General features: G+C 58.7%; 54 protein-coding genes (1 of these 54 running past the window's edge). 31 read left to right on the forward strand and 23 right to left on the reverse strand.

Translation table 11 applies throughout. The annotated features are described in order from the left end of the window. The first annotated feature begins 426 nt into the window (after window positions 1-426). The 4 genes from AC5DB9_RS04810 to AC5DB9_RS04825 all read left to right on the forward strand — a co-directional run bounded on the left by AC5DB9_RS04810 (window position 427) and on the right by AC5DB9_RS04825 (window position 6,500). Window positions 427-1,608: an acetyl-CoA C-acyltransferase family protein gene (locus tag AC5DB9_RS04810; RefSeq protein WP_272991005.1), complete on the forward strand. Its 1,182-nt coding sequence runs from the start codon at window positions 427-429 to the stop codon at window positions 1,606-1,608. Window positions 1,609-2,030: 422 nt separating this feature from the next. After that, window positions 2,031-4,427, forward strand: coding sequence for a TonB-dependent receptor (locus AC5DB9_RS04815; protein ID WP_272991003.1), 2,397 nt, complete (start codon window positions 2,031-2,033; stop codon window positions 4,425-4,427). Between the two features lie 168 nt (window positions 4,428-4,595). Then, complete coding sequence (locus AC5DB9_RS04820) at window positions 4,596-5,453, forward strand: TIGR03619 family F420-dependent LLM class oxidoreductase (RefSeq protein ID WP_273035201.1); 858 nt, start codon at window positions 4,596-4,598, stop codon at window positions 5,451-5,453. A gap of 135 nt (window positions 5,454-5,588) precedes the next feature. Continuing rightward, complete coding sequence (locus AC5DB9_RS04825) at window positions 5,589-6,500, forward strand: pirin family protein (RefSeq protein WP_272990999.1); 912 nt, start codon at window positions 5,589-5,591, stop codon at window positions 6,498-6,500. Window positions 6,501-6,503: 3 nt separating this feature from the next. Here AC5DB9_RS04825 and AC5DB9_RS04830 read toward each other — a convergent pair whose 3' ends face one another. After that, entirely contained in the window at window positions 6,504-8,276 is a 1,773-nt protein-coding gene (locus AC5DB9_RS04830) for a monovalent cation:proton antiporter-2 (CPA2) family protein (RefSeq protein WP_272990997.1), read from the reverse strand. A 93-nt stretch (window positions 8,277-8,369) separates the two neighbouring features. Here AC5DB9_RS04830 and AC5DB9_RS04835 point away from each other — a divergent pair, with 93 nt between their 5' ends. From AC5DB9_RS04835 to AC5DB9_RS04845, 3 genes are all read left to right on the forward strand, one after another. After that, a complete protein-coding gene (locus tag AC5DB9_RS04835) occupies window positions 8,370-9,323 on the forward strand; it encodes a quinone oxidoreductase family protein (protein WP_272990996.1) in 954 nt (317 codons plus the stop codon). A gap of 86 nt (window positions 9,324-9,409) precedes the next feature. Then, window positions 9,410-12,013, forward strand: coding sequence for an ankyrin repeat domain-containing protein (locus tag AC5DB9_RS04840; RefSeq protein WP_272990994.1), 2,604 nt, complete (start codon window positions 9,410-9,412; stop codon window positions 12,011-12,013). After that, a complete protein-coding gene (locus AC5DB9_RS04845) occupies window positions 12,010-12,474 on the forward strand; it encodes a hypothetical protein (protein WP_272990992.1) in 465 nt (154 codons plus the stop codon). Before AC5DB9_RS04840 ends, AC5DB9_RS04845 begins: the two co-directional genes overlap by 4 nt. Before the next feature lie 8 nt (window positions 12,475-12,482). On the opposite strand, the gene AC5DB9_RS04850 is transcribed toward AC5DB9_RS04845, so the two are convergent. Further along, entirely contained in the window at window positions 12,483-13,004 is a 522-nt protein-coding gene (locus tag AC5DB9_RS04850; RefSeq protein WP_022958945.1) for a MarR family winged helix-turn-helix transcriptional regulator, read from the reverse strand. 218 nt (window positions 13,005-13,222) lie between these two features. Here AC5DB9_RS04850 and AC5DB9_RS04855 point away from each other — a divergent pair, with 218 nt between their 5' ends. The 8 genes from AC5DB9_RS04855 to AC5DB9_RS04890 all read left to right on the forward strand — a co-directional run bounded on the left by AC5DB9_RS04855 (window position 13,223) and on the right by AC5DB9_RS04890 (window position 20,689). Continuing rightward, on the forward strand, window positions 13,223-14,563 hold the full coding sequence (locus AC5DB9_RS04855; protein WP_272990988.1) for an aldehyde dehydrogenase family protein: 1,341 nt from the start codon (window positions 13,223-13,225) through the stop codon (window positions 14,561-14,563). Further along, on the forward strand, window positions 14,560-15,819 hold the full coding sequence (locus AC5DB9_RS04860) for a cytochrome P450 (RefSeq protein WP_272990986.1): 1,260 nt from the start codon (window positions 14,560-14,562) through the stop codon (window positions 15,817-15,819). The genes AC5DB9_RS04855 and AC5DB9_RS04860 overlap by 4 nt, the downstream gene beginning before the upstream one ends. After that, window positions 15,816-16,649 (forward strand): enoyl-CoA hydratase-related protein, encoded by an 834-nt coding sequence (locus tag AC5DB9_RS04865; RefSeq protein ID WP_272990982.1) that lies wholly within the window; start codon window positions 15,816-15,818, stop codon window positions 16,647-16,649. Before AC5DB9_RS04860 ends, AC5DB9_RS04865 begins: the two co-directional genes overlap by 4 nt. Beyond that, a complete protein-coding gene (locus tag AC5DB9_RS04870) occupies window positions 16,646-16,948 on the forward strand; it encodes a 2Fe-2S iron-sulfur cluster-binding protein (RefSeq protein ID WP_022958949.1) in 303 nt (100 codons plus the stop codon). The genes AC5DB9_RS04865 and AC5DB9_RS04870 overlap by 4 nt, the downstream gene beginning before the upstream one ends. A gap of 10 nt (window positions 16,949-16,958) precedes the next feature. Next, window positions 16,959-17,354, forward strand: a complete 396-nt coding sequence (locus tag AC5DB9_RS04875) for a nuclear transport factor 2 family protein (RefSeq protein ID WP_272990979.1) — start codon at window positions 16,959-16,961, stop codon at window positions 17,352-17,354. After that, window positions 17,344-17,724, forward strand: a complete 381-nt coding sequence (locus tag AC5DB9_RS04880) for a hypothetical protein (RefSeq protein ID WP_272990977.1) — start codon at window positions 17,344-17,346, stop codon at window positions 17,722-17,724. Before AC5DB9_RS04875 ends, AC5DB9_RS04880 begins: the two co-directional genes overlap by 11 nt. A 64-nt stretch (window positions 17,725-17,788) precedes the next feature. Further along, window positions 17,789-20,155: a TonB-dependent receptor gene (locus AC5DB9_RS04885; protein ID WP_272990974.1), complete on the forward strand. Its 2,367-nt coding sequence runs from the start codon at window positions 17,789-17,791 to the stop codon at window positions 20,153-20,155. A 102-nt stretch (window positions 20,156-20,257) separates the two neighbouring features. Then, window positions 20,258-20,689, forward strand: coding sequence for a hypothetical protein (locus AC5DB9_RS04890; protein ID WP_272990972.1), 432 nt, complete (start codon window positions 20,258-20,260; stop codon window positions 20,687-20,689). A gap of 62 nt (window positions 20,690-20,751) precedes the next feature. Here the strand turns inward: AC5DB9_RS04890 and AC5DB9_RS04895 are convergent, their stop codons facing one another. Further along, window positions 20,752-21,573, reverse strand: a complete 822-nt coding sequence (locus AC5DB9_RS04895) for an ATP-grasp domain-containing protein (protein ID WP_272990970.1) — start codon at window positions 21,571-21,573, stop codon at window positions 20,752-20,754. 187 nt (window positions 21,574-21,760) lie between these two features. Between AC5DB9_RS04895 and AC5DB9_RS04900 the strand changes: the two genes are divergently transcribed. From AC5DB9_RS04900 to AC5DB9_RS04915, 4 genes are all read left to right on the forward strand, one after another. Then, on the forward strand, window positions 21,761-23,194 hold the full coding sequence (locus AC5DB9_RS04900; RefSeq protein WP_272990966.1) for an SLC13 family permease: 1,434 nt from the start codon (window positions 21,761-21,763) through the stop codon (window positions 23,192-23,194). Between the two features lie 27 nt (window positions 23,195-23,221). Further along, the gene (locus AC5DB9_RS04905) at window positions 23,222-23,617 is read left to right on the forward strand and encodes an MAPEG family protein (protein WP_272990963.1); all 396 of its coding nucleotides are present in this window, start codon (window positions 23,222-23,224) and stop codon (window positions 23,615-23,617) included. Between the two features lie 11 nt (window positions 23,618-23,628). Next, window positions 23,629-24,051 carry a GFA family protein gene (locus tag AC5DB9_RS04910; protein ID WP_272990960.1) on the forward strand — a complete coding sequence of 141 codons (423 nt, stop codon included), beginning with the start codon at window positions 23,629-23,631 and terminating at the stop codon, window positions 24,049-24,051. 90 nt (window positions 24,052-24,141) lie between these two features. Next, on the forward strand, window positions 24,142-24,900 hold the full coding sequence (locus tag AC5DB9_RS04915) for a DUF3800 domain-containing protein (protein WP_272990958.1): 759 nt from the start codon (window positions 24,142-24,144) through the stop codon (window positions 24,898-24,900). 191 nt (window positions 24,901-25,091) lie between these two features. On the opposite strand, the gene AC5DB9_RS04920 is transcribed toward AC5DB9_RS04915, so the two are convergent. The 8 genes from AC5DB9_RS04920 to AC5DB9_RS04955 form a co-directional block, all read right to left on the reverse strand. After that, window positions 25,092-26,411, reverse strand: a complete 1,320-nt coding sequence (locus AC5DB9_RS04920) for a DSD1 family PLP-dependent enzyme (RefSeq protein ID WP_272990956.1) — start codon at window positions 26,409-26,411, stop codon at window positions 25,092-25,094. After that, on the reverse strand, window positions 26,404-27,792 hold the full coding sequence (locus AC5DB9_RS04925; protein ID WP_272990954.1) for a D-arabinono-1,4-lactone oxidase: 1,389 nt from the start codon (window positions 27,790-27,792) through the stop codon (window positions 26,404-26,406). Before AC5DB9_RS04925 ends, AC5DB9_RS04920 begins: the two co-directional genes overlap by 8 nt. Before the next feature lie 9 nt (window positions 27,793-27,801). After that, the gene (locus AC5DB9_RS04930; RefSeq protein WP_022958961.1) at window positions 27,802-28,197 is read right to left on the reverse strand and encodes a c-type cytochrome; all 396 of its coding nucleotides are present in this window, start codon (window positions 28,195-28,197) and stop codon (window positions 27,802-27,804) included. 139 nt (window positions 28,198-28,336) lie between these two features. Further along, complete coding sequence (locus tag AC5DB9_RS04935) at window positions 28,337-29,167, reverse strand: enoyl-CoA hydratase/isomerase family protein (protein ID WP_272990952.1); 831 nt, start codon at window positions 29,165-29,167, stop codon at window positions 28,337-28,339. 11 nt (window positions 29,168-29,178) lie between these two features. After that, a complete protein-coding gene (locus tag AC5DB9_RS04940; RefSeq protein ID WP_272990950.1) occupies window positions 29,179-29,940 on the reverse strand; it encodes an SDR family NAD(P)-dependent oxidoreductase in 762 nt (253 codons plus the stop codon). A 41-nt stretch (window positions 29,941-29,981) separates the two neighbouring features. Continuing rightward, window positions 29,982-31,229, reverse strand: a complete 1,248-nt coding sequence (locus AC5DB9_RS04945; RefSeq protein WP_272990948.1) for a sulfotransferase family protein — start codon at window positions 31,227-31,229, stop codon at window positions 29,982-29,984. Between the two features lie 18 nt (window positions 31,230-31,247). Continuing rightward, window positions 31,248-31,958, reverse strand: coding sequence for a DUF1214 domain-containing protein (locus AC5DB9_RS04950; protein WP_286855236.1), 711 nt, complete (start codon window positions 31,956-31,958; stop codon window positions 31,248-31,250). Further along, on the reverse strand, window positions 31,849-32,361 hold the full coding sequence (locus tag AC5DB9_RS04955; protein ID WP_273009959.1) for a hypothetical protein: 513 nt from the start codon (window positions 32,359-32,361) through the stop codon (window positions 31,849-31,851). Before AC5DB9_RS04955 ends, AC5DB9_RS04950 begins: the two co-directional genes overlap by 110 nt. Window positions 32,362-32,663: 302 nt before the next feature. Between AC5DB9_RS04955 and AC5DB9_RS04960 the strand changes: the two genes are divergently transcribed. Together AC5DB9_RS04960 and AC5DB9_RS04965 are read left to right on the forward strand one after the other, a co-directional pair. Further along, entirely contained in the window at window positions 32,664-33,113 is a 450-nt protein-coding gene (locus AC5DB9_RS04960; RefSeq protein ID WP_022958967.1) for an SRPBCC domain-containing protein, read from the forward strand. Next, window positions 33,110-33,532 carry a GNAT family N-acetyltransferase gene (locus AC5DB9_RS04965; protein ID WP_272990941.1) on the forward strand — a complete coding sequence of 141 codons (423 nt, stop codon included), beginning with the start codon at window positions 33,110-33,112 and terminating at the stop codon, window positions 33,530-33,532. Before AC5DB9_RS04960 ends, AC5DB9_RS04965 begins: the two co-directional genes overlap by 4 nt. Here AC5DB9_RS04965 and AC5DB9_RS04970 read toward each other — a convergent pair. From AC5DB9_RS04970 to AC5DB9_RS04985, 4 genes are all read right to left on the reverse strand, one after another. Next, on the reverse strand, window positions 33,529-33,732 hold the full coding sequence (locus tag AC5DB9_RS04970) for a DUF2970 domain-containing protein (protein ID WP_022958969.1): 204 nt from the start codon (window positions 33,730-33,732) through the stop codon (window positions 33,529-33,531). The genes AC5DB9_RS04965 and AC5DB9_RS04970 overlap by 4 nt on opposite strands. Further along, window positions 33,729-35,465, reverse strand: coding sequence for a SulP family inorganic anion transporter (locus tag AC5DB9_RS04975; protein WP_272990937.1), 1,737 nt, complete (start codon window positions 35,463-35,465; stop codon window positions 33,729-33,731). Before AC5DB9_RS04975 ends, AC5DB9_RS04970 begins: the two co-directional genes overlap by 4 nt. A gap of 79 nt (window positions 35,466-35,544) precedes the next feature. Then, window positions 35,545-37,233, reverse strand: a complete 1,689-nt coding sequence (locus AC5DB9_RS04980) for a bifunctional protein tyrosine phosphatase family protein/NAD(P)/FAD-dependent oxidoreductase (RefSeq protein WP_273009956.1) — start codon at window positions 37,231-37,233, stop codon at window positions 35,545-35,547. 18 nt (window positions 37,234-37,251) lie between these two features. Then, a complete protein-coding gene (locus tag AC5DB9_RS04985) occupies window positions 37,252-38,142 on the reverse strand; it encodes an MBL fold metallo-hydrolase (RefSeq protein WP_022958972.1) in 891 nt (296 codons plus the stop codon). A gap of 360 nt (window positions 38,143-38,502) precedes the next feature. Here AC5DB9_RS04985 and AC5DB9_RS04990 point away from each other — a divergent pair, with 360 nt between their 5' ends. From AC5DB9_RS04990 to AC5DB9_RS05010, 5 genes are all read left to right on the forward strand, one after another. Beyond that, on the forward strand, window positions 38,503-40,764 hold the full coding sequence (locus AC5DB9_RS04990; protein ID WP_272990932.1) for a TonB-dependent receptor: 2,262 nt from the start codon (window positions 38,503-38,505) through the stop codon (window positions 40,762-40,764). Then, window positions 40,754-42,058: a PepSY-associated TM helix domain-containing protein gene (locus tag AC5DB9_RS04995; protein ID WP_272990930.1), complete on the forward strand. Its 1,305-nt coding sequence runs from the start codon at window positions 40,754-40,756 to the stop codon at window positions 42,056-42,058. Before AC5DB9_RS04990 ends, AC5DB9_RS04995 begins: the two co-directional genes overlap by 11 nt. Before the next feature lie 77 nt (window positions 42,059-42,135). Then, a complete protein-coding gene (locus AC5DB9_RS05000) occupies window positions 42,136-43,452 on the forward strand; it encodes a sigma-54 interaction domain-containing protein (protein WP_272990928.1) in 1,317 nt (438 codons plus the stop codon). A 44-nt stretch (window positions 43,453-43,496) separates the two neighbouring features. Next, complete coding sequence (locus tag AC5DB9_RS05005; RefSeq protein WP_272990926.1) at window positions 43,497-43,925, forward strand: hypothetical protein; 429 nt, start codon at window positions 43,497-43,499, stop codon at window positions 43,923-43,925. A gap of 29 nt (window positions 43,926-43,954) precedes the next feature. Continuing rightward, a complete protein-coding gene (locus AC5DB9_RS05010) occupies window positions 43,955-44,263 on the forward strand; it encodes a hypothetical protein (protein ID WP_272990925.1) in 309 nt (102 codons plus the stop codon). 8 nt (window positions 44,264-44,271) lie between these two features. On the opposite strand, the gene AC5DB9_RS05015 is transcribed toward AC5DB9_RS05010, so the two are convergent. The 3 genes from AC5DB9_RS05015 to AC5DB9_RS05025 all read right to left on the reverse strand — a co-directional run bounded on the left by AC5DB9_RS05015 (window position 44,272) and on the right by AC5DB9_RS05025 (window position 47,801). Beyond that, a complete protein-coding gene (locus AC5DB9_RS05015; protein ID WP_272990924.1) occupies window positions 44,272-45,561 on the reverse strand; it encodes a dicarboxylate/amino acid:cation symporter in 1,290 nt (429 codons plus the stop codon). Window positions 45,562-45,669: 108 nt separating this feature from the next. Next, on the reverse strand, window positions 45,670-46,299 hold the full coding sequence (locus AC5DB9_RS05020; protein WP_272990921.1) for a class I SAM-dependent methyltransferase: 630 nt from the start codon (window positions 46,297-46,299) through the stop codon (window positions 45,670-45,672). Between the two features lie 125 nt (window positions 46,300-46,424). After that, a complete protein-coding gene (locus tag AC5DB9_RS05025) occupies window positions 46,425-47,801 on the reverse strand; it encodes an FAD-dependent oxidoreductase (RefSeq protein WP_022958980.1) in 1,377 nt (458 codons plus the stop codon). A 125-nt stretch (window positions 47,802-47,926) separates the two neighbouring features. Here AC5DB9_RS05025 and AC5DB9_RS05030 point away from each other — a divergent pair, with 125 nt between their 5' ends. Genes AC5DB9_RS05030 through AC5DB9_RS05040 form a run of 3 tightly spaced genes read left to right on the forward strand, consistent with a single transcriptional unit; the run spans window position 47,927 to window position 50,655 of the window. After that, window positions 47,927-48,568, forward strand: a complete 642-nt coding sequence (locus AC5DB9_RS05030) for a chorismate--pyruvate lyase family protein (RefSeq protein ID WP_084495400.1) — start codon at window positions 47,927-47,929, stop codon at window positions 48,566-48,568. Window positions 48,569-48,607: 39 nt separating this feature from the next. Beyond that, window positions 48,608-49,501, forward strand: a complete 894-nt coding sequence (gene ubiA / locus AC5DB9_RS05035; protein WP_272990918.1) for a 4-hydroxybenzoate octaprenyltransferase — start codon at window positions 48,608-48,610, stop codon at window positions 49,499-49,501. Further along, entirely contained in the window at window positions 49,498-50,655 is a 1,158-nt protein-coding gene (locus tag AC5DB9_RS05040; RefSeq protein ID WP_272990916.1) for a GNAT family N-acetyltransferase, read from the forward strand. Before ubiA ends, AC5DB9_RS05040 begins: the two co-directional genes overlap by 4 nt. A gap of 6 nt (window positions 50,656-50,661) precedes the next feature. Here the strand turns inward: AC5DB9_RS05040 and AC5DB9_RS05045 are convergent, their stop codons facing one another. Continuing rightward, on the reverse strand, window positions 50,662-51,045 hold the full coding sequence (locus tag AC5DB9_RS05045; protein WP_272990914.1) for a hypothetical protein: 384 nt from the start codon (window positions 51,043-51,045) through the stop codon (window positions 50,662-50,664). Window positions 51,046-51,079: 34 nt separating this feature from the next. Then, a complete protein-coding gene (gene trhP, locus AC5DB9_RS05050; protein WP_273009954.1) occupies window positions 51,080-52,402 on the reverse strand; it encodes a prephenate-dependent tRNA uridine(34) hydroxylase TrhP in 1,323 nt (440 codons plus the stop codon). A 204-nt stretch (window positions 52,403-52,606) separates the two neighbouring features. Between trhP and AC5DB9_RS05055 the strand changes: the two genes are divergently transcribed. Continuing rightward, window positions 52,607-54,112 (forward strand): OmpA family protein, encoded by a 1,506-nt coding sequence (locus AC5DB9_RS05055; protein WP_022958986.1) that lies wholly within the window; start codon window positions 52,607-52,609, stop codon window positions 54,110-54,112. Between the two features lie 72 nt (window positions 54,113-54,184). Here AC5DB9_RS05055 and AC5DB9_RS05060 read toward each other — a convergent pair whose 3' ends face one another. Then, window positions 54,185-54,775, reverse strand: a complete 591-nt coding sequence (locus AC5DB9_RS05060) for a DUF938 domain-containing protein (RefSeq protein ID WP_272990908.1) — start codon at window positions 54,773-54,775, stop codon at window positions 54,185-54,187. A 97-nt stretch (window positions 54,776-54,872) separates the two neighbouring features. On the opposite strand from AC5DB9_RS05060, the gene AC5DB9_RS05065 reads away from it, so the two are divergent. Continuing rightward, window positions 54,873-55,331 carry an EVE domain-containing protein gene (locus tag AC5DB9_RS05065; RefSeq protein ID WP_272990905.1) on the forward strand — a complete coding sequence of 153 codons (459 nt, stop codon included), beginning with the start codon at window positions 54,873-54,875 and terminating at the stop codon, window positions 55,329-55,331. Between the two features lie 3 nt (window positions 55,332-55,334). Here the strand turns inward: AC5DB9_RS05065 and yaaA are convergent, their stop codons facing one another. Both yaaA and AC5DB9_RS05075 read right to left on the reverse strand, forming a co-directional pair. Next, window positions 55,335-56,108 carry a peroxide stress protein YaaA gene (gene yaaA, locus AC5DB9_RS05070; protein ID WP_272990903.1) on the reverse strand — a complete coding sequence of 258 codons (774 nt, stop codon included), beginning with the start codon at window positions 56,106-56,108 and terminating at the stop codon, window positions 55,335-55,337. Window positions 56,109-56,139: 31 nt separating this feature from the next. Continuing rightward, on the reverse strand, window positions 56,140-56,567 hold the 3' portion of the coding sequence (locus AC5DB9_RS05075; protein WP_272990901.1) for a DUF4265 domain-containing protein. It continues 70 nt past the right edge of the window; 428 of the gene's 498 nt are visible here — the last part of the coding sequence; its start codon lies beyond the right edge, outside the window — the gene reads right to left on this strand; the stop codon is at window positions 56,140-56,142.

The raw sequence follows: 56,567 nt of genomic DNA on the forward strand, positions 1-56,567 counted from the left end.
AATGGGTGTTCGCAGGATTATCTCAAATTCTGGAGGTTGTGCAGACCTTCCCTAAATTTTTCTGATGAGTATGATACTTTTTTCAAAAATGACTTGAATCCCAAGCCACAGAGTCCGCTGTACATGGATTTTAAGTATGAAACTTTATTACTCTCCCACATTTCCTTTTTATAAGGCTTTGTAGGGTGAGGAACACGTACGGCGCAGTGCATGCTCATCTTAGAAGTTTCACTGCCGGTGTATACTGAATAGTTGCGAACGTCCGCTGACTCGATAAATCCCGTGAATGCGCGGGATTTTCCCTGCTTATTGTATTGGTGTCGCTTATCGCTATAGTAGCGCCTATCCTTGTGACCCCCTCGTGCTGTATGCCTGCAGTGCTTGCGGAGCCTCTACGCTACCGTTGACCAAACAGGAGAAGAATTCATGACCCAGGAAGTAGTTGTATTAAGTGCGGCCCGTTCGGGTATCGGGACCTACGGTGGTGGCCTGAGCGGCATTGAGCCCCATGAGCTGGGCGGCCAGATCATGAAAGCGGCGATTGATCGCTCTTCTGTGGACCCGCAACACATCAATTATGTGACCGTCGGTAACTGCATTCCCACTGATTCCCGCTACGCCTACGTGGCGCGTGTTGCTTCCATCCAGGCTGGCCTGCCGATGGACTCGGTGGCGATGGGTGTTAACCGCCTGTGCAGCTCTGGCCTGCAGGCCATTGTGACCACCGCGCAGAACATCATGCTGGGCGACTGTGACTACGGTATCGGCGGCGGCGTGGAAGTCATGTCGCGCAGCGCCTACCTGTCACCCAGCATGCGCAACGGCGCGCGCATGGGCAATGTCGAAATGCTGGACGCAATGACCTCGGCGCTGACCGATCCTTTTGGTGTGGGCCACATGGGCATCACCGCCGAAAACCTCGCCGAGAAGTGGGGCATCAGCCGCGAAGAGCAAGACGCCTTTGCCGCAGAATCCCACCGCCGTGCAGCCGCTGCCATTGAAGCCGGTTACTTCAAAGAGCAGATTGCGCCGGTGACCCTGAAAACCCGCAAGGGCGACGTTATTTTCGATACCGACGAGCACGTTAAGCCGGGCACCACGGCTGAGACGCTGGCTAAACTGCGTCCGGCCTTCAAAAAAGACGGCACCGTTACAGCGGGCAACGCCTCCGGTCTGAATGACGGCGCGGCCTTCATGGTACTGGCCTCGGCGCAAGCGGCTGAGAAAGCGGGCCAAAAACCCATCGCGCGCGTTGTCTCCTACGCGGTAGCGGGCGTACCGAACCACATCATGGGCGAAGGCCCGATCCCGGCCACCATCAAAGCACTGAGCAAGGCGGGCCTGTCTGTGGCAGATATGGACGTGATTGAGTCCAACGAAGCCTTTGCCTCCCAGGCGCTGGCGGTTGCCAAAGGCTTGGAGCTGGATCTCAGCAAAACCAACCCCAACGGCGGCGCTATCGCTCTGGGCCACCCGGTCGGCTGCTCCGGCGCGTTTATCGCCACCAAGGCGATTTACGAACTGCAGCGCACCGGCGGTAAGTACGCGCTGGTCACCATGTGCATTGGCGGCGGTCAGGGTATCGCGGTTATTTTCGAGCGCATGTAAGCGCCTTTGCGGCGGCCACTCGGCCGCCGTGTCCCCCCATTTTTCCTATCGGCCTCTGTCATAACGACCCTTCTCAGTCGTTAATTTTTGTATCGTTGCCTCCCTGTTTTGACGGTGTTACCGAAAACCAAGAAGCTAACAGAATAATTATTTCGCGTTACGTTGCTGGCAACTTGTGTAATCACGTTCCCTACTTGTTCTAACACTTTTGTTATTTATCGTGACATGTTCTGCACGAGTCGCTGCTGATGTCACTTATAAAACCGCCGCTATGTCAATCTAACGGTCGTGGTTGTTCGTAAAACTACGTATGCCAATAGTGGTTACAGGTCAATAACTTGTGCCCCGCCTGAACACAACCAGCCGCCGGCAAATGGCGGCTCGAATAAATCCATAGATTGCGGGCAGGGAGAAGCAAAATAATGAGAAACATGATGGGGACGCCGCGGTTGTTGGCCGCGGCGATATTGGCTGCGCCGATGGTCCAGGCTGCCGAGTCGGGTGCTTATGCATTGGAAGAGGTGGTGGTAACCGCGCAGAAGAAAGCCGAGTCTTTGCAGGATGCGCCTATTTCATTGACGGCCTTTGGTCAGCAGGAGCTGGAGACCAAGGGCATTAACAGCCTGTCGGATATTGGCGCGAATGTGCCGAGCATGAGCATTCAGCCGTTTCCGATTAACAATGCCACACTGCGAATTTTCATTCGCGGTATTGGTATTTCCGATGCGCAGATTACCCAGGACCCGCCGGTCGGCGTGTACATGGACGGGGTGTATATTGCCCGCTCCACCGGCACCGCGCTGGATGTGGCCGACCTGGAGCGCATCGAAATTCTGCGCGGCCCGCAGGGCACGTTGTACGGCCGCAACACGACCGGTGGCGCGGTGAACCTGGTCACACGCAAGCCCAGCACAGAGGCCTTGGAGTTTGAGCAGAAGTTCACAGTAGGCGACCGCAGCCTGTTTACCTCCAAGACCTCGGCCAATATTCCCGTAACCGACACGCTCGCGGCCAAGCTGGCATTCATGACGACACAGCAGGACGGTTTTATTGAGAACACCGGGCCGGGCGGCGACTATGGCGACCGCGAGGTACAGGGTTACCGCCTCGACGTGCGCTGGGATGTCAACGAGACCATGACGCTCGATTATGCCTACGACCGCTCAGAGCTGGATTACTACAACACCAGTTATCAGGCGGTGACCCGGCCGCTGGGTGACAAAGGTCAGGCCGAGCCGATTAAAGAACATGCCAGTGAGCAGACGGTTTACAGCAGTCGCCGTCTGGACAAGATGGCGACCGGCAAGCCACTGGAAGAGTCCAATACAGAGATTACCGGCCACGCGCTGACGTTCACCGCCGGTTTCGATGGCGGCGAATTCAAGTACATTGCGGCCTACCGGGAGTTGAGTGATGCGTCCTACGCCGATATTGGCGGTGGTGCTGGGTCCACGGAGTTTCGTCTGGATACGCACCGCTACAAGGGGCAGGCAACAAACGATGAGTGGACGCCCTTGGTAAAACCGCTGGTTACCCAGCGCCAGCGCTCCCACGAGCTTCAGGTGTCTGGCGATGCCTGGGATTCGCGTCTGGAGTATCTGGTGGGTGCCTATTATTTCAAAGAACGCGCGATCGAAGACAACTCGCCGCTGCACCACCAGTTGAGTGCTGATGCCCGCATTCCGGGGGTGCCATTCCGGGTGCACGTGGTGAACCTGCTGTCGCAGCACTATGAGATTGAAAACGAGGCGATGGCCTTTTTCGGTCAGGCGACCTGGACGCCGAATGTGCTGGAAGATCGCCTGCAGCTGACATTTGGTGCGCGCCATTCCCGCGATAAACGCTCGGCCATTAAAAACCAGACCGACCTGAATATTGCTGAGCTTTACGGTCTGGCCCTCGACTTGCCCTGGGGCACCATCGACCAGAGCGATCCGGGGCGGCAATTCGACGATGTGCAAGCCTCGAAGAAGTTTGACGATAACTCCTTCAGCTTCGTGGCCGAGTACGACCTGACCGACAGTATCAATCTGTACGGCAAGGTCAACGAAGCCTACAAGAGCGGTGGTTTTAATACCCGCGATCCCCAGCGCGATGGCAATCAGGGTCCGGCCAGTGACGGCATCGACTATGGCTTCGGTTTTGTCGACGGCTTTGATGAAGAGAAAGTGCGCTCCATGGAACTGGGTATCAAGAGCGAGCTGATGGATCGCCGACTGCGCATCAACGCCGATATTTTCAAAAGCGTCTACAGCGACATGCAGCTGAACTTCCTGCTGGCCGGCACCGTTGCCGATACCAAAATCACCAATGCGGGCGAGGCGGAAATGCAGGGGCTGGAAGCGGATATCACCTTTATGGCGACCCGCAATCTGTTGCTGATGCTCAACTACGCCTATCTCGATGCCGAAGTCACCAAGGCGCGCGATGTTAACGGCCAGGATGTGAGCGATCAGTTTGTGTTCTTTGCGGCACCGGAGCAGAGCTATACCGCCGTTGCCGACTGGACCATTGTCGATGCCGACTGGGGACGTTTGGGTCTGAACGTCAGCTACAACTACATGGATGAGCGCAACGGCGGCTCACTGGCGTCAAATGTGAAAAACACCCGGCTGGAGGCCTATGGCGTTTGGAATGCCCGCCTGGGCCTGAACGAGATGCCGCTGGCGGGTGGCATGCTGTCCGTCGCGGCCTGGGGTAAAAATCTGCTGGATGAAGAGTACGCGATCAGCGCTATCGACAATCAGCCCCAAGCCGACCGATCTGTGCTGTGGGGGGATCCGCGCAGCTATGGGGTAGACCTGATCTACCGCTACTGATCTGAACTGGGTGTCCTTCACCCTCTTGCCGCCTGCGGGCGGCTTTTTTGTCTTTGCGCTACGGCCTTCTCCTCCATATGCCGTATTCCACTCGGCGGGGTCTTTCCCGCATGTTCTATGCTTGCACCGGCGTTCAACGCTGCGAATACATAATAATGGAGAATAACGATGCACCTGGGTTTCAGTTCCATGAACACGGTCCACGATCCTCGTCCGGCGGATCTGGCGAAAATTCTCGAAGAGGCCGGTTTCGAGTCGCTGTGGTACGGCGAGCACAGCCACATCCCCATGGCGCGTAAAACGCCCTATCCCCCCGGCGGAGAATTGCCCGAGCCCTACAAGGAAATGATGGACCCCTACATCTCGTTGATGGAAGCGGCTGCGGTAACCAGCAAGCTGAAACTGGGTACCGGCATTGCGCTGCTGCTGGAGCGGGAGCTGCTGTCCCAGGCCAAGACCATCGCAACCCTTGACCGTCTGTCTGAGGGGCGCCTGATCATCGGCACCGGGGTGGGCTGGAATGAAGAGGAATTCGAAAACGCGACAAAGCTGCCGTGGAAACGCCGTTATCTCGGTCTGAAAGAAACCGTCGCTGCCACTCGTGCGTTGTTCCGCGACGAGGCGCCGGAATATCACGGTGAGCTGATCGACTTCGATCCGGTGTGGTTCGAGCCGAAGCCCGTGCAGGCCGGTGGTCCCAAGTTCCTGTTCGGAGCAATGGGGCCGCTGGGCACCAAGCACGCCGCCATGTGGGCTGATGGCTGGATGCCGGTCGACGTGGTGATGCCGGATGTGGGCGAGGGCATTGCTGCCTTTCATCAGGCCGTAAAAGACTTCGGCCGTAACCCCGACGACGTGGAAATTACCATGGTCGCGATGGGCGAGATCACGGCCGACTTGCTCAAGCGCTACCGTGATTTGGGTATCCACCGCGTGAACATCGGTGTCGGCATGGAGAACTGGAACAAGCCCGAGATCATCATGCCGATGATCGAACAGTTCTCGAAAATCATCCCCGAGCTCTAGTCAGACTTTTCCGCCGGGCGCGCTCTGCCCCCGGCTTTCGTTTTTTCGCTGGGGCACCGTTGGCAACAGTGGCGACCTGAAGCGCTTCGTGCACTACACTTTGTCCGGACAACTACTCTCTGGGGAGAGGAAACCATGAGTAACCTGGGCCGGGTGTGTGAACAGGATGGTGCGGTTCACGATGGCGGTGACCGCATCGAGATGCTTCTCGATGGCAAGGAGAAAGCACTGGGCGGTTTTTCCGTGCGTCGGGTGCTGCCGAGTGTGCGGCGCAAACTGGTGGGGCCGTGGATCTTCTTCGATCATATGGGGCCGGCGGATTTCCCCGCCGGGCAGGGGGTCGATGTGCGCCCGCACCCGCATATCGGTATTGCGACGGTGACTTATCTGTTTGAGGGCGAGATGCTGCACCGGGATTCACTGGGCAGCGAGCAGCGGATTCGTCCGGGTGATATCAATCTGATGGTTGCGGGCCGGGGTATTGTGCACTCCGAGCGCCAGCGCCCGGAAGTGCTGGCGGCTCCCCAGCGCATGCACGGACTGCAACTCTGGTTGGCGCTGCCCATTGGGCAGGAAGAGATTGATCCGGCGTTCTATCACTACCCCGATGCTGATATCCCCGCTGTTGATGTTGGGGGAGTGGCGGTGCGGGTGATGATGGGCAGCGCCTACGGGGTGACCGCGCCGGTGAAAACCTATGCAGAAACCCTGTACCTGGAAGCGCGGCTTGAGCCCGGTCAATCATTGGTATTGCCCGAGGCGGACGAGCGCGCGGTATACGTGGTGGAGGGGTCACTGACAGTTGGGGATCGTCATCTGCCCCAGCACAGCATGGCGATTCTCCGCCCCGGCGAGCAGTGTGTGGCGGCGGAGGAAGAGAGTCGGCTGGCATTGATCGGTGGCGAGTCCTTCGAGAAACGCTACATCGACTGGAATTTCGTTTCCAGCCGCAAAGCGCGGATTGAGCAGGCCCGCGACGACTGGCGCAACGGGCGCTTTCCCTCTGTACCGGGTGACGATGTCGAGTTTATTCCTCTGCCGGAATAGCCTTCAGTCCAGCGACAGGGGTTCAGGCTGCACCGGCCTGATGTGCAGTTTGTCGCTGCCGGCCATGATGCCTTCGTCCACTTGTTGGCGGAGGCGCTCCAGGTCGCGACGGCGAATGTCGGCGATAATGCGGCTGGCGAGTGCCTCATCGGCGCCCATGCCGATCAGGGTTTGGCGACTGAGCGCCAGTGCCGATTCAAAGCACTCCCGCACGCTGAAGTCGGCGTTCAGGGCTTTCAGCTCGATGGAGTGCAGGCGGTCGTAAGAGCGTACATAAACCCGCGCCTCCGGGTTCTCCTTTTTCACCAGTTCCACAATTTGACTATTGCGTTGCGGGTTGTTGGTGGCGATCACCACGGCCTTCACATTGGCAATGCCCGCCGCCCGTAAAATCTCCCGGCGGCTGCCGTCGCCAAAGTGTACCCGGAAGCCAAAGCGGCGGGCGTCTTCAATGCGGCGGCTGTCATTGTCCAGCGTAACCACTTGCAGACCGTTGGCAAACAGCGGTTGCGAGACCATCTGCCCGAAGCGGCCGAAGCCGATAATCAACACGCTGCCGACGGCGTCGGAGTAATCCTCTTCGGGGTCGCCGCTACGCTGCTGGCGCAGTAACAGCGGCAGCAATTTATCGGTGAGCCCGGCCAGTGCCATGGATACCGAGATGATGCAGATCAGCACCGATGACAGCTCGGCGCCCAGCAGCCCGGTTCCTGCGGCGGCGGCAAACAGTACAAAACCGAATTCACCGTGTTGGGACAGCCCCAGCGCGGTGCGCACCGAGGTATTGTGTTCGCTGCCAAACAATCGCGTGACCGCATACAGGCCCAAGGCTTTCAGCGCCATCGCCAGCGGCGCGGCGGCGACAATAATCAATGCGTTGTCGAGGATGGTCTGAATATCCAGCGACAGACCGACGGCCATAAAGAACAGGCCGAGAAACAGCCCGCGAAAGGGTTCGATATCGGCTTCGATCTCGTGGCGGTAAGAGGACTCTGCCAGCATCACACCGGCGAGAAAGCTGCCCATCGCATAAGACATGCCCGCGACATCCATCAGCAGTGCGGCGGCGATGACAATGCCCAGGGCGGTTGCCGTCATAATTTCCGGCACGCCAGACTTGGACAGCAGGCTGAACATCGGGCTCAGCAAATACCGTCCGGTCAAAATCAGCAGCAGAATGGCAAGCAAGGCAATACCAATATTGGCGGCGCTGTCGGTCAGACTGAGCGAGTCGTTGGCGGGGGCCAGCAGCGCTGCCAGCAGCAACAGCGGTACGATGGCCAAATCCTGAAACAGCAGGATGCTGAAGGCCTTGCGACCGTGCAGGGTATTGCGCTCGCGACGCTCATCCAGCTGCGTCATCACGATGGCGGTGGACGACAGTGCCAGGCCCAGGCCGACAATAATGGCGGCGGTGGGCGCAATCCCGCACAGCGCTGCGGCAACCGCGAGTAGTGCGCCGCAGCCCAGCATTTGTGCGAGGCCAAGTCCGAAAATATCGCCGCGCATTTGCCACAGGGTCTGAGGCTTCAGCTCCAGACCAATAACGAAGAGGAACAGCACTACGCCGAATTCGGAGAAGTGCAGCAGCTCTTCAGGGTGTTCAGAAAAATTGCCCGCATAGGCAAGGTTGACCACAATACCGGCTAACAGATAGCCGAGAATGGTGCCCAGCCCCAGCTTCTTCATCAGCGGGGTAAACAGGCAGGCCGCTGCAATCAGCGACAGGGTTTGCCAGAAGAGCAGTTCGAGGTGGCTAGGTTGGTAGTCGATCACGGGCGCGTCCTGAATGAGGGTGGTGGGCTGGTGGGGGAAACGCAAAGTAAACAGGGTAGAAGTGTAGCCCGAGTACTGCCTCAGGGAGGCCGAATGAAAGCCGCAATTGTAGAAAAATTTGGTGAACTGCCGCACTACGGCGAGTTTGATGTGCCTCAGCCGGGTGATGGTCAGCAACGGGTATGGGTGAAAGCGGCGGCGCTGTCGCAACTGGTGCGCGCCCAGGCGGCGGGTCGTCACTACAGCAGTGCACAGCCGCCACTGGTGCCGGGGGCGGATGGTGTCGGTGTGCTGGACAATGGCCAGCGGGTGTACTTCGCCTTTCCAGCGCCGCCGTTTGGCAGCATGGCAGAACAGGTAGTGGTGGACAGCGGCAATATCGTGGCCTTGCCGGACCACCTCGATGACATCACCGCAGCGGCGATGGCGAATCCCGCCATGTCCTCCTGGGCGGCGCTGGTGGAACGGCTGAATTTTCAGCCCGGACAGCGGGTACTGGTCAACGGTGCCAATGGTGCCTCGGGAAGGCTGGCGGTTCAGATTGCCCGCCATCTCGGCGCCGCACACATTGTGGCAACCGCGCGCTCACGCTCGGCGGAATCCGAACTGAAAGCGCTGGGCGCCGATACCTTCATCAATCTGGAACACCCCCACGACGAATTAACCGCCGCGTTCCAAGCGGTGCTCGCGGAAGGCATGGATGCCGTACTGGACTACGTTTGGGGACCATCGATGGAAGCGCTGCTGGCGGCACTGCCGAAAGCCCGTGGGCGCGCGGCAGCGCCGCCGGTGCGAATCGTGAATATGGGCTCTCTGGCGGGGGAGCAGATTAGCCTCAAGGCGTCGATGCTGCGCAGTGCAGACCTGCAGATGATGGGCAGTGGCCTCGGCAGTGTTTCCCAAGCGGGTCTGCTGCGCAGTATCGCGGCCGCCTTTGCCTCCGCAGAAACGGCTGGACTGAAGATTGCAACCCAGGTTTTGCCTCTGGCTGAGGTTGCGCAAGCCTGGCGGATAATCGGGCGCGAACGCGTGGTGTTGCGACCCTGACAGCGGCAGCGTATCCCCAATATAGGGGTTTCTTGGTGTTATAGCGCTGCTATGATGATTTTTTACCCTCCATAAAGGACCCTGCCATGACCCGCCTTGAGGACAAGCTGCTTAAGGGACTGACCCTCCTGGCTTTCGCTTTCATTTCGGCCTGTGCCAGCTTCTCGCCGTATACCACCGCCGCTAATCAGGGCGATCTCAATTTTATCGACAGCTATCTTGCCGAGGGTGGCGAGGTGGATCAGCGCGACGGTTTCGGCAATACCGCGCTGTATCAGGCGGCCAAGACCGGGCAGCTTGCCGTGCTTGAGCGCTTATTGGAGGCGGGTGCCGATCCGGGGCTGAAGGTCGGTGAGCAGGGGGATACGGCATTATTGGCCGCGGCGGCTTCCACGGTGGATGGCGACAAGATGGTTGCCGCCCTGCTGCATGCGGGTGCGAATGCCGAACAGAGCGACATTTCCGGGGTCACGCCGCTGTGGTCAGCGGTGGAGGCGAACAACCTCGATGCTGCTCGCCTGTTGATCGATGCTGGTGCGAACCCCAATGAGATGGTGCACGGCTATACCCCGCTGATGCTGGCGGCGCATAACAAGTACAGCGATATGGTGAAATTGCTGCTGGTGCGCGGAGCGGATGTAGATGTGCTGAGCGATGGCGTAGAGGTGGGCTACAACGCGCTGTACTTTGCCGTTGAGCTGCGTCACTGGGAGCAGAAGAGTGGCTGGCAGAGTGCCACGCCGCTGGGTCGTGTCAGCAAATACTACGATGGCAGCAATGGCGCAAATGCCATTTTCCTGCTCGACCAGCAGCAGAAGGTGGTGGATATACTGCTGGCGGCGGGCTCTGACCCCGACGCGACTCGGGGCGAGTGGACGGCACTGACCCGTGCGGCGCGGCAGGGCGCTGATGCCTCGGTGGTTGAGGCGCTGCTGTTGGCCGGGGCCAATCCGAATTTGAAGTCGCGGGAAGATTATTCGCCGCTGTATCTGGCAGCGGGCTGGAATCGCGCGGCGCAGGTCGATGTCTTGCTGGCCTTGGGCGCGGATGTGGATCTGGGCAATGACAACGACAATGAGACCGCGATTTACAATGCGGCGAACAACGGCCACCTGGAGCCGGTAAAAAGCCTGCTGGCGGCAGGTGCCGATGTGAATATCGCTGATGGCAAGGGCTTCACCGCGTTGTACCTAGCCAGCTATGACGGCTATACCGAGGTGGTGCAGTACCTGATTGCGGCGGGCGCCAACATGGATACCCGCAGTGGCAAAGGGGGCTGGAGCCCGCTGCATACGGCGGCGGATAAGGGCAAAGAGGGCGTGGTTCGAGAGCTGATAGCCGCCGGCGCTGATGTCAATTTCCGCAGCAGCGGGGATTACACCGCCATGTATTACGCCGCAAAATCTGGCAAGAAGGCCGCTGAAGATATCGTTAAAATGCTGGCGGTGGCCGGTGGCGATGTGAACGCGCGCTGCAACGGCTACTATCCCCTGCACATGGCGGCCGATAACGGTTACTACGACGTTGTTAAAACACTGCTGCAATACGGTGCCAATCCCAATCTGCGTGACAAGGACGACGATTCGGCGCTGGATATCGCCATGCGTCACGGCTACCAAAAAACCACCAACTACATACAGCAGTACGGCGGGCAGACCAATTCCTACAGCAAGTCCTCCGGCGGCGGCGACATGTTCGGCAAGATTTTCGCTACCGTTGCCATTGGGGCTATCGCGGGCAGTGCCGATATTCCAATAGAAAACTCTCTCGATATTATGGGCGCCGCCGTGGGAGACATCTGGGTGGACGATGGTCAGGGCAGCCGCCTGGCGACCATGCAACAGCAAATGGCGCAGGGCACCTACCAGATCAAAGATCCGGCGCTGCGCAGCCTGGCGGAAACCCGCCTGCAACTGGAAAAACAGAACCGCGACATTCAGCAGCAGGTCGCGGCCTATAACGCCGAGCAGAAGCGCCGCCAGGAAGAGCACCGACTGGCGATGGCTCAACGGCAGGCGGAATATGCCGAGCAGAAAGCGGCCTACGAACAGCGCCAGCGCGAAGCCGCTATTGCCCGGCAGGAAGCGGCTCGCGCTGCGGAGCAGGCCCGACGCGACGCGGAAATTGAGCGCCAGAAACAGCGTGCCGAGGAGCAGGCGCGCCGTCAGCAGGAAGCCGATGACGCCCGCGAGCGGGAGCTGGCAAGACGTGCCGCCGAAGCCGCAAAACCCAAGCCCCTCAGTGGCAGTATTCGCAGCGGCCGAATGAATGAGGGTGAAGGCGCGGATTGCGACTGTGAAGGCACGCTGACCATGCAGAGCTTCAGTGTGGGTAGCTGCCAGGTGTCCTCGCTGGTTGTGGCCTATGAGGTCAGCCATTTCTTTGGTGAGCCCACCGTTAACGGGAAGTATAAATGGCAGACCAGTGGCGCCGATGATGATTGTCTGCCCAGCGACTTTAATCTCTGGCTGAAAATCCAGAACGGCGATGCCTACGGCTACATCGAAATCGATCCGGCCATTCCGCGTGCGGGTGCGGTGTCCTATTCGGGGACATCGGGCAGCCCCAACTGGGACAGCTTTATCTGCGGTTATCAAGGGGGTAAAGCGACAGCCTGTTTCGATGCAGCCAGCGCGAAAACGCTCTATAAACACGGGCGCATCGTCGGCGTGGAGGCATCACACCAGTGAGTGGCGATCCGATACCGTACGCACCGAGGCGCTGCCAGTTTCTGGATATCTGGGAGCTTGGCGACTGGCAGCTAAAGGTCTATGGCATTGTCTATGACGACGCGCCACTGTCCCCCGAGCTGGTCGCGGCGGCCCGGCAGTTGGCTGAGGAGCGGCTGGCCCTGTCCGCCGAGCAGACGGGCCACTACAAGGTGGGGTTTGTGGGTATTCATCAGGGAAAAACATCCCACTTTGTTTTCGTGGATTGGTGGGCGGACAGCAACGAATTGCATCACCATGTGTATGTTGCGCCTCTCGATGCGCCGACGGCGTTCAGCTACACCAGCCCATCAGGCTTGATTGCCTGTGTGTGGGATTTGGAATTGATGGCGTTTGAGCGAAAGGCCTGGGTGCACACCGCGATGTCGCCGCAGGGCGATATCGCGGCGTATCTCAATCGTCACTTTAACGGTGATCTGTAGGGCAGGGCTCAGTGGTCATCCGCTGAGGCCGAAAACTCTTCATCCATACGCATAAACATATAGACGCCCATCCGGTTTTCCTCGTCGGAGAAATTGTCGGTAATGCGCCTAATCACCTCACAGGCGCTGGCGATCATGGTTTTGCAGTGCTGTTTACCCGCAGGGGTCATGGTGACCAGTTTTTCGCGACCGGAGTTCGGGTCTTCGGTCAGCTCGATATAGTGCAGGGGCTCTTTCGCGAGTGCGCGCAGCGCCTTGGAGACACTGCTGCTGGTGATGTCGTACCAGTTGGTCATCAGCCGCACAATGTCCTTGCGGCTGATCGACGTTTCACCACTGCGCTGCATCTCTGAGCGCAGTATCCACATGATGACGGTCTGGTGGCGATCCAGTTGCCCGCAGCTCATCAATCCGGCTTCTATCTTCATGCCAATAGAGAAGTGGATGGGATAGAAATAATCCAAAAACATCTCTGGAGCATTGGCGCTGGTGGCCGGTACATCCTCGAATTTTTGCCATTCCTTGTCCAATTTTATCTCCAACGCACTGATTTTAAGCGCATTTTTAACCTGGAAACTGTTTTTGTCAAGAATAATGTCTTTGTGATGACTGTTGTATTTTATTAATAGTGTCGAGTTGACACTGTTTCTAAAAGAAAATAATATCGCCTCAACAATAACAAACAGAGACGGTATTTCTGGTGGATGCTTCATCGCTTCATGCTGCGTATACAGGCCTGAAAAAGGGCGTGGCCAAAACGCCATACCCGACGGCGGCCCTGCGTCGTGACCGGCTGCGGCGGCTCAAACAATTGCTGGTGGAGAACGAGCAGGCGTTCTGTGATGCCCTGTCGGCAGACTTCGGTTATCGCTCGGCGGATCAGTCCCGCTTCGCGGATATCACCACCACGATCAAATCGGCGAATCACGCGCTGGATAATCTCGGCTTCTGGATGCAGCCCCAGCGCCGCGTGGCGGACCTCAGCCTGCGCCTCGGCGGCGCTCGATGCCGCGTGCACTATCAGCCCAAGGGTGTGATCGGCATTGTCAGTCCCTGGAATTTTCCGGTGAATCTGGCGCTGTCGCCCTTGGTAAGTGCGCTGGCGGCAGGCAATACGGCCTATATCAAACCCTCAGAGCTGGCGCCGCGCTGTGCAGAGGTATTGGCTGAAGGCGTTCGCCAGCACTTCTCGCCCGACGAGGTGAACGTGGCCTGCGGCGATGCCGACGTGGCCCGCGCGTTTGTGAACCTGCCTTTCGATCACCTGATTTATACCGGTGGCGAACGCATCGCCAAATCGATCATGCGCGATGCCGCCGACAAACTGACGCCGCTGACGCTGGAGTTGGGTGGCAAGTCGCCGGTTGTCGTGGGTCGAGGCAGCAATTTGCCGCGACTCGCCCAGCGCCTGATGTTCGGCAAGTTCTTCAACGCTGGTCAGGTGTGTATTGCCCCGGACTATTTGATGATTCAGCCGGAGCAACTGCCCGTCTTGCTGGATGCCCTGCGACAGGCGCTGGCAGAGATGGATCGCGCAGCCGGTGCCGACGCCGTGCAGGTAATCAGCGATGCGCACCGGGCGCGCCTCAAGCAGCTTTGCGACGACGCCGAGCAATACGGTGCGACGCTGCACCGCCTGAAACTGGACGGCTCGCCTTACGAGCTCACCGTGGTGGTCGATCCGGGTGAAGATGCCCTGATCCAGCGCGAAGAAATCTTCGGGCCGGTGTTGCTGGTCAACACCCACGCCGACTTCGCCGAGATGCTCGATGAGCTGCAACACCGCGACTCACCGCTGGTGTCTTACTACTTTGGCAGTGCCGACCAGGAATTTGCCCAGCTACGCCAGCACAGCCGCTCCGGCGCGCTGGTGAAAAACGATGTGGTGTTTCAGTACGCCAACGACGACCTGCCCTTTGGCGGTATTGGCAGCTCCGGCATGGGGCGCTACCGGGGCATTGATGGTTTCCGCGAATTTTCCCACGCCCGTGCCGAGTTCCACGCACCGCGTATCGACCTGGCTGCAATGGTGACGCCACCGTTTTCAAGCCTGTTCTCAACTGTTAACAAAATGATGAGGTGGCTATGAGCGCTATCACCGCAGCGCCGCAGAACGCGGCGAGTATTCTCGACACTATGCTGTCGCCGGAATGTATCCAGAATCCCTATCCGGTGTACAAACAACTTCGTGAGCTGGGACTGGTTTACGGGCTGCGCGACTTCCCGCCCGGCACGGTACCCGGTGTCGACACGCCGTTTCCCGCCTGGGTCGTGACGCGTTACGAAGACGTTGATTTCGTGCTGAAGAACGCCGATCTGTTTTCCTCGGAAGACCCGATGCAGGCCAATTCCAGCGCCCCGAGTCTGATGCTGGTCAACCACGACCGGCCGCGCCACACCGCGTTGCGCAATCTTGCCAAAGCAGCTTTTACCCCCAAGCGAATTCACGACGATATCGTCGATCGCCTGCGCGCCGACGTGCAGAAAATTGTGCAGGACTGTCAGGGCGAAACCGTCGATTTTATGGAGTGTGTCGCCGGAGTCATTCCCGCGCTGGTGATGACCTACCTGTTCGGTCTGCCGCGTGAGGATTATAAAAAGCTGGTCAACTGGGCCAATGCCTTCATGGTGTCGTCGGACTTTACCCCCGAGCAGCGACTGGCCTGCAACGAAGCGCTGTTCCACTACTTTGTGGACAAGGTCGAGCTGCGCCACCAGGCCATTAACAACGGCGAGTCAGTGCCCGATGATCTGATGTCGGCGTTCATTCGCGCCGAGTGTGATGGCGACGTACTGACCAAGGACGAAGTCGTCCTGTTCTGTATCACCCTGGTGGTGGCGGGTGCAGAAACCACCACCTATTTCCTCGGCAACCTGATGGGCGTGCTACTGGAAGATGCCGAGTGGTTTGACCGCCTGAAAGAAGACCGCACGCTGATTCGCCCGTTTATGGAAGAGTGTCTGCGTCGCGACGGGCCGCCACAGCGCCTGTTCCGCGTGGTGAAGCAGGACTGCGAAATCAACGGCCAGCCGATCAAGGCCGGCGACTGGATTGCTTTCTTCATGGCGGCAGCCAATCACGACGAAAGCATGTTCCCCGAGCCGGAAAAATTCATTATCAACCGCTCGAATATCTCCCGCCACCTTACCTTTGGCCGCGGAATCCATCACTGTCTGGGCGCACCGCTGGCGCGAGTGGAAGCCGAGATCATGCTCAACACCCTGTTGGATAGCTGCGCGGGTCTGGATGGCTCGCTCAGCGAGTCGCGCCGTCAATCCGGTGGCCTGCTGGCCTACGGCTTTGCCTCGCTGCCGGTACGCTTGCTGGCGGAGGGCCAGGCATGAGTGACTGGCAGAATTTTTCCCTGCAGAAAGACGGCGGCCTTTACCGCCTGACGCTGCACACGCAGTGCAAGGGAAATGCCTACAACCGCTTGTTCTGGCAGGAGCTGGACAGTCTGCTGGCGGATTTGAAGCACGACAGCGCCTGTCGGGTACTGCTGATTGATGCTGAAGGTCGACACTTTGGCGCCGGCATGAACGTGGATTATCTGGCCGAGCTGAATGTCAGCAAGGGCGATGATCCGGCCCGTTACAACCACTGGATTCGCGAAAAAGTGCTGTATCTGCAGGCGGTGATCAGCCGCCTGGAAGCACTGCCCATGCCGGTAATTGCCGCGGCGCGCGGCGCCTGCATTGGCGGATCGCTGGCCATCTTTGCGGCCTGCGATCTGCGATTGGCTGACAGCAGTGCCTTCTTTTCTATTCACGAAACTCAGATCGGCATCATGTGCGATCTCGGCACCATCCAGCGCTTGGCCTGCCTCTGTGGCGAGTCGGTGGCCACGCGAATGTCGCTGACCGGCGCGCGTATCGACACTGAAGAAGCCCTGCGCGTGCAGTTGCTGAGTGCGCCGGTCGCCGCGCCGGAAGCCCTCGACGCTGAGGCCCGGCAGTTGGCTGAGAACCTGATGGCACTGTCGCCGCTGGCCCTGAGTGGGGTGAAGCGCACGCTGATTGAGGGGCGCGATATGAGCTTTTCGGCGTCGCTGTCGATGTCGGCTAGCTGGAACGGCGGCATGTATACCAGCCCGGAAATCCGCGAAGCCATCGCCGCCCAGCGTGAGCGCAAGGCGATGGACTACCGCCCGCTGTATGGGGAGGTCGCGCAATGAGAGTGCTTGTTACCGATCGCCAGCAGCAGTCTGCCGAATATCTGGTGGAGGACTTCCAGGAGTTGTTCGACGAGTTGTCGTCGCAGATGAAGATCGACGCCCTGTGTGGCGGCTGCTGTTCCTGCGCGACCTGCCACGTGTATCTCGACGAGCCCGAGGTCGCTGTTCCGGCAGAAGACCAGGAAAAGGAGGTGTTGGAGGGACTGATTCACCACCGCGATAACAGTCGGCTGCTCTGCCAGTTGGAAGCCAGCCAGGACATCACCGAACTGAAAATTCAGATCGCCCCCGCAGAATAAGGAGAAAATAATGCGTAATCTTGAAGTGACTCAGGAAATCTTCAGGTGCTTCGGCGCCCACGATGTCGACGGCATTGTGGCGCTGCTGCACCCGGAGTGTGTGATCGATTTCTACGGCCCCGAGGTCATCCCCTATGCAGGGCACTACGAGGGGCTGACGGAGTGTCGGGGCTTTTTCGACACTGTGTTGTCCTCGGTCGATATTCATGTTTTCGACGCCGATCAGTTCATCTGCGAGGGCGAGCATGTCGTGGTGGTGGGCAAACTTCGCCTCACCACCAAGCGCGATGGCAGGGAAATTAAGTCGCCGTTTGTTCACGTGATCCACTGTCAGGATGGCAAGTGGAAACACTTCCGCGACTTTATGAATACCGCGGTGGCTCAGGAGGCCTTCCGTGAACGTTGAGAACCGCCACCGCCTGGTCTACCACGCCGATCTCGGTCTGTTCCTGTTGCTGGCGACCCCCTGGGTCAACCAGCAGTTGCTGACGCTGATTTTTTCCTTTGGTCAGCAGGAGCTGTATCAGGGCGCTGCCGCCCAAGCCATTACCGTGTTTGTAGGCCTGATGGGCGTGCTCGGCTTTGGCCTGAGTTATCTGCGTCTCGGCGTTGATGACAGCCGCATGGTGGTCGCACGCAGCGCGCTCGTCAAAGCACTCGCCGCGCTGTGGCTGCTCTACGCCTATCTCTGCGGACTCTCTCCCCTATTTCTTTTGCTGGCTGCGATGGATGCGGCGGCGTTGCTTTTGTTGCTGTCGAGCCTGCGCCGACGGTAGTCCACAGGATGTGCTCTCACAACAGACAAATAACAAATAACGATTAAAACAGGGTACACAGACAATGAAGACAAAGACCCGCTTACTGGCGACCTCGGTGTTGCTGGGCTCTGGCGTGATAGCGCCTGTTGCAACAGCTCAAGAGGGCAGTGCTTCCCGCGGCAGCCGCCTGCTGGAAGAGGTGATGGTCACCGCCCAGAAACGCGAAGAAGATTCGCAGGATATTCCCATAATGATTAGCGCCTTTGGCGCCGATAAACTCGACGCCTTTGGCATTGAAGCCACCGCCGATCTGCAAAAGATCACCCCGGGGCTGACCTTTACCTATGCCTACGGCTACACCGTTATCTATCTGCGTGGCGTCGGTACGGATGCGTTTCTGCCGAACGCTGACCCCAGCATTGCCACGTATATCGACGGTATTAACATCGGTCCTAGTCAGGGTAAACAAGATACCCTGGGTGCAGTGCAGCGGGTAGAGGTATTGAAGGGACCGCAGGGCACACTGTTTGGCCGCAACGCCACTGGCGGCGCGATCAATATTGTGACTGAAGATCCGCCGGAAGAATTTGTTGGCACCCTGAAGACCGAGTTTGGTAACTACAATGCCGAGTCTTACCAGTTGTATTTAGGGGCGCCGATTACCGACAGTATCGGTGCGACGGTCTCCTTGTTCAAAAGCCATCAGGACCTTTACGGGCGCAATGAAATCTTTGGCGAGCCGGGTCCGATGCGCGATGAATTTGCCGAGGGGGCACGGGTAAAAATTCGCTGGGATATTTCCGATACCTTTAATGCCACCTTGATTGGTTCCTACGGCAACCAGTTCACCAGTAACTCGCTGTCCCAGGAAAATACCCGACCCTCACCGTTGCTGCTAGCCGGGACCGAGCCCGACGAGCTGGATCGTGTCTGGCACAATAACAAGCTGGGCGGTAACTCGACCATGAACGAGCTGTACGGCGGGATTTTCGAATGGCTGCCGGGCCCGGTCGATATCAAATTTATCTACTCGGAAAATTACGCCGATGTAGATGAGGCCCACTACGATCTCGATTCGACCGAGCTGTCGGAGGCGTACTTCTACAGTGCGGATCAGTTCAACAATCAGAAAACCTATGAACTGCAGATACTCTCCAACGAGGATACCTGGCTATCGGAGCATATTGAGTGGGTGGCGGGTCTGTATCGTCTGGAAGGTGAGGGCGGTTTTGGCAGCCTCTATCTGACGCTGAATGCGGCGGGCCTGGCGACCAATCTGCTGGGTCTGCCGCTGCCCGATATACTCGGTCCGATTCTAGGCCCGATCATTAATATGACGCCCGATGTGGTATTGGGCAACGGCGGGATTCTGGAGACCGAGTCTAACTCCGCGTATATGCAGGCCACCTGGTTTACAACAAGCTGGCTGAATATTACCGCCGGGCTGCGTTATCAGGAAGAAACCCGCGGTATCACCAACAGCTATCTGGATGTGGTGAATCCGCTGGTGGGTAATCCGCCGAATGAATACTACAAGTCGGGTGACCAGTCGCAGAATATTCGCTTGGCGGATTTCTCAGCGCCGGATCTGGAAGATAAAACCCTTTCTCCGCGTATTGCGATTCAGCTGTTCCCGACCGAGAACCTGCAACTGTTTGCGTCGGCGCAGCGCGGCTATAAAAGCCCCACCTATAACATCGTGAACTTTTTCACCGACCCCAACCCGGTTGAACGCGAAGAGGTGACCGCATTTGAATTGGGCTTCAAATCCGATCTCTTTGACGGTGCATTGCGTTTGAATGGCGCCGTGTTTAAAACCAAAACCGAAGGCTTACTGACCGCACTGGTGGCCATTCCTTCAGGCGGTATCGTTAGCTTCCGAAACGCCGGTACCTCTGAAATTGAAGGTGCGGAAGTGGACTTCCAGTGGCAGCCGATGCCCAACTGGAACGAGGGCCTGGTGATTACCGGTGGCGCGACGTATCTCGACGCCTACTACACCGACTATAAAGACGGTGCGGGTTTCGATGACGATACCGGCCTGTATTTCGGCTCCGACAGTCTACTGGGTGACACCTCGCGGGACTTCTCCGGCAACCGCATTGTGCGCACGCCGCGCTTTACCTCCAGCGTGTCGCTGAACCAGTTTATCCACGCGGGTGACTGGGGGGCATTCGAGTTCGGTTTGGATTACTACTACAACAGTGGCTACAACACCACGCCGCAGAATTCGCCATTCTACGAGCAGGACCAGTACGAGTTGTGGGATGCGCGCCTGTCGTACTTCTACGATCCGCTCGGCATTCAAATTACCGGCTTTGTTCGCAATGCCAAAGACAAGGAATATACCCAAGCCATGATCCAGCAGGATTTCGGCCGCACCGTGACGCTGGCGCCGCCTAAAACCTATGGGGTGAAACTGAAGTGGGACTTCGACACGCTGTTTTAAGCTGAATTATGTAACGAGTTGAACTAGCGCTTTGCCGGGATCCCTGCGCTGACATATCCCGGTTTTTTTCCCCATCATTAATTAATAACAAGAGGAATTGCTATGAACCCCTATCGTTGGACTCTTTGCCGTCTCGCATTGGCCGCGTCACTCGCTGCCAGCTCACTGGCTGCTCAGGCGCAGCAGGGTCTGCTGGCTATTTTGCCGATTGGTGGCGAGGCGCCCACGTTGGCCATACTCGACCCGATTGTACAGCCCCTGACGGATGCCGGTGTGCTTCCCCAGGGTGTACAGAATCTCGATTTGCTGATTGGTATAGGGATGGAAGTGCTGACCAATGAGAACGGCCTGATGGATACACTGGGTGGACTCGGTGGTCCGGTGACTGCGCAGTTTGTGCCGGTCTTGGATGTGCTGATGACATCGCCGCTGAGCACTCCCGGTTATCTGTTCTTCGAGGGTGGCACCATTATCGGTCCCAACCTGTCGGTCGTGCCGGTCGAGATTCCGATCGTTAACGCGCCACTGAATTAACCCAACCTCTAGGGTCTTGACGCCAGCACCTCGGTGCTGGCTTTTTTGCGTTTGGTTCAGCGCTACGCCACGCGCTGCAGGCGCCGCGGTGGATTGCGCGGGTAGTTCGGCCCGGTCGGTTCCGACTGGGCCAGCAGATAGGCCTGCACCGCTTCGCGCACGGCTTTATCGCCACCGGCCACTGCCTGGTTGCCAAACAGGCGATTAAACTCCAGCACGTAGGGATGTTCGCCCACCATCGCAATATCAAAACCGGCGTGATTGATATCCAGGCTGCGTGCCAGATGCAGTGCCAGCTGAATGGCCGCGTCGGGTATCTGGCTGTGGTCACTCTGACCGCCCTTGGCGATGTTGTTATAAAAGCCCTGTTCGGCCTGCAGACGCCAGTAGGCGGAAATGACCTCATCACCGACGATCACCACGCGAATATCCCGGTCGATGGGCAGGTATTCCTGCACATAAATCACCTCGCTGCGCTGCAGGTAGGCGTTCCAGTCATCGCGATTATCGATCAACCACACGCCGGCACCCTGCGAGGCTTTGGGCAGCTTTGCCACAAAGGGCAGCAGCATGTCCTGCCAGGCCTGTTCGGCATGTTCCGGGGTATTCGACAGAATCAGGGTATGGGGCGTGTTGGCGGGCGCGACCAGTTCAAAGGCGCGGCTCATCTCGATTTTATTGTGGCCCAGCCGATAGCTCGCCTCGCTGGGAAACACGCGGGCTTTCAGCCCGTACACCAGCGCGTTGAGTTGCCAGTACTCCGGGTAAAGAACCCAGTCGGCGGCACTGATCTCATCCCGGCAGCGGAACACATCGCCGGGTTTTAAGCACAGCGTGTCGGCAAAACCGAGCGTTCGGAAAACATCAAAAGAAATCCATGCCATGATAGTACACGCGAAATTGAACGGCGGATTTTTAAGCCCAAACCGTCGCGCCGTCAATAGCGGCAAACGGGGAATTTTCCGACGTACCACACGCCGCTATTCAGCGGCTCTATTGATCTCAGCGCTGGCACGCGGCTAATTTCAGCCGCTACACTTCTGACTCGTGTTTGATTTTGGAGAGTCGCCTGTGACTGAACCCCGGCACATCCCTGTGAAATGGCCCGCCTTGCTGGCGGGACCGGCCCTGCTTCTGGTTGCGCTACTGTTGCCGCCACCGGCGGGCATGGCCCCGGCCGCCTGGCTGTGCGCCGGTATGGGCCTGTGGATGGCGGTGTGGTGGGCGACGGAGGCGATTCCCATTCCCGCGACCGCGCTGCTGCCACTGGTATTGGGGCCGCTGTTGGGCCTGACGACGATGACGGGCGCGGCTCAGCCCTACGCCCATCCCATTGTGTTTCTGTTTATGGGTGGCTTTATGCTGGGGCTGACGATGGAGCGCTGGCAGCTTCACCGCCGTCTGGCATTGGTCATTCTCTGTAAAGTTGGCGGTGAACCGCGCCGCCAGATAGCGGGATTTATGCTGGCTACGGCATTTTTGAGCATGTGGGTCAGCAATACGGCGACCTCGGTGTTGATGTTACCCATCGCGATGTCGGTAGTGGGTCTGCTGCCGCTTGAGCTGGGTGATCAGCGCCGCCGCTACGCGGTAGCCCTGTTGCTGGCCATTGCCTACAGCGCCAGCATCGGCGGCATTGCCACGCTGATCGGCACACCGCCCAATGCGCTGCTGGCGGCTTATCTGCACAGCAGCCACGGCATTGAGCTGGGCTTTGCCCAGTGGATGATGTTGGGCCTGCCGGTATCACTGGCCATGTTGCTGTGCTGCTGGTGGCTGTTGTCCCGAGGGGGCTTTGGCGATATCGAGCGTTACTGCGGCGCCGATATCAGCCGGCGCGCGCTGGCCGATATGGGCGCAATGAGCCGTCCCGAACGCCGTATTGCCGCGGTGTTTGCCATCACTGCTGCGGCGTGGATTTTCCGTCCGCTGATTACCCAGTGGCTGCCGGGCCTGACCGATACCGGCATTGCCATTCTGGCGGGGGTGATGTTGTTTATCCTTCCCGCTGGCAAGGATCACCACCACTTGCTTGACTGGCCCACGGCCCAGCGCCTGCCCTGGGGCGTGTTAATGCTGTTTGGCGGCGGCCTGTCGCTGGCGGCGATGATCGGCAGTTCCGGGCTGGCGGAGTGGATTGCTCAGCAGTTTGCGTTGCTTGAGGCATTGCCGACATTGGCGCTGGTGGTGCTGATTGTGGTGGTGATGATTTTCCTCACCGAACTGACCAGCAACACCGCCACCACGGCTGCCTTTCTGCCCTTGCTTGGCGCCCTGGCGGTGTCGCAGGGCCTGTCACCGATCCTGTTCTGCGCCGCGGCGGCGGTTGCGGCGTCCTGCGCGTTCATGATGCCGGTGGCCACGCCGCCCAATGCCGTAGTGTTTGGCAGCGGCGAGCTGGAAATTCGCGATATGATGCGCCAGGGCTTTCGCCTTAATCTGCTGGGCATTGTGTTGGTGTCGCTGCTGGCCTACGGGGTTATCAGCGCATTCTGGCTGGCCTGAGACAACAATAACGACAAGGAGCACTCAATGAATGTCCCGCTAATCTGCATCGCGATACTTGCTGCCCTGTGTTTTGTACTGGGCGTCAATGTGAGCGTGGCACGCACCCGCGCCCGCGCGGGCAGTGGTTGTCCGAGCGATCCCAAAGACCCGCTGCACAAAGCGGTGCGCGCCCACGCCAATACCATCGAATACGCACCGGCGCTGATGCTGCTGATGTATATTGCCAGCCAGGGCCAGATCGCTGCCTGGGTGATGTGGACGATGGTGATTGCCACCGCCTGCCGCGTGCTGATTGTGATTGGCATTATTGGCACCCGCAGCCTCGCTCTGCCCAATCCCATGCGCTTTATCGGCGCCGTCGGCACCTATATCACCGGGCTGATATTGGCGGCGGTGGTACTGAATATGGCCTTTGTGTAGGCCGCTATCAGATGGCGGGTCCTCACGCGCTAAGCGGGCGCTGTTACTGCGGCGATATTGCTGTAAGCGTGCAGCTTAGCGGCGCTGCTGAACGCTATTCTCCCCGCGCCTGCGACTGTGATTTCTGCCGCTTGCACGGCGCCTCGTACCTCTCTGACCCGAAAGGGCAGCTGCGCTTTACAGTGCAGTCGGGGGCGGTGCTGAACCGCTACCGGCAGGGTGCCGAAGAGGCCGACATGCTGCTCTGCGGCCGATGCGGTGTGCTGATGGGGGCCTGCTATGAGCGTGATGGTAGCTGCTATGGCACTGTGAATGCGGCGGTATTGCCACCGGTATTTGCCGCGCCACAGCCGGTATCGCCCAAGCAGCTGTCGGCGGATGAGAAGACCCGTCGCTGGATGCTGCTGTGGTTTCCCGATGTGGGGATAGGCTAGCGTTGCCTTCCGCCTCCCCTGTTTGGCGAAATTTTGTGGCTATACTCGTTACTTAAAACTTAGCTAATAACAGGGATGGTTATGTATTTCATGTATGTAGATGAAAGCGGTGATTGTGGTTTAAAGAACAGTCCTACCCGATACTTTACCCTGTCTGGTCTTGTCGTTCATGAGTTGAGGTGGAGTGAATTTCTGGAGAGGATAATTGAATTTAGAAAAAGGATGAGGAATAGCTTTGGTTTGCTTATGCGAGAAGAGATTCATTCTGCGCATATGATCAATAATCCAGGAGATCTGGTTCGTATAAAGAGAAATGATCGCCTAACGATTATCAAGTATTTTTTGAATGAAATCGCCGGAATGCCAGATGTGAGTGTCATCAATGTCGTTGTTGATAAAGAAGGCAAGGCGGAAGACTATGATGTTATGGTCAGGGCTTGGGAAGCTTTGATTCAGAGGTTTTCAAACACGATGTCTTATAGAAATTTCTCCGGTCCGGCAAATGCTGATGATAGAGGAATGATTATTCCCGATAATACCGATGTCAAAAAAGTACAGGGACTTCTCAGAAAAATGAGAAAATTTAACCCAGTACCTAATCAAGGCATCTATGGCCGAGGCTACCGAAATTTAACGATTGGAAACTTAGTGGAAGATCCTTTTTTTAAAGACTCTAGAGATTTATACTTAGTACAAGCTGCCGATGTAATTGCATTTTCACTATATCAAAAGCTTTCACCGTCTTCTTACATTAAGAAGAAGTCAGCACATAGGTTTTTCGACAGGCTTGATCCAGTGCTTTGTAAGGCGGCATCAAGCATGGATCCAGAGGGGATAGTAAGGCTATAAAAAATAAAGGGGCCAAAAGGCCCCGGATGAATCCTACTAGCCGATTGAGTCGACGTTCAGATTCACTTGGAATGCTACCGTTCAGACAGTAAAAGTCAAGTTGGTAGTTGCCTTATCTTTGTAGTCGCTGGATACCTTGTTGTCGGAAAATATAAAAACAAATATTTACAAAAAATATACGCTACGTATAGTCAGGCGCCCTGCTGAAATACCGGCCAAACCTCGCTGATATGCTCGCCGTCGAACACGGCAATGTCGCCGAATTGCAGGAAGACAAACTCGCTTTGTGAGGGGCGCAGAAATACGAAGTCATCCCGCTTCAGTTGAACGCTTTCCGAACCGTTGAGCATTTCCTGGTTGGTGGAGCGGCCGAACAAGCTGTTGGTCTGTAAGCCTGCGGGGGATTCCGGTCGGGATTTCCAGTAGCCGCCGTAGGTGAAGAACGTCCGGGCGGTGTTGGGATCCCAGGCAGAGAGCAGACCGGCGGCGCTTTCCAGGCCGGGAATTTGGGTCTTATCCAGTGCCTTGATCACCGGGGTGGCGATAAATGCAGCGGGGACATGGTCGTTGAGGCTGGGCACGTCGAAGTCGGTGGGCATGACCAGCGCCGAGCCGGTGGCGAGTTCGTTACAGGGTGCCGGGCTGCCGAACATCTGTGGCTGGTACATCTGATAGGTTGAGCTGCCACCCGCATTCAGGGTGAGGGTGGCGGGGTCGAAAGCGTCTTTCAGCACGTCCTGCGCAGCGGCGACACAGTCGCGGTAAAAGCCCATAGCCGCCTCCAGCGCCTTCGGTGGGCCGCCGACAATGCCCGGCATTTTCGACACATGGGCCTCGTAGCCCATAAACCCGGAGAAGCTGAGCAGTGGATCAGCCTGCAGTACCTCAATGGCCTTGGCGACGTCCCGAGCGTCGGTGAAGCCGCCGCGGTGCAGGCCGACATCCAGCTCCAGATTGATGCGCATGGGCTGCTGCAAGGCCTGAGCGAGCTGGCGATATTCCTGCAGGCGCTCCGGGCCTTCGATCAGCCACTGCAGTTGCCGGTCGGGCTGAAATGCCGAGTCCGCGGGGTGAAACTCATAAAAGCGCTGAGCCATTTTCACCGGCATGGGTTTGCCCAGCAGCAGCTCGGCGTCGGGCATGTCCCGGGCCAGCAGGTTGAGAAACGGCTGGTGGAATACCATCACCCGATCAGTGCCGGTCTGAGCGCGAACGGTATTGATCAGCGGCAGGCTGGGCAGGGATTTGCCGACGATGCGGTAGTCAAAATTGCCGTTGATATGCTGCGTGAGCTTGCCGATATTGCTGTCGAGCCGGGCCTTGTCGATGACCAGTGTCGGCCGGTAGAGACCGGCCTCGGCCAACGCCGCCTGCAAGGCGAGAAAGTAGGGAGTATGCGCGCCACCGTGATCGCCCGGACGCAGCAGGGCTCCTCCCGCGATCAGTGCGCCCAGGCCGCCACCGGCCCAGAGTAGGCGGCGACGGCTGGGATTGCTCGGTGCATCAGACATCGGTAAATACCTTTCGCAGGTGGTCGTTGAGCATCACACCCTTGGGATCGAGGCTCTGGCGAATATCGTTAAAGTCTTTCCAGCGCGGGTAGCGCGCGGCGAGTGTGGCGGCATCCAGCGTGTGCAGTTTGCCCCAGTGGGGGCGGCCTTCCATTGGCTGGTAAATCGGCTCGATGGATTTGAAGTAAGGCAGGAAGTCTTCTTCGTAGTAGCGGTGGGTCGCCAGCGACGCAGAGGGTCGTTTGTAGAAGGGGCTTAACCAGGCATCATCTTCCTGCACGACGCGGACTTCGACCGGGAAAAACACATCGGGGTGTTGGGTCTCGGCAATTTCACGCACCTTGCGCAGGGCGGGCACGATGGCCTCGCGGGGCAGGTGATACTCCATTTCGTTGAAACGCACCGCGCGATCAGAGGGGTAGATGTTCCACCACCAGTCGACGCTTTCGGTGGGCTCGGTCATGGCCGCCACACTGCTGACCAGCTTGCGGCGCAGGCCGGGCCACCAGGCGGTGTAGTCGCGGAGTTTCTGCAGGTCGCGCACCGAATCATTGTCGGTGTCTTCGCCGCGGGGGCTCACTGGCTCGTCGCTGAGGTCGGTGGTAATGACCAGCGCGTAGTCGCAGTGCGGGATGTAGTACATCTCGAAGTTGCGGTGATTATTCGCCAGCTCGTGGAAGTTATCGAACACTTCTTCGATGGGCCGCATCTCGGTGCGCAGCTTGAGCTTGTAGGGCTCGACATTCTTCAGGGTGTATTCGGTGATAACGCCAAGGCTGCCCAGCGAGACGCGGGCGGCATCGAAAATATCCGCATTCTGTTCGCGGCTGCAGTCCAGAATGTCGCCGCGCGGGGTGACCAGTCGCAGCGATTCCACGTAGCTGTGCATGGCCCCAAAGTTGGCGCCGGTGCCGTGAGTGCCGGTGTTGAAGGCACCGGCCACCGTCTGCTGGTTGATATCGGGCATATTGGGCAGGGCCTGCCCCAGTTCATTAAGCTGTCCGGCCAGTTGCCCGAGTTTCACGCCGGCACCGACGCGGGCACGGTTGCGGTCCAGTGCCTCCACCGAAGAGAAGTGGCGTGTTGAGAGAATGCTGCCGTCGGTGGGCACCAGCGCCGTAAAGGAGTGACCGGCGCCTACCGGGCGCACGGTCAACTCGCTGGTTTTCAGCAGCTCTGCCAGCTCGTCCTCGGTTTTCGGACTGAGCCGCGCGGCGGGCTTGGCCTTCTGATAGCCCGACCAGTTCTGCCAGGGAATGCGGCGTGCACTGCTGGCCGCTTTGCCATCGTTCTCTGCCAAGGCGTGGAGAGGTTTCAGGGTCAGTTGGCCAGCAAACAGGGCCGAGAGCAGGCTCGCTCTATTAAAGTCGCGTCGTTTCATTAGGGGCTGTTATTCCTGGCCGGCCATAAAATTAATAAGGGCAACAAATTCTTCTTCGCCGCAGTCCATGCACATTCCCAGCGGAGGCATACCGTTAAAGCCGTTGATGGTGTGATCCAGCAGGGTGTCCATGCCCTTGGCCAGTCGCGGTGCCCAATCCCCGCTGTTGCCCGTGCGTGGTGCGCCTGCCGCGCCGGTCCCGTGACAGCTATAGCAGCTTTGAATGTACAGCGATTTGGTGTCGGGGTCGGTGGGCATCAGCCGCTTGCTGTCGACAGCCGCAGTGGTATTGCCGGTGGTGCCGGTTGTTGCGGCACTGTTATCCGGGGCCTTTGAGCAGGCGGCGGTCAGCGCGAGAACAGCAATGGAAACAAGGGAGAGTGAGCGGAATACAGGGCGTATCATTGAAGTACCTTTTACCAGAGGTGGTGGCCGGGCAATCTGCATTCCCCGTGCCATATCCTTATGTTTTCACCAGAAACTTTGATTACATACGGGAATGCACGCCAATTGCAAGTCTGTGTCGTTTCTTGTCATGACAAGATCAGTCAAAGCGCGGCTTGCGTTTCTCGAAGAAGGCTGCGGCCGCTTCCTCAACATCGCCGCTGAGGCCATTGAGAATCTGGTTGCGGTTTTCCAGCATCAGCGCCTGTTGCAGCGAGGTGGCGTTGAGGTTTTCCCACATTGCCTGTTTGGTGGAGATCAGGCCGTAGGGGCTGAAATCGCAGAGGCTTTCGGCCAGTACGGTGGCCGCATCGCGCAGCTCGGCGTCGCTGGTTTGTCGCGTAATGAGTCCCCAGTCCAGCGCCTGATGGCTGTCGACGACGCGGGCGGTCAGCATCATATCGTGGGCACGGCTGCCGCCAATCAAGCGCGGCAGGGTGTAACTGACACCGAAGTCGCAGCCGGACACTCCGAGGCGAATAAACTGGGTACAGAATGTGGCGCTCTCGGCGGCAATGCGCAGGTCGCAGGCCAGCGCTAGCGCCAGACCGCCACCGTAGGCATGGCCGTGAATCGCGGCGATGATCGGCTGTTGAATACGCCGCATCAGCAGGGCAATTTCGGCCATATATTCCTGAGCGCGCATGCCGCTGCGACTGCCCGCCTTGATATCGCCGATGGTGGCGCGGAGGCTGTCGGGGTTGTTCTGGTCCAGCAGGTCCAGTCCGGCGCAAAAGGATTTACCGGCGCCGCTCAGAATCACCACCCGACATTGGTTGTCGCGATCAATGAGTTCGAAAGCGGTTTTCAGTTCGCGAATGAGTTGCCAGTTCAGCGCATTGCGGGCGTCGGGGCGATTCAATACCAGCCGCACGACGGGCGGGGCAGGACGCTCTAATCGCAGGCAATCAAAGGTGGGCTCGTTCGACATCGTACTGCTCCTCAAGACACCATAAAGCCGCCATCGGCCACCACGGTGCTGCCGGTGGTGTAGGCCCCCATATCGCTCACCAGGTAGAGCAGGGGGCCGACGATTTCCTCCGCATCGGCGATGCGCTTCTGCACATTGCTGTTCAGCGTGGCTTCTTCAAAGCCGGGAATACCAAAGCTGTTGCTCAGCATATCGGTCATATAACTGCCCGGCGCCAGCGCGTTTACACGAATATTCTGTGCGACCCATTCGGCCGCCATGACTTTGGTGAGTGTTTCCAGCCCGGCCTTGGTCATGGCATAGAAGCCCATCAAGGCGCTGGGCTTGAGGGCGCTTACCGACATCACGTTAACAATACTGCCGCCGCCGTTTTCCGCCATGTGCGGTGCCAGCCGTGATGCCAGGTACCACGGTCCTTTCAGATTGACGTCCACCATCTTGTCGAACATGGCCGGCGCCAGTTCCGACAAGCCGCCAAAGGCCGGATTGATACCGGCGTTATTGATCAAGATATCCACCTTGCCCATCTCGGTGATGGCGGTGTCGATCAGTGCGTCGAGACTGTCGCAGTCGCCGGTGTGTGCGGCGACGGCAATCGCCCGGCGCCCCATACCGATGATTTCTGAAACAACCGCTTCGCAGGCCTCCTGCTTGCGGCTGGCAACGACGATATCGGCGCCCGCTTTGGCCAGCCCGAAGCACATGGCGCGCCCCAGTCCCCGGCTGCCACCGGTGACCAGTGCGACCTTGCCACTGAGGTCCAGTTGATACATGTGTTTTCCTCTTCTGGGTGATTGGGCGTTGAGGCGGCGATTTAAAATTCTGACGTGACGCCGAAGTAGTCCTGATAGCTTTGGCAGCGCTTACGCTCGGTCTGGTAGTCGAGGCCACTGTCTTCGAAGCGGTGTTTATGACCACCATCTTTGTCGTGAGGATTGCTGGCGATATAGCGACGAATACTCTCGGCAAAGGTCTCGCTGAAGGGCAGCTCAAAGGCGTCATAGATGCGTTTGACGGCGCCCGCCTGATCCGCCATGAACTCACTGAACTGAATATCCACTATCTGCTCCGGGGCAATGCGTCCGGACTGGCGAACGACCACGGAATTGTCCAGCGCTTCCATATTGTTGTCGGCCCATTCCCGGGCAATCTCCAGAGGGCGAATATCGTCGCTGCCCATTGAGCGCAGCGTAGGCAGCATGGACGCCATCGATGAGGCAATTTTCAGCGGGTCGCGGTGGGTCTGAATCAGCTTGGCGTCCGGGTATTCGTCCAGCAGTGCATTGAGATGCCAGAGATGGCCGGGGGATTTCAGCACCCAGCGCTTGCCGGGACAGCGCCACTGCAACAGTTGCAGCAGGCGGCGGTGGTAGCGGTAGATGGGAGCCATATCGGCCTCGTGACTCAGCCAATGCTGGTAGCCGGGAATGCGGTAAATGGTGGAATTCACCATGCTGTGAAACGCGTGCCGCGTGAGGATGATGCACTCCTGAGGCAATTGCTCGCCCATGCGGTGCATCTTGGTAACCTCGGGAATGAGGTAGTGGCTGAAGCGCAGTTCCTTGGCGGCGGCGCGAATGCGCGGGTCGCTTTGATAGCTGGCGGTCTCCGGCGGCGGACAGGGTGCGTCGGCTTCCCAGGTGAGGGGCAGGCGGTTGTCCGGGTCGAGCTGCATCAGTTCGTGCAGAATGGTGGTGCCGGTGCGCGGCATCCCGACGATGATCAGTGGCGCTTCAATTTTCTCGTCGGCAATTTCCGGGTAGCGGTTGAACCAGTCCTGTACCTGAAGCTGCACGCCCAGCGCTTTGATGATGTCGGCGCGGGCCATCTGGCGGACCAGTGGCGTCAGCGCGGCTTCGTTTTCCAGTGACTCGATCAGCGCGTCCATGCCCTCGGTAAAGGGGCCGGGGCCAAAGTCGCTGAGCTTGAATTTGCGGCAGGCTTCGTCGATCAGCTGCCCGGCGTCCAGCGGCTTGCCTTTGAAGCCGAGACTGGCAAAGCCGCGGCCCAGATGGTTGAGCGCGCGAATGGGAAAAGGCGGTTTGGGGGCGATCGCGTTCACGTTGGTTTTCTCCGCTGCTCAGGATGACAGGCTGTCGATGTCGACGACGTCGGCCTGCGGGGTGTCGATATCGCCTTCGGGCAGAAAGAAACGCCAGAACACGATGCCCAGTGCGCGACCTTCGGTATCCAGCCAGTTAGGCACCCCCGGATCGCGGTGCGCGATGACCATACGGAAGTTGCCGTCGGCATCCGCTTCGGTCTGGGCGCGATTCAGTGACACCTGCCGGTGTTCGTAATCGAAAGTCTGCTGGTGGCGGGTCCACAGGTTGACGTTGGCAAAGCGGCAGCTCGGCCAGCGCCCGGTGATGACCAGTGCCTGATCGGGGCCCAGGAAATGGGGCGCCATGGAGTAGGCGGCGTCGAAGGCCGACAAGCCGAAATCACCGGGTTTAACCGGCTTGGGAAAGGCATTGGGCACAATCGAGACAAAGGCCGGATTGTCGGCGTTCGCCATGGGCGGCATACCCAGTGTGCGGCTGCGGACGAACCCGGCAACGCGGCGAATGCCGGCTGCAATACTCTCGTCATTGGGGGCAGTCGGTGGCGGTGCCTGATCGAGTCGACGAATCGACAGTACCGGCTCCCGGGCGGGGTTACCCGCTGCGCACTGCGCTTCTTCAAAATAGTGCCGGGTGGTCAGCCGCGAGGCGCCCTCCGGCAACGGCAGCCAGTTGCGCTCGGCGGGCTCGCCACCCACGCGCAGGGTGAAGTTGCCGTCGGCATCCACATCGAACTGGGTATCGTTGATTACGCCCGCCGTTCGGCTGGCCATGCTGCCGTCTTCGGTGCCCACCTCGACGGTGATCGACACATAGACAGCGCGGTTCAGAGCCCTTTACCTCGTACTGGAAGTCCGGGCTGACCGGCGTATCGAAGTAGATGGCGTCGCTGTTATCGCCGGTAAATTTGCGCTGCGGCGTGACAATGCGGCGAAAGCGCGGGTAGGCGGCGTCGGATTCAAACATGGTCGCAAGGCCGCCCTCCAGCACATGCATCAGCGAGCGGTGGGCGGCGGCGACATCGTCCTCGCTGTGCAGATTCCATTCGGGACCGGCCCAACGCTGGTCAATTTCTTCAAGTAAATCAATTAATTCCCGCAGTGCGCTGCGGCTTTCTGTGCTGATGGTCATGGCGTCTTCCGCTGTTATTGTTGTGGGCTTGATGGCTGTCAGAGCGAGTAACGAATGAATTAATTAAGCCATAAGTTAAATAGCAGAGTACGAGTGTGACGTAGCGCCGGTCATCGTCCTTTTGGATGAGCCTGAGGGAATGGTGCCCGGAAAGTCGGCGGACGGCTGTGGCAATTACGCATGATATAGTGGCGCCGCTTCAAATAGGATTTGGCGCTCAGCCATCGTCGATACCCTGACTATTGCGTCGCGCTTTTTGCGTGTCCTGCTGTGTCAAGGCAAGTGAACCAAGGCAAAAACGTATGTTTCAAATTGTGCAACGGGAGCGCATCCGGGCACCTCGCCAGCGGGTTTGGGAGGTTATCTGTAAAACGGATGACTATCCGGAGTGGAACCCCTTTGTGGTGGCCTGTGATTCCAGCTTTGCCGTGGGCAGTCCGATTCGTATGCGGGTCCGGGTGCTGCCGTGGTTTGCCATGCCACAGACCGAAACGGTGCGTGCCAATCGCGAGGGCGAGTTTCTGGAATACGGTATTCGCCTGCCGCTGGGCCTGCTGGAAAGTTCACGCCAGCATTACCTCAGTGAACTGAACGCCAACACCTCCCACTACGAGTCACGCTTCTGCCTGCGGGGCCCGCTGGCGCCGCTGGTGAGTGTGTTGCTCGGGGCGCAGTTGCGACGCGGTTTTCGCGAGATGACCCTGGGCATTGTTGCGCGTGCGTCAGAGCGCTCGGCGGAGGCGAAGGGATGATCCGGGATTATCGCAGCGATGATTGCGACGAGGTGCTGAGAATCTGGCTGGCGGCGTCCATTGAGGCACATAACTTTATCGATGCCGCGTATTGGGAGGCCCGTGTCGAGGACATGCGGACGGTATACCTGCCCGCCGCGGAGAGCCGTGTGCTTGTGCACGATGGTCGCATCCAGGGCTTTTACTCCCTCTGCGAAAATGTGCTGGCGGCCCTGTTTGTCGATCCGGTGTTTCAGGGGCAGGGCGTGGGCTCGGCACTGCTCGACGACGCCTTGCAACACCGGGCGCCACTGAGTCTGGCGGTGTATAAGTCGAATACCAAGAGTGCCCGCTTTTACCGCTCCCGCGGGTTTTTAGTTGTGCAGGAGCAGGGTGATCCGCAGACCGGACAGGATGAATACCTGATGCGGAGCAGCTAGCCCGCCTGGCTGAGAATGAGCCGTACCAAGCCGTTCACGGTGAGCAGAAACAGCGCGATGAAACACACCGCACCCAGCACATAGTGATGAAACTTGCCGGCTTCGCCGGTTTCCTCCATGCCTTTGCGGCTGCGCACGCCAAAGGCCATGGAGGCGATATTGCGCAGAATCTTCAGGGGTTTGACGCGTTCTTGGCTCATGATTGCTCCTCGTTTGCACCAGCCAGAATGCCGGCAATGGCCTGGTGGTGAGACAGCCATACACGGCCTTTCAGGTGCTTGAGGAAATCGGTTTTCTCCAGCACATCCGTCACCGGGCCTTTGAGTTCAGAAAAGTGCAGGGCAATGCCCTGTTCGCCCAGTCGCTCGTTGATCGATTCCAGTGCTTCCAGCGCGCTGAGGTCAATTTCATTGATTGCCGTGCCCATAATCACCACATGTCTGGCTTTGGGGTATTCCTCCAGCAGGGCGTAGATGCGGTCTTCAATAAACCCGGCGTTGGCAAAGTACAGGCTCTCGTCGATGCGCAGCGACAGGATCTCCTCGTGGGTCACCACCTGATGGCGGTTGATATTGCGGAAGTGCTCGGTGCCCGGCACTTCGCCGATCACCGCCATATGCGGCTTGGACGTTTTGTATAGATGCAGTGCCAGCGAGGCGAATACGCCACAGGCAACACCGGCCTCTACGCCAACCATCAGGGTAACCACCAGGGTGCTGGCGACGGCGATGAAATCGGAGTAACCGTAGTTCCAAGTCTTTTTGAGAATCGACAGATCCACCAGCGACAACACCGCCACAATAATGGTGGCGGCCAGTGTGGCTTTGGGCAGATAGGCCAGATAGGGCGTGAAGAAAATCGCCGCCAGCCCGATGCCCACGGCGGTGAACATACCTGCCGCCGGGGTTTCCGCGCCCGCGTCGAAGTTCACCACCGAGCGTGCAAAGCCGCCGGTGACCGGGTAGCCGCCAGAGACTGAGGAGGCAATATTCGATGCGCCGAGGCCGATCAGTTCCTGATTGGGCGAAATTTTCTGCCGCTTCTTGGCGGCCAGTGTATGGCCTACAGAGACCGACTCGACAAAGCCGATGATGGAAATAAAGATCGCGGAAATCAGCAGCTCCTGCCAGGCCGGGTGGTGCACTGGCGGCAGCGAAAGCGTTGGCAGGCCGCTGGGCACGCTGCCAACCAGCGCCACACCGCGATCGCCGAGATTAAACACCACGGCGGCGACACTGGTCAGCACCACGCCAACCACCGGACCGGCTTTGCTGACCATGGCAGCAGAGAACGGTGACATGCCCAGCTTTTCCAGCACGGGCTGCAAGCCTTTGCGCACCCAGAACAGAAAGATGACCACCGGCACGCCGACCGCCAGCGTCGCGAAATTGGTATCGCCAAGGTGCTCCGTCAGGCTCATGACGATTTCATAAAGATTGTCGCCGTGGGCCTGTACGCCCAGCAGATGGCGAACCTGACTGATGGCGATGATAATGCCCGAAGCGGTAATAAAGCCCGCGATGACCGGGTGCGACAGGAAGTTCGCCAGAAAGCCCATGCGCAGCAGACCCATACCGAGGAGGAACAGGCCCGAGAATGCGGCCAGTAAGGTGGCGGCTTCGAGGTAGCCCATGCTGCCGACCTCGGCTACCCGCCCCACCGCAGATGCGGTCATCAGCGAGGCGACCGCCACCGGGCCGACCGACAGGCTGTTGCTGCTGCCCAATAAGCCATAGGCCACTAGCGGCAGCATCGATGCATACAGTCCCACCTCCGGCGGCAGCCCGGCCAACAGAGCATAGGCCAGCGACTGGGGGATCAGCATGATCGTCACAATTACTGCGGCCAGCAGGTCTGAGACCAACTGGCTGCGGTTGTACTGACGACCCCAGCTGAGAATGGGGAAGTATTGGCTGAGCGAGGCTTTCAACACGCGGTCCTCTCCGTAAGCATGGCATTACCCTGATCCCCGAAGGGAAAACAGCGCCACGAGAGTGGCGCAACAGGGTGGGTTATTTCTTGGCCGGGGCGTCTTCGCCGATGACCGGTTTCACCAGCCACTCGTGCCCCTTGAGCATGCCCTGCCAGTAAATCGGTGGCAGCAGCTTCTCTTTCAGCAGCCAGGCGAGACGGGTGGGTTGAGTGCCGTCGAGCAGGAATTTTGGGAAGCTGGGCAGCAGCTTGCCGCCGTAGCCGAACTCCGCCAGTACGATCTTGCCGCGCTCCACGGTCAGCGGGCAGGAGCCGTAGCCGTTGTAGTGGGAGATCTGGTCGCCGCGACCGGCGATGTCGGCAGCAATATTGTTGGCCACGATCGGCGCCTGCATACGGGCTGCCGCTGCGGTTTTGGCGTTGGGGGCATTCATCACGTCGCCCAGCGACCAGATGTTGGCGTAGGTTTTATGGCGCAGTGTGCTCTGGTCGACATCCACCCAGCCGGCCTCGTCTACCAGTGGGCTGTTGCGAACAAAGTCGGGTGCGACTTGCGGCGGTACGACGTGAATCATGTCGAACTCGCGGCTGACTTCGATATCGTTACCAGCATCATCCTTGGCGGCAAACCATGCGGTCTTGTTGGGGCCGTCGATGCGGGTCAGCGTGTGGCCAAAGTTGAGCTTGGCCTGGTATTTGTCGATGTACTTCATCAGCGCGGGCACGTAATCGGCCACGCCGAACAGCACCGCACCGGCGTTGTAGAATTCCACATCGATGTTGTTCAGACGGCCTTCCCGATACCAGTGGTCGCAGGACAGGTACAGCGCCTTCTGCGGTGCGCCGGCGCATTTGATGGGCATGGGGGGCTGGGTAAACAGCGCCTTGCCGCCTTTGAGGTTTTCCACCAGCTCCCAAGTATAGGGCGCCAGATCGTAGCGGTAGTTGGAGGTCACCCCGTTCTTGCCCAGCGTTTCGCTCAGGCCTTCGATGGCGCCCCAGTTGAGCTTGATCCCGGCGGCCACTACCAGCCGCTTGTAGTGCAGCAGTCGACAGCCTTCCAGAATGACCGTGTTGTGGTCGGGATCAAATGCCGCTACTGCCGCCTTGATCCATTCCACGCCTTTGGGGATCAGCGACGCCATGCTGCGCGCAGTTTGCTCGGGTGTGAATACGCCGCCGCCGACCAGCGTCCAGCCGGGCTGATAATAGTGAGTGTCGGCGGGGTCGATAATGGCGATGGAAATACCGTGGCAGCGTTTTTTCAGGCTGGCGGCGGTAGAGATGCCAGCCGCGCCGCCACCGACAATCAGCACGTCGTAGGTCGCCATGCCCTCGGCTTCCGCGCCGCCGTTTTTGGCGGCAATCCGTGATACCACACCACTCATGTCGTAACCGGCTTTGGCGGCAGCATCGACGATGTCCGTCAGTGATTTTTGCTCGCCCCGGCTCAGTGCCCACAGGGTGGTGCAGCGCATACCGCTGCGGCAGTAGGCGTGCACGGGTTCGGTCTGGGCCGCCAGCAACTCGCCAAACGCTGCGGCGTCTTCATCGGTAACGCGACCGCTGACCACCGGCAGATAGTGGCATTGAATACCCAGTTCGGCAGCCTTGGCTTCCAGCTCTTTGAAGCCGGGCTGATCGCCGCCCTCACCATCGGGCCGGTTACAGATCAGGGTTTTTACGCCGCGTTCGGCAAGCGCGGTGAGATCGTCGACCGTCAATTGGCCGGAGACGGTCAGATTGTTATCGAGTTGTTTGTAATCCATGGTCAGTCCTCGCGGCCCTTACAGTACGTTGAGTGGCAGTTTCAGATAGACAGTGCCGTTGTCCTCCGCGCCGGGCAGGTGGCCCGCCCGCATATTGACCTGCAGCGAGGGAAGGATCAGGCGCGGCATGCCCAGTGTGGCGTCGCGGGCTTCGCGCATGGCAACAAACTGATCTTCGCTGGTGCCCACATGAACGTGGATGTTGGCTTCTTTCTCGGCGGCAACCGTGGTTTCGTACTCCACTTCGCGGCCATTGGGCATATAGTCGTGGCACATGAACAGGCGCGTTTCATCCGGCAGCGACAGCACCCGCTGAATCGATTTGTACAGTATGCGGGCATCGCCGCCGGGGAAATCGGCGCGTGCGGTGCCGCCATCTGGCATGAACAGGGTATCGCCGACAAAGGCCGCGTCGCCCATAATGTGCGTCATGCAGGCTGGTGTGTGGCCCGGTGTGTGGATGGCGTGGCAGACCATGTTACCCACGGTGTACTCATCGCCATCTTCAAACAGCTGGTCGAACTGTGAGCCGTCGCGGGCGAACTCTGTGCCTGCGTTGAAAATCTTGCCAAAGGTGTCCTGGACCACGGTGATCTGCGAGCCGATACCGACGCGCCCGCCGAGTTTTTCCTGAATATAGGGCGCTGCCGACAAGTGATCGGCGTGCACATGGGTTTCGATGATCCACTCGAGTTTCAGGTCGTGGCTGCGGATGTAGTCGATGATTTTATCGGCGCCGTCGAGTGACAGGCGGCCGGCGGCGTAGTCGATTTCCATCACGGAGTCGACGACGGCGCAGGACTTGGAGGTCGGGTCTTTGACCACGTAAGAAAAGGTGTTGGTGGGCTCGTCAAAAAACGGGACGACTTCGGGTTTGTGGTCGAAATCCACGCGGATATTGTCAGTCATGATGAAGTCCTCTTGCTGTCAGGGGCGGCCCGCTTTCAGGAGGTGCTCGCCATTGTCCATATTTAATTGGAATAAGCTTATTCCTTATGTGCTTATAAACAGGAATTATGCCAACCCCGCTGACGCGGCGTTTGATAGTTCCAACATATTGTTAACGTTAAGTTTTTCCCAAAAATGAGCGGATTCTTAGCGACGCTCCCAAAACGGACGCCGCGAAAAATGTCAAATTTGTCACTATTCGCGTCACTTTTGACACAACTGCGCTGGGCGGCGGCGGTGGCTGCGACAATTTGCCACTTTGTCTAAATATTGATCACTGTAATAGGGTTCGCCGCTTTTGCGGATTAATGGAAATTGGGAATGACTTATCGCCTGTCGCGCGCCGCTCTGTTGCTGTTTCCCGCGCTGTCGGCGCTGGCGGACACCGCTGTTGAAGAGATGCGGGTGTGGGGGGAGCGTCGCAGCAGTGACGATTCGTCGTTCACCAGTCCCAACAGCATTCTTCGCCCGGAAGATATGCGGAGTATCAACGCGACGACCACCGAAGACCTGGTGAAATACGAGCCCAGCCTGGTGATTCGCCGTCGCTTCATCGGCGATGCCAACGGCACGCTGGGGATTCGCGGGAGCAATATGTTCCAGACCTCGCGGTCGATGGTCTTTGCCGACGGGGTGCCGCTGCATTATTTCCTCCAGTCCCGGTGGAACGGCGCGCCGCGCTGGACACTGGTATCGGCCAGCGAAATAGCGCAGGTCGAAGTGCTCTACGGCCCGTTCTCCGCTGAGTATAGTGGCAATGCCATGGGTGGCGTGGTGCTGATCGAAACCGCGATTCCGGAGCGCGAAGAATTCCACGTGGATGTGGGTTACTTCTCTCAACGCTTCGAGGCCTATGGTGTTGACGAGCAACTCGATGGCTACAAAACCTTTGTTTCCTACGGCAACCGGGTCGGTGATGCCAGTTACTACTTCTCCTACAACCGTCTGGAAAGTGATGCGCAGCCACAGACCTACTTCTATGGTGGCAGCGATACCGGCGCGCCACCGCAGAGTGTCAGCGGGGCGATTCGGGCTCGCGATGAGTTGAGCAATTCGCGCCTGTACTTTGGCGATAGCGGCGTGGTGGCGACAACCACTGACAATATCAAAATGAAGCTGGGCTACGACTGGGAGCAGTGGTCGGTGCTGGCCAATATCGCCTACGAAGGTCGCGAGGGGTTGAGCACCCGCCCCAACAGCTATTTGCGCGACAGCAACGGCAATGCGGTTTGGGAGGGCAACGTCGAGCAAGGCGGTGAGGTATTCTCGGTGCCCGCTTCCCGGCTGGGGGTGAGCGAGCAGGACCGCGACAGCCTGTCGGTGGGGCTGCGCTTGCGCGGCGAACTGAGTGAGCGCAGTGCGCTGGAGGCCAACCTCAATCGCTTTGAAATCTTGCGTGATGAAGCCCGCAGTTCGGCGGCAAACCCCAATGCGCCGTCGTTTGACGGCAGCGGGCAAGTAACGGATTTCGGTGATACCGGCTGGACAACTGCAGAGCTGAAATGGTCGGAGGACGGCGTGTTTGGCGAGGACGTGGATCTGGTCGCCGGTCTGCGTCACGAGCAGTACGAACTCAATACCACGGTATACCGCAGCAGTGATTACCGGGCGGGCCGCAAAACGCAGGCAGTGGATCGCAGCGGCGGTGAAACGACCTTGAACGCGGCGTTCCTGCAACTGAGCTGGACCATCAGTGAGGCCTGGGATGCAACGTTGGGCGGTCGCTACGAGGACTGGAAAAGTCATGGCGGCTACTACGCTGACGATCAGGCGGCGACGCCGGGTCTCGATGTGGTGAAGGTGCCGTCTCGCGATGACAGCAGTATCTCACCCAAATTTTCGCTTGGCTTTCAGCCCGCTGAGCACTGGCAGCTGCGCTACGCACTGGCCCGTGCATACCGCTTCCCGATAGTCGAAGAGCTGTTCAGTCAGTACCGGGCCTACAACAGCGTCAATGCCGCGAATCCCGATCTGAAACCGGAGCGCGGCCTGCATCATAACCTGATGATTGAGCGGCGGCTGGGCAGCGGCTATGTGCGCGTCAATCTGTTTAAGGAAACCGTTCGGGATGTCATTGAGTCGCAGACCACCATGCTGGCCGGAGGCACCTCGCTGCGTACCTTTGTTCCGGTCGATCAGGTGGAGACCGAGGGCGTGGAGTTGATCTTCAACGCCTACGATGTGTTTACGCCGGGTCTGAACCTGCGCGCGAATCTGGCGTGGACGGATGCCGAAATTACCCAGAACCGCGTTGACCCCAGCATTGTCGGTAATCAGTTTACTCGCATGCCGAAGTGGCGGGGGAATCTGCTGGCGAATTACCACGTGAATGCGCGTTGGGATGTGGGGACGAATCTGCAATATGCCAGCGACAGCTACGGTCGCCTCGACAACCGCGACCGCGAAGACAATGTCTACGGTGCGCAAGACGGCTATCTGCGCTTGGGCGTAAAAACGCGTTACCAGTTTACGCCGCAACTGAGCGGCAGCATCGGCATCGATAATCTGCGCAATGACATCGACTATGTTGCCCATCCCTGGCCGGGCCGCACCGGCTATGTGAGCCTGTCCTATGACCTCTGAACCATCAGGGCGGCGCAGCGCTTTATACCGCCGTTTGTGGCGTTGGCATTTTTACGCGGGCCTGTTCTGTATCCCGTTTGTGCTGACGTTGGCGGCGTCCGGGGCCATCTATCTGTTCAAGCCGCAGGTCGAACAGTGGCTGGATGCGCCGTATCGAGAATTGCCCGTCAGCGGGCCGCTGGCCTCGCCTCAGCAGCAAATCGATGCCGCACTGGCGTCGTTGCCGGGCAGCCGGCTCATCAACTACGAATTGCCGCTTGAACCCAATGATGCGGTGAAAATCGCGGTGGGGCTGCATGGCGTCAAGCATCTCGTCTATGTGCATCCGGAAACGCTGAGGATTCTCAAGCAGATTGAATACGAGGCGCAGTTCATGCGTCAGGTCAGGGCATTTCACGGCGAGCTGCTGGCAGGGAATGTGGGCTCGGTGTTGGTGGAGCTGGCCGCGTGCTGGGCCATCGTACTGATTCTCACCGGGCTGTATCTATGGTGGCCTCGCCACAGCGTTGGGCTTGCCGGTGTTCTCTATCCACGCCTGCGACAGGGACGCCGTGTGCTGTGGCGCGACCTCCACGCGGTGACCGGCATCTGGATATCGGCATTTGCGCTGTTCCTGCTGCTCACGGGTCTGCCGTGGGCGCTGGTATGGGGCAGTGCCTTTAAAGAAGTCCGCCAGTGGGGTCAGCCGACACTGCAGCAGGACTGGTCGGTCGGTCACAGCGAACACCACGCTCACAGTGCGGCACCGAAAACGATGCCGGTACTCAGCACGGAGGTGATGGCGCGGGCTGTCGATCTGAATTTTGCGCCACCCGCCGAGCTCAGTCCGGACATACAACAAGCCGGTGTCTGGAAGCTGACATCCCAGAGCCAGAATCGACCCCTGCGTGCCGAGGCCTGGATTGATGGCCGCAGCGGTAGGCTGTTGGGCAGCCGCCATTTCGATGAGCGGCCGCTGGTCGATCGGGCGATTGGTATTGGGGTTGCCGCACATGAGGGGCAGTTGTTTGGCTGGTTTAATCAGCTGCTCGGTGTACTCACGGCGGTAGGGCTGATGATCATGGCGACGAGCGGTTTCGTGCTGTGGCGACGGCGCAAGCCTGCGCAGCGCCTGGGAGCGCCGTCATTCCCGGCGGAGCACCGGCTGGCTGTCGGCGTAACGGTCATGATCCTCGGGCTGGCCCTTGTGCTGCCGGTGGTGGGAATATCCCTTGTGTGCATGGCGCTCATGGAGTTTGCCCTGTTGCGTCATATTCCGGCTGCACGTCGCTGGCTGGGCTTGCCGGCAAGGTGATCGAGCTGCGCCGGAGTCGCGGCGCTGCCAGTCTTATGCCAATATTGACAACCTGACTGTCAATATTGGCAAACACCATGCAACACATCGCGACCGACGCCGACCTCGATTTCAGCTCTCTGCTCGACAGCCTGGATTATCCCGCCATACTGCTGTCGCCGGAGTACCGGATACTCGCCAGCAACAAGCGCTATCTCGACAGCTTCGGTGACGTCCCCCAGGGCGACTACTGTTACCGCGTGTCACACGGCTACGACCGTCCCTGCGATCAGGCCGGTGAGAGTTGCCCTCTGCAGGCCTGCACCCGCAGCGGTCAACGCGAGCGCGTACTGCATATCCACAACACCCCGCGTGGCCGCGAGCATATCGACGTGGAGATGCTGCCGCTGACAGATCGTCACGGTAAACTGCGCTACTTCATCGAGGTCCTCAAGCCGGTCAAAAGCGCCAGCGCCGAAATCAGCAGCAGCCAGATGGTCGGGCGCAGTGCCGCCTTTAATACCATGCTGGAGCTGATCAACCTGGTCGCGCCCCACGAAACCTCGGTACTGTTGCTGGGCGAGTCCGGTGCCGGTAAGGAGCTGGCGGCGCAGGCCATTCACGGCACCAGCCGTCGTGCCGACAGCGCCATGGTGACGGTGGAATGTGCCGGGCTGACCGAGACGCTGTTTGAAAGCGAGCTATTCGGTCATGTCAAAGGCGCTTTTACCGGCGCGGTCAGCAACAAGCCGGGCCTGCTGGAATCGGCGCGAGGCGGCACCCTCTTTCTGGACGAAATCGGCGATGTGCCACTGGGCATGCAGGTAAAGCTGCTGCGCCTGCTGGAAACCGGCAGCTACCGGGCCGTGGGCAGCACCCAGCCCAAGCTTGCCGACTTCCGGCTGGTCTCTGCCACCAACAAAGACCTGCCGGGGATGATTGCGCGGGGTGAATTCCGTGAAGATCTCTACTACCGGATCAATGCCTTCCCCATTCATCTTCCGCCGCTTAGAGAGCGCCGGGAAGACATTGCCCTGCTATCGCGCTCCATCCTCAAAAAACTCAGCCCCAATGGCGGCTACCGGCTGACCGACTCCGCCGTTAAACGACTCCAGCAGCGCGAATTTCCCGGCAACATCCGCGAGCTGCGTAATCTGCTCGAACGCGCCACCATCTTTGCGCATTCCAGCATCATCGATGTGCCGGTGCTGGAACGTTGCTTCAGCCAGGAAGTCGACACGGCGATCCATCGCTCGGTGCCGTCTGAAGGACGTGACGGCCCCTGGCTGGATTTGAAAAATCAGGAACGCTACTACCTGAAAAAACTGCTGGAACACTGCAAGGGTGACAAGGATCGTGCCGCCGAAATTGCCGGGATCAGTTTGCGATCGCTGTATCGGCGGCTGGAAGGGTAGACGACTTTTAGCACGGAACAGGCTAGTTGCCACAAGGAGGGTTCATGGCGAAACGAATGACGAAGGCAGAGATGCAGGGATGGGCGATTTTCATATGTCTTGCTATTCCAGTTTATATCTTATTAAACGTGGTAGAGAGAGTAGGCTGGTTCCCACTGATTGTTATTGTTGGCGCAGCGATTAGTGCGATTATCTGGCTACAGATAGTTAATAGAAAGCGTCGCAGGGAAGCGTTAATGCTGAAGTACCATGATGAGAAAATCGTTAATGCTTTAATGGACAAGTCATTCTGGCAAGGACAAACAGCAGAGCAGTTAATGGACTCCCTGGGTAAACCGCAAGATATTGACCAGAAAGTCCTCAAGACAAAGAAAAAAGAGATTTGGAAGTACAATCATCGTGGAAGTAATCGATATGGACTTCGTATAACACTGGATAACGACATCGTTGTCGGATGGGATCAAAAACAATGACTAGGTTCTTAAGGCGCGGCATTTTATGGATGCTGTGCTTATGTTCACCGTTAGTCCTCGCTGAAGACTATTCCTACCACGCTATCAGTAAGCGCTATCCCGCTGCGCGGCTGGATGCGGTAACGGTGCGCGATGCGAAAATGCAGGGAGAGTGTCTGGTGGGCTTGAAGCAGCTCAATTTCAAGCGTCGGGATACCTTTGATCCGGTCGCTGAGTGGACAAGTTATCGCTCGTTGTCGCTGCTGGAACAATTTCCACCGTGTCAGGTACTGGTGATGATGGAAGTGGCTCGCGGCTTGATTATCAAGCTTGAGCCACTTCCCACTGCAGTAAAATAACGCTTGGACTAAGCTTTCCTGCCGGGACTGTCGATGGCGATCAGAGTTTGTTCTCCCTCGCTGCGAGCGATGACCACCGCGGCGCAGGAATCGCTGAAGACGTTCACGGCAGTGCGCATCATATCCAGTATCCGGTCTGTTACCAGCAGCAGGCCGATGCCTTCCAGTGGCAGGCCAATGGCGCCGAGAATCACCGAGATGGCGACGAGACTGGCAGCGGGAATGCCGGCGACGCCAATGGATGTGAGCAGAGCGATCATGACCACGGTGAACTGCTGGGCAAAGCTCAGTTCCAGTCCGTAGACCTGTGCGATAAACATGGCGGCGACACATTCATAAAGCGCGGTACCGTCCATATTCACCGTTGCACCCAGAGGCAATACAAAACCGCTGGTGCGTTTGGATACGCCGGATTTGTCCTGCACGCATTCCATGGTGAGTGGCAGGGTGGCGGAGCTGGAGGCTGTGGAGAAGGCGGTCAGCATGGCGGGTGCCATGGCCTGAAAATGCTTTTTCGGCTGGACGCGGCCGAGGTAGCGCAGTATCAGCGGCATGGCCACGAAGGCATGCAGCAACAGCGCGAGACTGGCCGCGAAGAAAAATTTGAGCATGGGGGTAAAGGCATCAAAGCCGGTGGTGGCCACCGTTTTGGCGACCAGGCCGAAGACGCCGATGGGCGCAAATTTCATCACCCACATGGTCATCGCGGTCATGATGTCCATCAGGCCCTGCCAGAAATTGATTTGTACTTCGGCGTGGGCGGATTCGCTGCGCGCGAGGAAGAAGCCGTAAAGCAGACTGAAGAAGATCAGGCCCAGCATTTGGCCTTCGGCGGCCGCGGCAATCACATTGGTGGGAATCATCCGCTCAAACACCTGCACCACATCGGCGGCACTGCGTCCTTCAACTTTGGCAAGCGTATCGCTGAGTGCGGGATCATCGCTGCTGAGGCTGGCGGCCAGCGACTGCGTATCACCCGTGCCGGGAGCGATGATATTGACGACCGTAAGGCCGATCAGAATCGCGATGAGGCTCGATGAGGCGTAGAACAGTAGCGTTTTCCCGCCGAGGCGTTCAAGGTTGTGACCGCCGATACCGGCCATGCCGCTGATGATTGAGGCACTGACCAGTGGGACGATCAGCATTTTCAGCGCATTGAGGAACAGGGTGCCGAAGAAGGCGTAAACGGCGACAAGTTTGACGCCGCCAACCGCGGCGGTGTCTCCGCTGAGCAGACCCGCCAGTACGGCGAGGGTGATAGCGATGGCAATTTGCCAGTGCAGGGCCAGTTTTCGCATGAGCGGTATCCGTATTGCTGGGCTTGTGCGTGGGCGCGCATGGTGTTGCGCCGGGGCTGACTTTGCACTCTACCTTGCGACTGGCCGTCGAGCCAGCGCAAGACGGGATCAGGCCGCTGCTTTGCGGGCCCTGCCACTGAATACGTAGCCGGCAATGCGCGGGGCACCGGATATATAGCGCTGTTTGATTTCGGTGATGTCGAAGCCGCCCTCGGTCAGCAGTTCGTTGATGGGCCGATTGAGGTGGCAGCCGCCAGCCAGGCATTTCCACATTGGCGTGATGCGGTTTTGCCAGCGTGCCACTCCGGCATCGGGCGACAGGCCGTGTTCACAGAACAGCAGCTCACCATCGTCTTTCAGTACCCGGTGCATTTGCGCCAGTGCGGCACGCCAGTCGGGGATGGTGCACAGCGTGAAGGTGAGCAGCACGGTATCCACACTGTTGTCGGGGAGGGGAATCTGCTCGCCGGGCAAGTCCAGCCAGCGCACTTCCACGGGACTGTTCTTGAGGTGCTTTTTCTCGGCTTTGCGGCGCATGCCCTCGGAGGGCTCCAGCCCCCAGACCCAGTCGACCTTGTCGGCTTCGTAGAGTGACAGATTGATGCCACTGCCCATGCCGACTTCCAGTACCTGACCCCGGCACTGGGGGACCACCTCGGCACGCAATTGCATTACCTCGGGCATGGAGCAGGCGCGGTCGATCACGCTGGGCAGCAGGTATTTTTCGTAGAGCGACATGGCGGTGTGCTTATCTGTTATTGGTTTTCTGCATTGCAGCGAAGCGCACAGGTAAATGCAATGGGCAAAACGGACAGGCACAAAAAACCCCGCCGTAGCGGGGTTGTTGTCAGTGCCGTTCAGGCTTAGGGCATGATGGCCGGCAGTTGTTTCTGCAGGGCCATTTTCTGTTTGGCACCTTCGCCGGTCAGGGCAAAGCCGAGCAGATCGCCGGTCGCTGGATCGACGAATTTGGCGACCACGTTATTGCCGTCTTCTTCGATTTGCCACTCGCCTTTGGCATCGCGCGGCGGCGGCGCCACACATACGGGGCAGGCCGGTGTTTTAATGGTAACAGGCATTGCCGGGTAGCTGACTTCGGTCGGCTCGCCGCTCAGGGTTTTGGCCAGTGCGCGGGCCTGTGCCATCAGTGGCGCTACGTAGACCAGCACGTGACCGGAGACTTCGGCGCAGTCACCCATGGCGTAGACATTGGGCGCATTGGTTTCCATCAGGCGGTTAGTGACCACACCGCGGTTCACCTCAATTCCTGCTGACTTGGCCAGTTCCACCTGCGGGCGAACACCTACCGCAGACAGCACCAGATCGCAGTCAATGGTGTTGCCGTTGTTCAGGGTCACGGTCACGCCGTCGGCCGCCTTGTTCACTTCGGTGACCAGCGGGCCAAAGTGGAAGGTGGCGCCTTTTTCTTCCAGTGCGCGTTGCACGGCTTTGCCTGCGGGCTCTGGCAGCAGCGTAGGCAGGCAGTAGCCCAGCGGATCAACGGTTTCCACCTGCAGACCGCCATTGATCAGGTCATTGGTGAACTCACAGCCGATCAGACCACCACCGATAATGCAGACTTTCTTAACATCGTTGTTGGCGACAGCTTTGCGGAAGTCGTCGTAGTCCAGCAGGTCGTTGACGGAGTAAACGTGGTCCAGAGCGTCGCCGGCAATCGGCGGACGGATGACTTCGGCGCCCAGTGCCAGTACCAGCTTCTTGTAGTGAACCTGAGTGGCGGTGTCGCCGCCGGTGGTCAAGGTCTGGGCTGCGGTATCGATGCCGGTGACCTTGGTCATGGTCCACACGCTGGCGTTCAGGTCTTCACCCATGCCACCTGCATCTTTCTGTGCGAGGGCATCGGCATCCTGATTCTTGGTGAAGCCGGTAGACAGCATCGGCTTGGAGTAGGAGCGGCCATCGTCAGAGGTGATCATTACGATCGGGGTGTCTTTGTCGAACTTGCGCAGCTCGCGAACCAGACCGTAGCCCGCCAAGCCGGTACCAATTACGACGATGGGAGCCTCGCTGCCTGCGCTCGCGGGTTCCTCATGATGGGGGAGATTGCTGGGCTCAGACTGTTCGATCATTTCAAAATCTTCCTTGCCCACACCGCAGTCGGGGCAGAGCCAGTCTTCGGGGACGTCTTCCCAGCGAGTACCCGGTTTAATACCGGATTCCGGATCGCCGGTTTCCTCGTCGTACACCCATCCACAAACAATACATTCCCACTTACTCATACACGTTCCTGCTCGAATTATTTCTACGTTTTATTACGCGGCTGCCACGGTGTGTAACTGTTGACTCGTTATGGCTGCTGGCTTGCAAGTCGTCGTCGATTCACGCATTCTGCCGCACTCAGCGAATGGACTGCCAACAGCCGGTGCTCTTTCTCCCGGCGTTCCGGCAGCCACTATTCAGTGATCAAACCACTGGAAACCCAACATTGTACGCCCTTCAATTAAACCGATGCTACCGCGAAGCGCCCCGCTGGCTGCCAGCTAATCAATTTGTGGGAGGTAATCGACCTCTCACTGCGGCTTCGTGGCTGTTGGACACCGGTTCCCTGACTGCGCATCTCCGGCGCGAAAGCCGGGGTGAATTTCACGTGCGGATTCTGCGGCAATACTGGGGTGTGCCGCAATTGTCAGAGCGTCGCCTGCTGGGCCTGGGCGATCGCGATTGGGCGATGATTCGCGAAGTGCTGCTGTGCTGTCACCAGCAGCCCTGGGTTTACGCCCGCAGTATTCTGCCGCTGAGCAGCATGACCGGCCATCTGCGTCGTTTGCGCGGGCTGGACAGTCGCCCGCTGGGCCATCTGCTGTTTGCCGACCGCAGCATGCGCCGCGAGCCCTTCGAACTCTGCCGGGTTCGCGCCTCTGCACTGCCACTAGCTGAACTGAGTGAGGATTCCACCGAACTGTGGGGCCGCCGCTCCTGCTTTGTCCATGGCGATCGCCGCATTCTGGTGGGCGAGATCTTCCTGCCCGCCTTCCAGCCCTGGTGATCCCCTCGGTATACTGCCCGGCAGCAACGAGGAGATAGGATGAACGCGACGCTACAGCATATTCGTCAGCAGCTGCCCCATTATTTTGCGCTGATGCGCATCGACCGGCCGATCGGCACCTATCTGGTTCTGTGGCCGACCCTGTGGGCGCTGTGGCTGGCGGCCGAGGGGCTGCCGCCGCTGCACCTGCTGTTTATCTTCGTGGCGGGCACCTATCTGATGCGCGCCGCCGGCTGTGTGATCAATGACTTTGCTGACCGCAAGATCGACGCCCATGTGAAGCGCACAGCCAACCGTCCCTTCGCTACGGGCAGCGTGACGGAGAAAGAGGCACTGCTGTTATTTGCGACACTGTGTCTGCTGGCCTTTGTGCTGGTGCTGTTTACCAACACCCTCACGATTCTGCTGTCGTTTGCCGCGGTGGCACTGGCGGCCTGTTACCCCTTTATGAAGCGCTATACTCATTTGCCACAGGTGGTGCTGGGGGCCGCGTTTTCCTGGGGGATGCCAATGGCGTTTGCTGCGGTGCGCAATGAGGTGCCGCTGGAAATCTGGCTGATATACATCGCCGGGCTGATGTGGACGGTGGCCTACGATACCTTTTATGCGATGGTTGACCGCGACGACGATCTGAAGATCGGCGTGAAATCCACCGCCATTTTATTCGGTGACGACGACCGGGCCATTACCGGTATGCTGCAGGCCTCGGCGATCGTGATTCTGGCGATTGCCGGGCCGAAATTCGAGATGAGCTTTATCTACTATGCCGGGCTGATGGTGGCGTCGGGCTTGTTTATCTACCAGCAGAAGCTGATTCGCTATCGCGAGCGTGAGGCCTGCTTCAAAGCCTTTTTGAATAACAACTATGTGGGCATGGCGATATTTATCGGCATTGCACTGCATTACGCCTTCGCTGAGTTAGGTATTGGATGAGCGTGGCGCCCGTGCTTGAGCTGAGTTTTATTGCCAGTATCCGCGAGGTGGAGGCGGCCGACTGGGATGCACTGGCGGGCAGCGATTATCCCTTTCTCCGCCACAGTTTTCTGCAGGCACTGGAAGACAGCGGTGCTGCCTGCGCCGAGTCGGGCTGGCAGCCCCAGCACTTGCTGCTGTATGAGGCCGGGCAACTCTGCGGCTTGATGCCGCTGTATATCAAATCTCACAGCTACGGCGAGTACGTGTTTGACTGGTCATGGGCCAACGCTTACGAGCGCTACGGTCACGATTACTACCCCAAATTGCTGACCGCCATTCCCTTCACCCCGGCCACCGGGCCGCGCCTGGTCCTGCGTGACGATCTTGATCGCGACAAAGTAATGCCCGCGGTGGTGTCGCAAATGCAGGCGCGGGCGCAGCAGCTCAATGCCTCCTCGCTACATATCCTCTTCCCCGACCTCGACGAAACGTCAGCCTGGCAGCAGGCGGGGCTGATGTGCCGAAGCGGACCGCAATACCATTGGTTTAATCGCGATTATCAGTGCTTTGAGGATTTTCTGGCCGACTTCAGCTCGCGCAAACGCAAAAACCTGCGCAAGGAGCGGCGGGTGGTGGCCGAGCAGGGCCTGCGTCTTGAGCGCTTGCGCGGCGATGCCGTGAGCGAGGCACAATGGCGCTTCTTCTTCCACTGCTATCAACTCACCTACGCCAAGCGCAGCGGCCACGGTGGCTATTTGTCGGAAGCTTTTTTTCAGGCGATCGCCCACGCCATGCCGGAGCAGCTACTGCTGGTGCTGGCGTATCATGAGGATAAGCCCGTGGCGGCGGCGCTGAACTTTGAGGGCCGCGACACCCTGTACGGGCGCTACTGGGGCTGCGTGCGGGAATACGATTTTCTGCACTTTGAAGCCTGCTACTACCAGGGTATCGAACATTGCATTGAGCGAGGCTTGTCGCGTTTTGATCCCGGTGCTCAGGGCGAGCACAAAATTCAGCGGGGTTTTACGCCGATCCGCACCTACTCCAACCACTGGCTCGCCGACCCGGCTTTCGCCGATGCCGTGCAGCGTTTCCTCGTTGAGGAAGACGCGCACATCGATGCTTATTTACAGGAAGCCGCCGAGCTGTTGCCGTTCAAGCAGAACGATTAGCGCGGCTCATTGCTGGGCTTTTTTCAGGCCGCGCTCCACCACCAGCAAACAACCGATGGGCAGCACATAGCTGGTGACGATCTGGGTGAGCATCAGGATTTCGGTGCTGCTCCACTGGGCGTCACTGCCGTACCAAAAAATGGCAAGGGGCAGCAGCACAAAGGCCAGGGTCGGCAGAATGCGCCAGAGGTTGTAGGCAAAGCTGCCCGCGTCCTCGCGATCGGCGCGGCGGTAGCAGTAAAAGGTCAGGCCGACACCGACCAGCCCCAGTGCGATGGCATAGCCATTGCCGACCAGGCTGGCCAGAAGTTGCAGGGCGGCGGCGAAGATCAGACTCAGCAAACTGACATTGATCAGGCCGCGCATCAGGCGCAATTTGCGTCGCTCCATACAGCAATCTCCAAGTCAATCATTGGGCTACAGCCTAGCAGCCTGTGCTGTGAATATCCTTTACCAGCAGCCCAAAACGCAAGGCTTGCTCATCCAGCGCTTCACCCATGGGCAGTCGTACCCGATGGCCGGATCCCGGCGCCACCTCGATGGCCTTGCCGTTTTTATCCAGCAGGCTGCCCAACTGGAAGCGGCGATTACCCGAGGGGCTCATCAGCAGGAGCTCGTCGCCCAAGGCGAAGCGATTCTTAACGTCAAGCACCAGATCATCACCGGCAACATCGACCACTTCCGCCACAAACTGCTGGCGCTGTGCGGGATTGCTGCCCTGCTCGTAGCTCTGGTATTCCTTGGGTGGATGACGGCGGTAAAACCCCTCGGTGTAACCGCGGTTGGCCAGGGTTTCCAACTCGTCCATCAGGCCCATGTCGAAGGGCTTGCCGGCAACCGCGTCGTCGATCGCGCGACGGTAGACCTGTGCGGTGCGCGCCACATAGTAATGCGATTTGGTGCGCCCTTCGATTTTCAGCGAGTGAATGCCCATTTCCTGCAGGCGCTGTACATGTTGTACGGCGCGCAGGTCTTTGGAGTTCATGATGTAGGTGCCGTGCTCATCTTCATAGGCGGGCATGTACTCGCCCGGTCGCTGCGCCTGTTGCAGCAGCACGGGGCCCGGCTCGGCGGCGGCTTCCGGTTCGAAGCTCTGCACGGCGATCAGGTCGCCGGTTTCATCCTCTTTGGCCTCGTGGGCCTGGTACTCCCAGCGGCAGGCATTGGTGCAGGCGCCCTGGTTGGGGTCGCGGTGATTCATGTAGCCCGACAGCAGGCAGCGGCCGGAATAGGCAATGCACAGCGCGCCGTGAACGAAGACTTCCAGTTCCATCTCCGGGACCCGCTGGCGGATTTCTTCAATCTCGTCCAGCGACAACTCGCGGGACAAAATGACCCGGCGTATGCCGTTCTGATACCAGAACTTTACCGTCGCCCAGTTGACCGCGTTGGCCTGCACAGAAAGATGAATTGGCAGATCGGGCCAGCGCTCGCGCACCAGCATCATCAGGCCGGGATCGGCCATAATCAGGGCGTCGGGGCCGAGTTCGACAACGGGCTCCAGGTCGCGAATGTAGCTGCGCACCTTGTTATTGTGCGGCGACACATTCGAGGCCAGATAAAACTGTTTGCCCAGTGCATGGGCCTCGTTGATGCCCGTGGCCAGGGTTTCCAGGTCTTTGAACTCGTTGTTGCGCACCCGCAGGCTGTAGCGGGGCTGGCCTGCGTAGACCGCGTCGGCGCCATAGGCAAAGGCGTAACGCATATTGCGCAGGCTGCCAGCGGGGGAAAGCAATTCGCTTGGCATGGTGGGTAGCCCTCCGATAAAACAGGGCGCTATGGTAACGCAGTGCCCCTGCCTGCGGCCTGAATTTTGTGGTGTTGACACAAAAGTTGTTGGATATTTACTAAGCTAGTGACTCTTATCGCTAAAATTGCGCCGTAATATCGGTTAGTATCGAGTGCATTCAGATATTGTCTGGAATAAATAACTCAGAACTGGGGGATTGCTATGAGCAAGCAATGGATGAAGTCTGCTCTGGCGGCGGGCGTGCTGGTCGCGTCTACTGTTGGTGCAGCGAATGCTGAAGAAGAAAGTGGCTTCTACATTGGCGGCCACACTAAATATACCGACGTGTTTGACGCTGACGGTACCCTGAGAACCGATGCACCAACACCAAGTGCTTTCGAGCAATTTCTGATTGATCTGGGTCTGATGGCTCAGCCGGTCGGCACATCCACCGAACTCGATACCGAGTACGATCGCGACTTCGGCTACGGCGCCAGCTTCGGTTACAAGTTCTCTAACCCGCTGCGTCTTGAGCTGGAATACCACGTTGGCGAAAACGACATCAAAGGCAGCAACTCCTCGCTGGAAGTTGAATCGCTGATGGGTAACCTGTGGTATGACTTCCGTGCCGGTGAGCGCCTGCGCCCCTACGTGGGTGGCGGTCTGGGTATGGCGACCATGGATTTGGACGGCGTTGAAGATGACGTGATGATCGGCCAGCTGGGTGCGGGTGTGAACTACAACCTGACGCCGCGTCTGGTACTGGATGCCGGTTACCGTTACGCCGTATCGGAAGACCCCACTTTTGATGCGGGCAGTTCCACCCTGGAAACCGAATACGAGTCACAGAGCCTGTTGCTGGGTCTGCGCTACAACTTCTTCGACGCGAAATACGGCGTTCAGGATGCAGATGGCGACGGTGTTGCCGATGAAGCGGATCAGTGCCCCGGCACACCCCGCGGTGTACAGGTGGACAGCGTAGGTTGCCCGCTGGACGGTGACAAAGACGGCGTTGCTGACTACCTCGACAAGTGCCCCAACACCCCTGCTGGCGAAGAAGTTGACGCACAGGGCTGTTCACTGGATGGCGATGGCGACGGCGTAGTTGATGCCGACGACATGTGTCCTGACACTCCGGCTGGCACCGAGGTCATGTCTAACGGCTGTGGCGGTGAGCAATCTGTCGTACTGCGCGGCGTTAACTTCGAGCTGAACAGCGCACAACTGACCGTGAATGCGGAAACCATTCTCGACGGTGTTGCGGCGACGCTGAGCAGCTCACCGGGCTTCAATGTTGAGCTGCAAGGCCACACTGACAGCATGGGTAGCGACAGCTACAACATGAACCTGTCGCAGAACCGCGCCAAGTCAGTGAAAAACTACCTGGTTAACCAGGGCGTTGAAAGTGGTCGCCTGACCGCACGTGGCTACGGTGAAGAGCAGCCTATCGCCAGCAACGACACCGCTGAAGGCCGTGCGGAAAACCGCCGCGTTGAGCTGAAAGTGCTGGGCGAGCAGGACGTGATGGTGGATGAGGTTTACATGCCCGCCACTGAAGAGCCGATGGAAGAAGAGTCTTCTGTAGTCGATGCGCAGGTTGAAGACTATGAGCCTGCTGCTGACCTTGAAGAAGAGGAAAGCGTAGAAGAGAGCTACGAGTACGATTACGATCCCGCTGCTGAGATCGAGGAAGAAGAGTACGAGTACGACTACGAATACGAGCCCTGATCGGCATCGTTCAGTAGGAACGTAGCTAAAACCGCGGCCCAGTGCCGCGGTTTTTTTTGCCTGCTGATTGCGTCAGCGCTGCCAGATTAACAGGCGGTTGTTGGCGGGCAGTGCGTGGTCGTGTTGCAGTGTGAAACCTGCCGCCGAGGCCAGGGCATCGACGGCTTCGATATCGCGGATGCCGCTGAGCGGGTCGCGCTGTTTCAGAAAGGCGTCGAACTCGGCGTTACTCGGCGAGGAAAAGGCGCCGTTGTAATTGAACGGACCATAGATACATAGCCACTCCAGCGAGGGCTGCTCATCGCGGAGGCGTGCAAAGAAACGCTCCACCGATGCCCAGCTCATAATATGTAACGTGTTGGCTGAGTACAGCGCCTTGAACTGACCCTCGGGCCAGGGCAGGGCGTTGACCTCAAAGGGCAGAGGCGCGGGCAAATTGTCCAGTGAAGCCTCGTCAATCCATAGCCGCGCGCCGGGCAGATATTCCGGCTGGTCGCAACTCTGCCAGCGCAGCCAGGGCATGTGCTCGGCAAAAAATACGGCGTGTTGACCGGTGCCGCAGCCGACTTCCAGCACGCTGTCCACCTGCTTCATCACGGGTAGCAGTCCGTCCAGAATGGGACGCTTGTTGTTTTCACAGGCTTGGGAAAACGGTTTTTCCATGGGGTATCCTCGTTTATGCCATGAGGCTTTTCGTAGACGCTGCTCGCGGCGGCCCGATACACTTTTGCGGGCACAGTGTCGGTAAGGGGAGAACAGGATGCAATACTGGTTGATGAAGTCTGAGCCGGATACCTTCGGTATTGACGATCTGGCAGCGCGACCCAAGGCCACGGAGCACTGGGACGGTGTGCGCAATTATCAGGCGCGCAATATGATGCGTGACCAGATGAAGGTGGGCGATCAGGTGCTGTTCTATCACTCCGCCTGCAAAACGCCGGGAGTGGCGGGGATTGCCGAGGTGGTGCGTGAGGGCTATCCGGATTTCACTGCTCGTGATCCCGAATCGAAGTACTACGATCCCAAGGCCAGCGAGGACAACCCACGCTGGTATATGGTGGACGTGCGTTTTGTGCGCAAGCTCAAGCGGCTGATTCCGCTCAGCGAATTGAAAGCCAATCCGCAGTTGGAGGATATGCCGCTGCTGAAGCGCGGCAACCGCCTGTCGATCATGCCGGTCGACCCGCAGCACTGGCAGCAGATCCTGGCGATGGAATAAGCCTCAGGCGGGCTCGTCGCGCAGGAAGACCCACTCGCTGTCGCTGGACTCTTCGGGGCTGAAGTAATAACCGTCCACGTCGAAGGTTTTGAGCTGTTCGGCGTCGGTAATACGGTTTTTGATGATGTAAGCGCTCATCAGCCCCCGCGCTTTTTTGGCGTAAAAACTGATGATTTTGTATTTGCCGTTTTTAAAGTCTTTGAATACCGGGGTGACCATCTCGGCATTCAGCGCCTTTGGCTTCACGGCGCCAAAGTACTCGTTGGAGGCCAGGTTCACCACCAGCGGCCCGGCTTCTTTAAGCTGGGCATTGATCGCCTCGGTAATGTCATTGCCCCAGAATTCGTAGAGGTTTTTGCCGCGGGCATTGGCAAACTTGGTACCCATTTCCAAGCGGTAGGGCTGAATCAGGTCGAGGGGGCGCAACAGGCCATACAGACCGGACAGAATACGCAGATGCTGCTGGGCAAAGGCCAGGTCATCGTCGCTCATGCTGTCGGCGTCGAGGCCGGTATACACATCACCGCGAAAGGCCAGTACCGCCTGCTTGGCGTTTTCGGGAGCGAAGGGCGTCTGCCAGTCGGCAAAGCGCTGGTAATTCAGCGTGCCGAGTTTGTCGCTGATTTTCATCAGCGCCGAAATATCCTGCGGGGCAAGTGCGCGCAGTTCTTTGATGAGCACCTTGGATTCGTCCAGAAAATCCGGCTGGCTGTACTGCGCGGTGTGCGCGGGGGTGTCGAAATCCAGCGTTTTCGCCGGTGAAATCAGCATCAGCATTGCATCGTGTCCTGTGTAATCGTCGCGCGGTTCAGGCGTTGACCATGTCCTGCCACCAGTTCAGTGGTTCACCCTGATCGTCGTAAACATTGCCGTATAGCCACTCGGCTTCGCCGCGAGCAATCAGTTTGTCGAGCAGTTTTTCCACGGTCAGAAACCCTACGCCGAAATACAGGCTGTAGACCAGTGCGCGCTCATTGCTGACATCCAGGCTGCCGCCTAGCTTTTCCACTTCGGCGGTGAGCTGTTCTTCCAGTGCGCTGTTGGCTTCGCGCAGAAAGACGCGCAGACAGAGGTTGCCGCTGCGCTCCGCTACTTGAAAGCGCCCTCTTGCATCCGGGTTCAGGGCAATGCGGTCCAGTGCGGCCACGCCGCGCACAAACAGCGGCGACTTCAGCAGACGGTACTCGCCTTCTTTGTCACAGGGCGTCGCCAGGCACTGCTCGAAGACGGGCTGTT

It is taken from the genome of Spongiibacter sp., from assembly GCF_984394615.1.

Bases quoted from the DNA above. Each gene is read 5' to 3' on its own strand.
- AC5DB9_RS04815 (WP_272991003.1), top strand. From the start codon at position 2,031: ATGAGAAACATGATGGGGACGCCGCGGTTGTTGGCCGCGGCGATATTG.
- AC5DB9_RS04930 (WP_022958961.1), bottom strand. From the start codon at position 28,197: ATGATACGCCCTGTATTCCGCTCACTCTCCCTTGTTTCCATTGCTGTT.
- AC5DB9_RS04835 (WP_272990996.1), top strand. From the start codon at position 8,370: ATGAAAGCCGCAATTGTAGAAAAATTTGGTGAACTGCCGCACTACGGC.
- AC5DB9_RS05060 (WP_272990908.1), bottom strand. From the start codon at position 54,775: ATGGAAAAACCGTTTTCCCAAGCCTGTGAAAACAACAAGCGTCCCATT.
- AC5DB9_RS05065 (WP_272990905.1), top strand. From the start codon at position 54,873: ATGCAATACTGGTTGATGAAGTCTGAGCCGGATACCTTCGGTATTGAC.
- AC5DB9_RS04995 (WP_272990930.1), top strand. From the start codon at position 40,754: ATGACCTCTGAACCATCAGGGCGGCGCAGCGCTTTATACCGCCGTTTG.
- yaaA (WP_272990903.1), bottom strand. From the start codon at position 56,108: ATGCTGATGCTGATTTCACCGGCGAAAACGCTGGATTTCGACACCCCC.
- AC5DB9_RS04840 (WP_272990994.1), top strand. From the start codon at position 9,410: ATGACCCGCCTTGAGGACAAGCTGCTTAAGGGACTGACCCTCCTGGCT.
- AC5DB9_RS05015 (WP_272990924.1), bottom strand. From the start codon at position 45,561: ATGCGAAAACTGGCCCTGCACTGGCAAATTGCCATCGCTATCACCCTC.
- AC5DB9_RS04935 (WP_272990952.1), bottom strand. From the start codon at position 29,167: ATGTCGAACGAGCCCACCTTTGATTGCCTGCGATTAGAGCGTCCTGCC.
- AC5DB9_RS04965 (WP_272990941.1), top strand. From the start codon at position 33,110: ATGATCCGGGATTATCGCAGCGATGATTGCGACGAGGTGCTGAGAATC.
- AC5DB9_RS04820 (WP_273035201.1), top strand. From the start codon at position 4,596: ATGCACCTGGGTTTCAGTTCCATGAACACGGTCCACGATCCTCGTCCG.
- AC5DB9_RS04920 (WP_272990956.1), bottom strand. From the start codon at position 26,411: ATGTCTGATGCACCGAGCAATCCCAGCCGTCGCCGCCTACTCTGGGCC.
- AC5DB9_RS05010 (WP_272990925.1), top strand. From the start codon at position 43,955: ATGCTGTGCTTATGTTCACCGTTAGTCCTCGCTGAAGACTATTCCTAC.
- AC5DB9_RS05005 (WP_272990926.1), top strand. From the start codon at position 43,497: ATGGCGAAACGAATGACGAAGGCAGAGATGCAGGGATGGGCGATTTTC.
- AC5DB9_RS04980 (WP_273009956.1), bottom strand. From the start codon at position 37,233: ATGGATTACAAACAACTCGATAACAATCTGACCGTCTCCGGCCAATTG.
- AC5DB9_RS05000 (WP_272990928.1), top strand. From the start codon at position 42,136: ATGCAACACATCGCGACCGACGCCGACCTCGATTTCAGCTCTCTGCTC.
- AC5DB9_RS04985 (WP_022958972.1), bottom strand. From the start codon at position 38,142: ATGACTGACAATATCCGCGTGGATTTCGACCACAAACCCGAAGTCGTC.
- AC5DB9_RS04910 (WP_272990960.1), top strand. From the start codon at position 23,629: ATGGCGGGTCCTCACGCGCTAAGCGGGCGCTGTTACTGCGGCGATATT.
- AC5DB9_RS04970 (WP_022958969.1), bottom strand. From the start codon at position 33,732: ATGAGCCAAGAACGCGTCAAACCCCTGAAGATTCTGCGCAATATCGCC.
- AC5DB9_RS04915 (WP_272990958.1), top strand. From the start codon at position 24,142: ATGTATGTAGATGAAAGCGGTGATTGTGGTTTAAAGAACAGTCCTACC.
- AC5DB9_RS05045 (WP_272990914.1), bottom strand. From the start codon at position 51,045: ATGGAGCGACGCAAATTGCGCCTGATGCGCGGCCTGATCAATGTCAGT.
- AC5DB9_RS04885 (WP_272990974.1), top strand. From the start codon at position 17,789: ATGAAGACAAAGACCCGCTTACTGGCGACCTCGGTGTTGCTGGGCTCT.
- AC5DB9_RS04825 (WP_272990999.1), top strand. From the start codon at position 5,589: ATGAGTAACCTGGGCCGGGTGTGTGAACAGGATGGTGCGGTTCACGAT.
- ubiA (WP_272990918.1), top strand. From the start codon at position 48,608: ATGAACGCGACGCTACAGCATATTCGTCAGCAGCTGCCCCATTATTTT.
- AC5DB9_RS05055 (WP_022958986.1), top strand. From the start codon at position 52,607: ATGAGCAAGCAATGGATGAAGTCTGCTCTGGCGGCGGGCGTGCTGGTC.
- AC5DB9_RS04960 (WP_022958967.1), top strand. From the start codon at position 32,664: ATGTTTCAAATTGTGCAACGGGAGCGCATCCGGGCACCTCGCCAGCGG.
- AC5DB9_RS05040 (WP_272990916.1), top strand. From the start codon at position 49,498: ATGAGCGTGGCGCCCGTGCTTGAGCTGAGTTTTATTGCCAGTATCCGC.
- AC5DB9_RS04955 (WP_273009959.1), bottom strand. From the start codon at position 32,361: ATGACCATCAGCACAGAAAGCCGCAGCGCACTGCGGGAATTAATTGAT.
- AC5DB9_RS04895 (WP_272990970.1), bottom strand. From the start codon at position 21,573: ATGGCATGGATTTCTTTTGATGTTTTCCGAACGCTCGGTTTTGCCGAC.
- AC5DB9_RS04940 (WP_272990950.1), bottom strand. From the start codon at position 29,940: ATGTATCAACTGGACCTCAGTGGCAAGGTCGCACTGGTCACCGGTGGC.
- AC5DB9_RS05025 (WP_022958980.1), bottom strand. From the start codon at position 47,801: ATGAGTAAGTGGGAATGTATTGTTTGTGGATGGGTGTACGACGAGGAA.
- AC5DB9_RS04905 (WP_272990963.1), top strand. From the start codon at position 23,222: ATGAATGTCCCGCTAATCTGCATCGCGATACTTGCTGCCCTGTGTTTT.
- AC5DB9_RS04810 (WP_272991005.1), top strand. From the start codon at position 427: ATGACCCAGGAAGTAGTTGTATTAAGTGCGGCCCGTTCGGGTATCGGG.
- AC5DB9_RS05020 (WP_272990921.1), bottom strand. From the start codon at position 46,299: ATGTCGCTCTACGAAAAATACCTGCTGCCCAGCGTGATCGACCGCGCC.
- AC5DB9_RS04870 (WP_022958949.1), top strand. From the start codon at position 16,646: ATGAGAGTGCTTGTTACCGATCGCCAGCAGCAGTCTGCCGAATATCTG.
- AC5DB9_RS04925 (WP_272990954.1), bottom strand. From the start codon at position 27,792: ATGAAACGACGCGACTTTAATAGAGCGAGCCTGCTCTCGGCCCTGTTT.
- AC5DB9_RS05030 (WP_084495400.1), top strand. From the start codon at position 47,927: ATGGACTGCCAACAGCCGGTGCTCTTTCTCCCGGCGTTCCGGCAGCCA.
- AC5DB9_RS04865 (WP_272990982.1), top strand. From the start codon at position 15,816: ATGAGTGACTGGCAGAATTTTTCCCTGCAGAAAGACGGCGGCCTTTAC.
- AC5DB9_RS04990 (WP_272990932.1), top strand. From the start codon at position 38,503: ATGACTTATCGCCTGTCGCGCGCCGCTCTGTTGCTGTTTCCCGCGCTG.
- AC5DB9_RS04875 (WP_272990979.1), top strand. From the start codon at position 16,959: ATGCGTAATCTTGAAGTGACTCAGGAAATCTTCAGGTGCTTCGGCGCC.
- trhP (WP_273009954.1), bottom strand. From the start codon at position 52,402: ATGCCAAGCGAATTGCTTTCCCCCGCTGGCAGCCTGCGCAATATGCGT.
- AC5DB9_RS04860 (WP_272990986.1), top strand. From the start codon at position 14,560: ATGAGCGCTATCACCGCAGCGCCGCAGAACGCGGCGAGTATTCTCGAC.
- AC5DB9_RS04890 (WP_272990972.1), top strand. From the start codon at position 20,258: ATGAACCCCTATCGTTGGACTCTTTGCCGTCTCGCATTGGCCGCGTCA.